Source organism: Mucilaginibacter antarcticus (assembly GCF_042686155.1).
GTDB lineage: Bacteria > Bacteroidota > Bacteroidia > Sphingobacteriales > Sphingobacteriaceae > Mucilaginibacter > Mucilaginibacter antarcticus.
On the sequence record NZ_JBHUON010000020.1, the window covers coordinates 1 to 57671 of the forward strand.

Annotated in this window: 59 protein-coding genes and 3 tRNA genes (1 of these 62 running past the window's edge); 39 read left to right on the top strand and 23 right to left on the bottom strand. The window is 43.2% G+C overall.

The features are described from left to right. Window positions 1-236: 236 nt before the first annotated feature. The 3 genes from ACFSYC_RS14965 to ACFSYC_RS14975 form a co-directional block, all read right to left on the bottom strand. Window positions 237-659: an OsmC family protein gene (locus ACFSYC_RS14965; protein WP_377129256.1), complete on the bottom strand. Its 423-nt coding sequence runs from the start codon at window positions 657-659 to the stop codon at window positions 237-239. Between the two features lie 83 nt (window positions 660-742). Next, the gene (locus ACFSYC_RS14970) at window positions 743-1816 is read right to left on the bottom strand and encodes an NADH:flavin oxidoreductase/NADH oxidase (RefSeq protein WP_377129258.1); all 1074 of its coding nucleotides are present in this window, start codon (window positions 1814-1816) and stop codon (window positions 743-745) included. Window positions 1817-1906: 90 nt separating this feature from the next. Then, the gene (locus ACFSYC_RS14975; RefSeq protein ID WP_377129260.1) at window positions 1907-2272 is read right to left on the bottom strand and encodes a hypothetical protein; all 366 of its coding nucleotides are present in this window, start codon (window positions 2270-2272) and stop codon (window positions 1907-1909) included. 162 nt (window positions 2273-2434) lie between these two features. On the opposite strand from ACFSYC_RS14975, the gene ACFSYC_RS14980 reads away from it, so the two are divergent. Both ACFSYC_RS14980 and ACFSYC_RS14985 read left to right on the top strand, forming a co-directional pair. Beyond that, window positions 2435-2773 carry a single-stranded DNA-binding protein gene (locus ACFSYC_RS14980; RefSeq protein WP_377129262.1) on the top strand — a complete coding sequence of 113 codons (339 nt, stop codon included), beginning with the start codon at window positions 2435-2437 and terminating at the stop codon, window positions 2771-2773. Between the two features lie 69 nt (window positions 2774-2842). Then, window positions 2843-3118 (top strand): hypothetical protein, encoded by a 276-nt coding sequence (locus tag ACFSYC_RS14985; RefSeq protein WP_377129264.1) that lies wholly within the window; start codon window positions 2843-2845, stop codon window positions 3116-3118. 41 nt (window positions 3119-3159) lie between these two features. On the opposite strand, the gene ACFSYC_RS14990 is transcribed toward ACFSYC_RS14985, so the two are convergent. Together ACFSYC_RS14990 and ACFSYC_RS14995 are read right to left on the bottom strand one after the other, a co-directional pair. Beyond that, entirely contained in the window at window positions 3160-3867 is a 708-nt protein-coding gene (locus ACFSYC_RS14990; RefSeq protein ID WP_377129266.1) for an SDR family NAD(P)-dependent oxidoreductase, read from the bottom strand. A 12-nt stretch (window positions 3868-3879) separates the two neighbouring features. Further along, window positions 3880-4854, bottom strand: coding sequence for a lysylphosphatidylglycerol synthase transmembrane domain-containing protein (locus tag ACFSYC_RS14995; protein ID WP_377129268.1), 975 nt, complete (start codon window positions 4852-4854; stop codon window positions 3880-3882). Window positions 4855-5049: 195 nt separating this feature from the next. Here ACFSYC_RS14995 and ACFSYC_RS15000 point away from each other — a divergent pair, with 195 nt between their 5' ends. The 5 genes from ACFSYC_RS15000 to ACFSYC_RS15020 all read left to right on the top strand — a co-directional run bounded on the left by ACFSYC_RS15000 (window position 5050) and on the right by ACFSYC_RS15020 (window position 9928). Next, entirely contained in the window at window positions 5050-5919 is an 870-nt protein-coding gene (locus ACFSYC_RS15000; protein ID WP_377129270.1) for a carbon-nitrogen hydrolase, read from the top strand. A gap of 100 nt (window positions 5920-6019) precedes the next feature. Beyond that, window positions 6020-7057 carry an agmatine deiminase family protein gene (locus ACFSYC_RS15005; protein WP_377129272.1) on the top strand — a complete coding sequence of 346 codons (1038 nt, stop codon included), beginning with the start codon at window positions 6020-6022 and terminating at the stop codon, window positions 7055-7057. Window positions 7058-7261: 204 nt separating this feature from the next. Next, window positions 7262-8116, top strand: a complete 855-nt coding sequence (locus ACFSYC_RS15010; protein WP_377129274.1) for a LiaF transmembrane domain-containing protein — start codon at window positions 7262-7264, stop codon at window positions 8114-8116. A gap of 30 nt (window positions 8117-8146) precedes the next feature. Beyond that, the gene (locus tag ACFSYC_RS15015; RefSeq protein ID WP_377129276.1) at window positions 8147-9181 is read left to right on the top strand and encodes a sensor histidine kinase; all 1035 of its coding nucleotides are present in this window, start codon (window positions 8147-8149) and stop codon (window positions 9179-9181) included. Next, the gene (locus ACFSYC_RS15020) at window positions 9182-9928 is read left to right on the top strand and encodes a LytR/AlgR family response regulator transcription factor (RefSeq protein ID WP_377129278.1); all 747 of its coding nucleotides are present in this window, start codon (window positions 9182-9184) and stop codon (window positions 9926-9928) included. Window positions 9929-10126: 198 nt separating this feature from the next. Here ACFSYC_RS15020 and ACFSYC_RS15025 read toward each other — a convergent pair whose 3' ends face one another. Then, complete coding sequence (locus ACFSYC_RS15025) at window positions 10127-11575, bottom strand: PQQ-dependent sugar dehydrogenase (RefSeq protein ID WP_377129280.1); 1449 nt, start codon at window positions 11573-11575, stop codon at window positions 10127-10129. Window positions 11576-11682: 107 nt separating this feature from the next. On the opposite strand from ACFSYC_RS15025, the gene ACFSYC_RS15030 reads away from it, so the two are divergent. The 4 genes from ACFSYC_RS15030 to ACFSYC_RS15045 all read left to right on the top strand — a co-directional run bounded on the left by ACFSYC_RS15030 (window position 11683) and on the right by ACFSYC_RS15045 (window position 14299). Continuing rightward, entirely contained in the window at window positions 11683-12021 is a 339-nt protein-coding gene (locus ACFSYC_RS15030) for a PadR family transcriptional regulator (protein ID WP_377129282.1), read from the top strand. Then, window positions 12018-12686: a hypothetical protein gene (locus tag ACFSYC_RS15035; protein WP_377129284.1), complete on the top strand. Its 669-nt coding sequence runs from the start codon at window positions 12018-12020 to the stop codon at window positions 12684-12686. The genes ACFSYC_RS15030 and ACFSYC_RS15035 overlap by 4 nt, the downstream gene beginning before the upstream one ends. Before the next feature lie 9 nt (window positions 12687-12695). Next, window positions 12696-13400, top strand: a complete 705-nt coding sequence (locus ACFSYC_RS15040; RefSeq protein ID WP_377129286.1) for a hypothetical protein — start codon at window positions 12696-12698, stop codon at window positions 13398-13400. 620 nt (window positions 13401-14020) lie between these two features. Further along, window positions 14021-14299 (top strand): hypothetical protein, encoded by a 279-nt coding sequence (locus ACFSYC_RS15045; RefSeq protein ID WP_377129288.1) that lies wholly within the window; start codon window positions 14021-14023, stop codon window positions 14297-14299. Here ACFSYC_RS15045 and ACFSYC_RS15050 read toward each other — a convergent pair. From ACFSYC_RS15050 to ACFSYC_RS15060, 3 genes are all read right to left on the bottom strand, one after another. Next, the gene (locus ACFSYC_RS15050) at window positions 14292-14855 is read right to left on the bottom strand and encodes a dihydrofolate reductase family protein (protein WP_377129290.1); all 564 of its coding nucleotides are present in this window, start codon (window positions 14853-14855) and stop codon (window positions 14292-14294) included. The two genes, ACFSYC_RS15045 and ACFSYC_RS15050, sit on opposite strands and share 8 nt — an antisense overlap. 109 nt (window positions 14856-14964) lie before the next feature. After that, complete coding sequence (tamL, locus tag ACFSYC_RS15055; protein ID WP_377129292.1) at window positions 14965-17274, bottom strand: translocation and assembly module lipoprotein TamL; 2310 nt, start codon at window positions 17272-17274, stop codon at window positions 14965-14967. 3 nt (window positions 17275-17277) lie between these two features. Continuing rightward, window positions 17278-22422 carry a translocation/assembly module TamB domain-containing protein gene (locus tag ACFSYC_RS15060; protein WP_449288992.1) on the bottom strand — a complete coding sequence of 1715 codons (5145 nt, stop codon included), beginning with the start codon at window positions 22420-22422 and terminating at the stop codon, window positions 17278-17280. A gap of 191 nt (window positions 22423-22613) precedes the next feature. On the opposite strand from ACFSYC_RS15060, the gene dnaE reads away from it, so the two are divergent. Continuing rightward, on the top strand, window positions 22614-26198 hold the full coding sequence (dnaE, locus tag ACFSYC_RS15065) for a DNA polymerase III subunit alpha (RefSeq protein WP_377129296.1): 3585 nt from the start codon (window positions 22614-22616) through the stop codon (window positions 26196-26198). A gap of 73 nt (window positions 26199-26271) precedes the next feature. Here the strand turns inward: dnaE and ACFSYC_RS15070 are convergent, their stop codons facing one another. From ACFSYC_RS15070 to ACFSYC_RS15100, 7 genes are all read right to left on the bottom strand, one after another. Continuing rightward, window positions 26272-27969, bottom strand: a complete 1698-nt coding sequence (locus ACFSYC_RS15070) for a hypothetical protein (RefSeq protein ID WP_377129297.1) — start codon at window positions 27967-27969, stop codon at window positions 26272-26274. A gap of 8 nt (window positions 27970-27977) precedes the next feature. Beyond that, entirely contained in the window at window positions 27978-28751 is a 774-nt protein-coding gene (locus tag ACFSYC_RS15075; protein WP_377129299.1) for an ABC transporter ATP-binding protein, read from the bottom strand. A 22-nt stretch (window positions 28752-28773) separates the two neighbouring features. Beyond that, complete coding sequence (locus ACFSYC_RS15080) at window positions 28774-28902, bottom strand: hypothetical protein (RefSeq protein ID WP_377129301.1); 129 nt, start codon at window positions 28900-28902, stop codon at window positions 28774-28776. A 15-nt stretch (window positions 28903-28917) separates the two neighbouring features. Then, a complete protein-coding gene (locus ACFSYC_RS15085; RefSeq protein ID WP_377129303.1) occupies window positions 28918-29433 on the bottom strand; it encodes a DinB family protein in 516 nt (171 codons plus the stop codon). Between the two features lie 162 nt (window positions 29434-29595). Next, entirely contained in the window at window positions 29596-29949 is a 354-nt protein-coding gene (locus ACFSYC_RS15090) for a hypothetical protein (RefSeq protein WP_377129305.1), read from the bottom strand. A gap of 42 nt (window positions 29950-29991) precedes the next feature. Further along, complete coding sequence (locus ACFSYC_RS15095) at window positions 29992-30348, bottom strand: hypothetical protein (RefSeq protein ID WP_377129307.1); 357 nt, start codon at window positions 30346-30348, stop codon at window positions 29992-29994. Window positions 30349-30467: 119 nt separating this feature from the next. Further along, window positions 30468-31163, bottom strand: a complete 696-nt coding sequence (locus tag ACFSYC_RS15100; RefSeq protein ID WP_377129309.1) for a S24 family peptidase — start codon at window positions 31161-31163, stop codon at window positions 30468-30470. Window positions 31164-31410: 247 nt separating this feature from the next. Between ACFSYC_RS15100 and ACFSYC_RS15105 the strand changes: the two genes are divergently transcribed. Together ACFSYC_RS15105 and ACFSYC_RS15110 are read left to right on the top strand one after the other, a co-directional pair. Continuing rightward, complete coding sequence (locus ACFSYC_RS15105; RefSeq protein WP_377129311.1) at window positions 31411-31599, top strand: hypothetical protein; 189 nt, start codon at window positions 31411-31413, stop codon at window positions 31597-31599. Window positions 31600-31657: 58 nt separating this feature from the next. Beyond that, the gene (locus ACFSYC_RS15110) at window positions 31658-32080 is read left to right on the top strand and encodes a hypothetical protein (protein WP_377129312.1); all 423 of its coding nucleotides are present in this window, start codon (window positions 31658-31660) and stop codon (window positions 32078-32080) included. Between the two features lie 76 nt (window positions 32081-32156). Here the strand turns inward: ACFSYC_RS15110 and ACFSYC_RS15115 are convergent, their stop codons facing one another. After that, on the bottom strand, window positions 32157-32699 hold the full coding sequence (locus ACFSYC_RS15115) for a hypothetical protein (protein WP_377129314.1): 543 nt from the start codon (window positions 32697-32699) through the stop codon (window positions 32157-32159). A 190-nt stretch (window positions 32700-32889) separates the two neighbouring features. Here ACFSYC_RS15115 and ACFSYC_RS15120 point away from each other — a divergent pair, with 190 nt between their 5' ends. The 7 genes from ACFSYC_RS15120 (at window position 32890) to ACFSYC_RS15150 (ending at window position 40212) form a co-directional block, all read left to right on the top strand. Next, a complete protein-coding gene (locus ACFSYC_RS15120) occupies window positions 32890-33288 on the top strand; it encodes a hypothetical protein (protein WP_377129316.1) in 399 nt (132 codons plus the stop codon). 23 nt (window positions 33289-33311) lie between these two features. Beyond that, a complete protein-coding gene (locus tag ACFSYC_RS15125; protein WP_377129318.1) occupies window positions 33312-34529 on the top strand; it encodes a PBSX family phage terminase large subunit in 1218 nt (405 codons plus the stop codon). Then, complete coding sequence (locus tag ACFSYC_RS15130; protein ID WP_377129320.1) at window positions 34529-35230, top strand: hypothetical protein; 702 nt, start codon at window positions 34529-34531, stop codon at window positions 35228-35230. Before ACFSYC_RS15125 ends, ACFSYC_RS15130 begins: the two co-directional genes overlap by 1 nt. After that, a complete protein-coding gene (locus ACFSYC_RS15135; protein WP_377129322.1) occupies window positions 35173-35370 on the top strand; it encodes a hypothetical protein in 198 nt (65 codons plus the stop codon). The genes ACFSYC_RS15130 and ACFSYC_RS15135 overlap by 58 nt, the downstream gene beginning before the upstream one ends. A 127-nt stretch (window positions 35371-35497) precedes the next feature. Then, a complete protein-coding gene (locus tag ACFSYC_RS15140) occupies window positions 35498-35944 on the top strand; it encodes a hypothetical protein (RefSeq protein ID WP_377129324.1) in 447 nt (148 codons plus the stop codon). Window positions 35945-35966: 22 nt separating this feature from the next. Further along, window positions 35967-38012, top strand: a complete 2046-nt coding sequence (locus ACFSYC_RS15145) for a hypothetical protein (RefSeq protein WP_377129326.1) — start codon at window positions 35967-35969, stop codon at window positions 38010-38012. Window positions 38013-38106: 94 nt separating this feature from the next. Then, window positions 38107-40212: a hypothetical protein gene (locus tag ACFSYC_RS15150; RefSeq protein ID WP_377129328.1), complete on the top strand. Its 2106-nt coding sequence runs from the start codon at window positions 38107-38109 to the stop codon at window positions 40210-40212. 3 nt (window positions 40213-40215) lie between these two features. On the opposite strand, the gene ACFSYC_RS15155 is transcribed toward ACFSYC_RS15150, so the two are convergent. The 3 genes from ACFSYC_RS15155 to ACFSYC_RS15165 all read right to left on the bottom strand — a co-directional run bounded on the left by ACFSYC_RS15155 (window position 40216) and on the right by ACFSYC_RS15165 (window position 41847). After that, window positions 40216-40902 carry a hypothetical protein gene (locus tag ACFSYC_RS15155; protein ID WP_377129330.1) on the bottom strand — a complete coding sequence of 229 codons (687 nt, stop codon included), beginning with the start codon at window positions 40900-40902 and terminating at the stop codon, window positions 40216-40218. Window positions 40903-40914: 12 nt separating this feature from the next. Then, complete coding sequence (locus tag ACFSYC_RS15160) at window positions 40915-41553, bottom strand: tetratricopeptide repeat protein (RefSeq protein WP_377129332.1); 639 nt, start codon at window positions 41551-41553, stop codon at window positions 40915-40917. A gap of 105 nt (window positions 41554-41658) precedes the next feature. Next, window positions 41659-41847, bottom strand: a complete 189-nt coding sequence (locus ACFSYC_RS15165; RefSeq protein ID WP_377129333.1) for a hypothetical protein — start codon at window positions 41845-41847, stop codon at window positions 41659-41661. A 255-nt stretch (window positions 41848-42102) separates the two neighbouring features. Here ACFSYC_RS15165 and ACFSYC_RS15170 point away from each other — a divergent pair, with 255 nt between their 5' ends. Then, a complete protein-coding gene (locus ACFSYC_RS15170; RefSeq protein ID WP_377129335.1) occupies window positions 42103-42657 on the top strand; it encodes a hypothetical protein in 555 nt (184 codons plus the stop codon). A gap of 242 nt (window positions 42658-42899) precedes the next feature. Here the strand turns inward: ACFSYC_RS15170 and ACFSYC_RS15175 are convergent, their stop codons facing one another. Continuing rightward, window positions 42900-43091 (bottom strand): hypothetical protein, encoded by a 192-nt coding sequence (locus ACFSYC_RS15175; RefSeq protein WP_377129336.1) that lies wholly within the window; start codon window positions 43089-43091, stop codon window positions 42900-42902. Window positions 43092-43137: 46 nt separating this feature from the next. Here ACFSYC_RS15175 and ACFSYC_RS15180 point away from each other — a divergent pair, with 46 nt between their 5' ends. From ACFSYC_RS15180 to ACFSYC_RS15245, 14 genes are all read left to right on the top strand, one after another. Then, the gene (locus ACFSYC_RS15180; protein ID WP_377129338.1) at window positions 43138-45132 is read left to right on the top strand and encodes a hypothetical protein; all 1995 of its coding nucleotides are present in this window, start codon (window positions 43138-43140) and stop codon (window positions 45130-45132) included. 98 nt (window positions 45133-45230) lie between these two features. Beyond that, the gene (locus ACFSYC_RS15185) at window positions 45231-45527 is read left to right on the top strand and encodes a hypothetical protein (protein WP_377129339.1); all 297 of its coding nucleotides are present in this window, start codon (window positions 45231-45233) and stop codon (window positions 45525-45527) included. 308 nt (window positions 45528-45835) lie between these two features. Further along, window positions 45836-47017, top strand: a complete 1182-nt coding sequence (locus ACFSYC_RS15190) for a head maturation protease, ClpP-related (RefSeq protein ID WP_377129341.1) — start codon at window positions 45836-45838, stop codon at window positions 47015-47017. 118 nt (window positions 47018-47135) lie between these two features. Beyond that, window positions 47136-48344: a hypothetical protein gene (locus ACFSYC_RS15195; protein ID WP_377129344.1), complete on the top strand. Its 1209-nt coding sequence runs from the start codon at window positions 47136-47138 to the stop codon at window positions 48342-48344. A 108-nt stretch (window positions 48345-48452) separates the two neighbouring features. After that, the gene (locus ACFSYC_RS15200; RefSeq protein ID WP_377129346.1) at window positions 48453-49037 is read left to right on the top strand and encodes a hypothetical protein; all 585 of its coding nucleotides are present in this window, start codon (window positions 48453-48455) and stop codon (window positions 49035-49037) included. A 40-nt stretch (window positions 49038-49077) separates the two neighbouring features. After that, entirely contained in the window at window positions 49078-49341 is a 264-nt protein-coding gene (locus tag ACFSYC_RS15205; RefSeq protein ID WP_377129348.1) for a hypothetical protein, read from the top strand. After that, window positions 49341-50633, top strand: coding sequence for a hypothetical protein (locus ACFSYC_RS15210; RefSeq protein ID WP_377129349.1), 1293 nt, complete (start codon window positions 49341-49343; stop codon window positions 50631-50633). Before ACFSYC_RS15205 ends, ACFSYC_RS15210 begins: the two co-directional genes overlap by 1 nt. Before the next feature lie 7 nt (window positions 50634-50640). Further along, entirely contained in the window at window positions 50641-51255 is a 615-nt protein-coding gene (locus ACFSYC_RS15215) for a DUF6712 family protein (protein WP_377129351.1), read from the top strand. Then, entirely contained in the window at window positions 51256-53457 is a 2202-nt protein-coding gene (locus ACFSYC_RS15220; RefSeq protein ID WP_377129353.1) for a hypothetical protein, read from the top strand. A gap of 4 nt (window positions 53458-53461) precedes the next feature. Further along, on the top strand, window positions 53462-54313 hold the full coding sequence (locus ACFSYC_RS15225) for a YncE family protein (protein WP_377129354.1): 852 nt from the start codon (window positions 53462-53464) through the stop codon (window positions 54311-54313). A gap of 29 nt (window positions 54314-54342) precedes the next feature. Further along, a complete protein-coding gene (locus ACFSYC_RS15230; RefSeq protein ID WP_377129356.1) occupies window positions 54343-54576 on the top strand; it encodes a hypothetical protein in 234 nt (77 codons plus the stop codon). Continuing rightward, entirely contained in the window at window positions 54560-55045 is a 486-nt protein-coding gene (locus tag ACFSYC_RS15235) for a lysozyme (RefSeq protein WP_377129358.1), read from the top strand. The genes ACFSYC_RS15230 and ACFSYC_RS15235 overlap by 17 nt, the downstream gene beginning before the upstream one ends. Then, window positions 55042-55299 carry a hypothetical protein gene (locus tag ACFSYC_RS15240; protein WP_377129360.1) on the top strand — a complete coding sequence of 86 codons (258 nt, stop codon included), beginning with the start codon at window positions 55042-55044 and terminating at the stop codon, window positions 55297-55299. The genes ACFSYC_RS15235 and ACFSYC_RS15240 overlap by 4 nt, the downstream gene beginning before the upstream one ends. A 4-nt stretch (window positions 55300-55303) precedes the next feature. Further along, window positions 55304-55750: a hypothetical protein gene (locus ACFSYC_RS15245; RefSeq protein WP_377129362.1), complete on the top strand. Its 447-nt coding sequence runs from the start codon at window positions 55304-55306 to the stop codon at window positions 55748-55750. A gap of 12 nt (window positions 55751-55762) precedes the next feature. Here ACFSYC_RS15245 and ACFSYC_RS15250 read toward each other — a convergent pair. Continuing rightward, window positions 55763-55846: transfer RNA gene (locus ACFSYC_RS15250), tRNA-Leu, on the bottom strand. Between the two features lie 83 nt (window positions 55847-55929). Beyond that, a tRNA-Leu gene (locus tag ACFSYC_RS15255) sits at window positions 55930-56013 on the bottom strand. A gap of 119 nt (window positions 56014-56132) precedes the next feature. Here ACFSYC_RS15255 and ACFSYC_RS15260 point away from each other — a divergent pair. The 3 genes from ACFSYC_RS15260 to ACFSYC_RS15270 form a co-directional block, all read left to right on the top strand. Beyond that, a complete protein-coding gene (locus ACFSYC_RS15260) occupies window positions 56133-57128 on the top strand; it encodes a YCF48-related protein (protein ID WP_377129364.1) in 996 nt (331 codons plus the stop codon). Between the two features lie 110 nt (window positions 57129-57238). Beyond that, window positions 57239-57311, top strand: a tRNA-Lys gene (locus ACFSYC_RS15265). A gap of 291 nt (window positions 57312-57602) precedes the next feature. Next, window positions 57603-57671 carry the start of an Arm DNA-binding domain-containing protein gene (locus ACFSYC_RS15270; protein ID WP_377129366.1) on the top strand. The gene runs 129 nt beyond the window's last position, so 69 of the gene's 198 nt are visible here — the first part of the coding sequence; its start codon is at window positions 57603-57605; its stop codon lies beyond the right edge, outside the window.

Here is a 57671-nt window from a genome sequence, read left to right on the forward strand (position 1 = left end):
GTAATTGTGTAAACCTATTTTAGTACTAACTTTAAAGTGTAAACTAACACCAGTATTAACAACCAATAGTGTAAACTTTTTTCAGGACGGGTCATTTTCAATACAATACAAAAAATACTGTTTCAAGTGATTCATATTCTCAAATGGATCAGTGAAGCCGGTGGGTTTTTGTATTAAGCAACAAAGCCACTAGTTGTTTAGCTAGTGGCTCTAATATCAATAAAATTGCAAGTTGGTTAACCGCCGTAGGTAACGTCGAGCGTAATTGGCACATTTAAAGCCTTGCTGATGATACAGTTAGCTTTTGCGCCTTCGGCTACTTCCTTAAACTTGGCTTCGTCTACGCCGTCAATAGCGGTAGCGGTTAGTTCTAAATGTATACCGGTAATGCTAAGTGCCTGCATATCAAGATCAAGTATCGCTTTAGTGCTCAAATCGCCCGGCGTAATGCCTTGCTGGCTAAGTACCGCGCCAACCGCCATAGTGAAACAGCCCGCGTGAGCGGCGGCTATAAGTTCTTCAGGGTTAGTGCCTACGCCATCAGCGAAGCGGGTTTTGAATGAGTATTGGGTGTTGTTAAGAATAGTGCTCTGGGTACTGATCTCTCCTTTACCCTCGTTTAAAGTGCCGTTCCAATGGGCATTAGCGGTGCGTTTCATAGTATTTGATTTTGATGGTTGTGTATGTAAATGTATATAAAAGATTGAAAATAAGATATCAACGAATAGTTACCAAAGCTGTTTTATCCTCTAAAACGTGCTCTGTCATACTGTACGGGCCACGTAACCTCGTGCCCCAACTCATGCGCAGCACGTAGCGGGAAGTATGGGTCGCGCAGCAGCTGGCGGGCCATAAACACCATATCAGCTTTGCCCGACTGTATGATCTCGTCGGCCTGTTGTGCTTCGGTAATCAAGCCTACTGCACCTGTAGATATACCCGCGGTGCGCACAGCTTCGGCAAACTCAACCTGGTAGCCGGGCTTAAGCGGTATCTTAGCCAGCACGTTACCACCGGTAGAGGTATCTATCAAATCTACCCCACTAGCCTTCAGTATATTAGCTAACGCGATAGAATCATCCACGGTCCAACCGCCGGCCTCGTCTGCCCAATCAGTTGCTGATATCCGCACAAACAACGGGTTGCCTGCCGGCCAAACCTCCTGCACTGCAGCTATCACCTCCTGCAGCAAACGAATGCGGTTATCAAATGATCCGCCATACTCATCTGTACGCTTATTACTTAATGGCGAGTAAAACTGGTGCAGCAGATAACCATGCGCGGCATGCAGCTCTATCACCTTAAAGCCTGCTTTAACAGCCCTAATGGTAGCCGCCTTAAAGTCAGCTATAACCTTTGCAATACCAGCCTTGTCCAACTCAACCGGTAATTCATCGCCCTCGGCAAACGCCACGGGGCTTGGCGCTACGGTAGTCCACCCATGTGGTTGGTTAGATGCTATTTGCTTACCGCCGTTCCATGGCAAATCATGACTGGCCTTGCGGCCCGCGTGGGCTAGTTGAGCGCCTGCAATAGCACCGTGTTGGTGTATAAAGTCGGTAATTTCTTTCAGCTTCCCGATGTGTTCGTCTTTGTAAATACCCAAGTCTGCATAACTGATGCGACCCTCGGGCGATATGGCGATAGCTTCAGTAATAACAAGCGCGGCACCGCCCACCGCCCTGCTGCCCAGATGTACCAGGTGCCAGTTGTCGGCAAAACCGTCCGCACTGCTGTATTCGCACATAGGCGACACCACAATGCGGTTGCGAAATTCAATGTCTTTTATTTTGATAGGTGAGAATAGATGTGGCATATGCTCTTGTGTATGGTCGGCCAAATATGAATAGTAATCAGCATACAATCTTCATGCGTGTGTAAAGGTTGTACTTATCAGACAGCTATGTTAATCCATCTTGTCTTCGCGTTTAACCAACAGTACTTCGTCGCCTTCAAGCGGCAGGTAGCCGTATTCATAGCAAAAGTGGTAGGTTTTACCATTGTGGGTATCGTACTTATTAGTTAAGTATTTAGTGTTGAATCCTTTAGATATCATTTTTGCCATGCTGGTCTTAGTTTTGCCACCGGGGTTAAGCTCCTCCATAATGCGGCGGTTGCGCTTAAGCACGTTGTTTATATTACGTATTAGGTTATAACTGTTACTATTAAGCTGGTTGTTATAGTTGTTGCGGCACAGGTCATTACAAAACTTTTTATCGGCACGGCCCTGTATGGGGTTACCGCAGTCAAGGCATGTTTTTGGATTTTCCATAAGGCTAAGATAATCAATTAATATCCGTTTGCAAACGCTTGCAAATGTGTATTGTCGACTATAAACGTTTACTAACCGACTAATTTTCAAGCCAGTCTACACCTTTGTATCGTCATCAATAAAAGACACAAAACACGATTTACACACGACAAACAAAAGATCATGAATTCACTAAGAAACAGCGCACGCCTTGTAGGCAGATTAGGTATGGACCCTGAAGTAAAAACTTTCGACACCAACAAAAAGCTCACTAAGCTATCGCTAGCCACCAGCGACAGCTACAAAAACGATAAAGGCGAGCGCATTACCGATACTCAATGGCACAACCTGGTAATATGGGGCGCCCAAGCTCAATTGGCCGAAGACTTGCTCCATAAAGGGGACGAAATAGCCATTGAGGGCCGTATCAATAATCGCAGTTATACAGACAAAGTCGGCAATAAGAAATATACCACGGAGATTGTGGTGAACGAATTTATAAAGCTCGGTGCCAAAGCTTAAAGCAACCATCAACTAGACCTTATTACCTAAACCTTATCACAATACCTAAACCTTATCACTATATTTGTTATGTACTTAGAAGCAAAAGAAACCGCCCGGCTATACCAGTTGTTGTCAGAAAAATTAGGTAACGATACCACCGAGGCCATGTTTAAATACATCGATAACAAAACCGAACGATCTGTGGAAGCAACTATTCAGACATTAGCTACTAAAGAAGATCTCGCCCAGGTAAAATATGACCTAAGCGAAAAGATAGGCAATTCAGTAAAATGGATGTTTATATTTTGGATAGGTCAATTTGCAGCCACCGCCGCGGTAATCGTCATATTATTGGGAAAATAACAGGGATTATATAGCCTGATGAACTGTCAGGCTATATAAATTTATGGCGTTACCCCCGCTACCGGCAATATCTTTCCATTAAAAAACTTATGACCGGTAAGCGCAAAATCGGCAACATACTTACCCATTTCAAAAGCCATCACCGGCGACTCATATCCCGGGAAGGCTTTCTCAAGCATTTCGGTTTGTGCTGATCCTAAGGCCAGGCAATTAACTTTTATGCCAAGCTCATTAAACTCTTGCGCCAGGCATTCAGTAAGCGTATGTAAAGCCGCCTTACTGGCCGAATAGGCTGACAGTCCGGTGAATTTTGCACTGCCCTGGTAAGCGCCCATACTGCCAATATTTACAATGTGCGATCCGGCCGGCATAAACCCATGCAGGCTCTGTATTGCGCGTACATGGCCAAGGTAGTTGCTTTGTATCATTTCAACAAAATCGTCTCCTGCTAATTCGGTAAAAGGTTTGTTGATCAGCACGCCGGCATTATTAATCAGTACGTCAACTCTACCTTCAAAATGGGTATTAATAAATTGCTGCAGGGCCGAATAATCATCATATATAATATCAAACTTAACCGGGTAAATCTCTGCTTCAGGATTTAAGCCTAAGGCAATTTCTGCCAGCTTTTGCAGCTTCTCTTGCGAGCGTGCAAGCGCCATGATCTTGTGTTTACCTGCCGATGCAGCTAACTCTATAACTGCTTCAAAACCAATCCCGCTGCTTGCGCCTGTTATAATGATGTTCATGTTGTTCAATAATTATTTTGATGCTGCTTCGGTATCTTCGTCAACAGGCATTTGGCCATTTGCCAAACCATCCTGCAGTCGGCTTGGGCGTATCACGTAGTAAATGCCCAGCAAGGCTACCAGTAATGATATCACATAAAAAGAGCCTGGTAAAAAAACAGCAAGCGTTTCATCCATCGGGAAAACCTTTGTTAGTTGCGTAAATACCGTTTCGCGGATACCTGCTCCCCCCGCACTGATGGGTATAATTGTAGCCAGGGCCGAAATTAAGAACGATAACAGATAAGGCGAAAATTTACCGTCAAAATCTTGCCCTAACAATATAAACACAATGGTCAATACCTGAAAAGTTTGTACTACTACAGCTTTGGCATGCGCGGCAAAAAAGTACCGCGTGTATTCTCTAAAAAACTTATATGCTACGAAGTAATACACTACCGATGCGGCCACAAATATCCCAAGCGGGATACCAATGTGCACATTAATTTGCGGGATTAAGAATATCAAAGCCACGGTAATCAAACCTATTGCCCAAAGCCCGCTCAGCCTATCAAACATAATGGCCCAAAAAACCTTTTTCCCGGGTAACTTATAATTTTTGTTCAGTATCCAAATCTTGTACCCATCGCCCCCAATGCCGCCGGGCAGCAAAAAATTATAGAATAAACCCAACATATAAAGGCGGAAGTTGAATACCGGATCAAGCTTTAAGTTAATGGATTTAAAAAAGCTCATTAATCGCCATGACGACGCGATAATAGATACAAAGAAAGATACCAAAGCCGCCGCCATCCACCAGTAATTGGCGTTCAGTAAGCGATACTTAACGCTGGCAAAAGGCACCCTTCTGAAAACAAAATACAGCAAAACAGCTGTTACCGCAAATTTTAAAAGTAGTTTGGTGATGTTCCAAAGCTTGGTTTTCAAGGTTTTGGGTTTAATTTCATCCTCAACCTCGTTAATTATGCTTTCGTCAATTTCTGTCATTGGATGCAAATGTAGTAATTTAGTTAATTAGTGATAACTGATTAGAGTTTAGTGTAAGTTAAGAAATGTTAAGTCTTGTGTGCAGCTATGCATCGCACATAAATTATTAGAAACCGCTGACGATTATATTCAAATTCCTGATCAGTAATCGCCCATCCTAAACACTAATTATTACCTTTGCAAAAAATTTCAGGCATGAGCAAAGTACAGGTAGGTTTAGTGCAGATGAGCTGCACCGCAAACAAGCAAGAAAACTTAGCTAAAGCTATAGCGAAAGTAAGAGAGGCCGCTGCTAAAGGCGCTAACATTGTTTGTTTACAGGAGCTTTTTACATCGCTTTATTTTTGTGATGTGGAAGATCATGACAATTTTCTTTTGGCCGAGGCAATCCCCGGCCCATCAACCGATGAATTATCAAAAGTCGCGGCCGAGCTAGGTGTGGTTATCATAGCGTCGTTATTTGAAAAACGCACCCACGGTCTTTATCATAATACTACCGCGGTATTGGATGCCGACGGCGCCTATTTAGGCAAATACCGCAAAATGCATATTCCTGATGATCCGGGTTTTTACGAGAAGTTTTACTTCACACCCGGCGATTTAGGTTACAAAGTATTTAAAACCAAGTTTGCTACCATAGGTGTATTGATTTGCTGGGACCAATGGTATCCGGAAGCCGCCCGTATTACAGCATTAATGGGTGCCGAAATATTGTTCTACCCTACCGCTATTGGTTGGGCTACTACGCAGGACGAGGCTACTAACGTAGAGCAATACAACGCATGGCAAACCATTCAACGATCGCATGCCGTAGCCAATGGCGTACACGTAGTGAGCGTTAACCGTGTTGGCGAAGAAGCCGGCGTACAGTTTTGGGGTGGATCATTCTTTGCTAACCCGTTTGGCACCATCATTCACCAAACCACACATACCGACGAGGAGGTGATAGTACAGGAATTGGATTTGAATAAAACTGATTACTACCGCACCCACTGGCCGTTTTTACGTGATCGTCGGATTGATTCTTATCAGCCTATAACAAAGAGATTGCTGGACGACGAATAAGCCCCACCCAGTTCCTCCCCGGTAGGGAGGGCAAATGGAATAAGTATTTATTAGATAAATCAAGTCTCCCTACCGGGGGGAATTTAGAAGGGGCTAACTTATGATCTACCCAAAACAATTAGGATTTACATTTCCTGCGGAATGGCATAAACACAAAGCTATGTGGCTAAGCTGGCCGCATAAAGAAGAATCATGGCCGGGTAAGATCATGACTATTTATCCGCAGTACTGTCAATTTATAAAAGAAGTTAGCATCGGTGAATTGGTGCGTATTATTGTTAAAGACGAACAAATGGCGGCCTTTGCCAAGCAGCAATTGATGCTGGTAGGCGCCGATTTAAACCGTATTGAATTTTTTGAATTTGGCACTAATGATGCCTGGTGTCGAGATCATGGCCCCGCATTTTTGATTAATCCAACCACAAAGGAAAAAGCTATCGTTGATTGGGGCTACAATGCCTGGGGCGGCAAGTATCCGCCGTTTGATTTGGATGATGTTGTGCCGACAAAAATTGCTAATCACTATGGGCTGGATGTGTATCATCCGGGTATTGTGATGGAAGGAGGATCTGTCGAATTTAATGGAGCAGGTACTATTTTAACCACAACGGCATGCTTGCTTAACCCCAACCGTAATCCGCATCTTAACCAGCAGCAGATAGAAGAATACTTGTACAACTACTACGGCGCGGAACAAATTTTATGGTTGGGAGATGGTATTGTTGGCGATGATACCGACGGACATATTGACGACATTACCCGCTTTGTAAATCAGGACACAGTGGTAACTGTAGTTGAGGAGAACAAAAACGACGACAACTACCATTTGCTGCAAGAAAACCTGGCCAGCCTTAAAACCATGCGGCTGTTAAACGGCAAACAGCTAAACATAGTTGAGTTACCTATGCCCGACGCAGTGATCTATGATGATCAGCGCCTGCCTGCATCCTACGCTAACTTTTACATTGGCAACGCGGCGGTGGTTGTTCCTACTTTCCGTTGCGATAAGGATGAAAAGGCATTAGACATTTTAACCGGATGTTTCCCTGACAGGAAAGTTATCGGCATTGATTCGACCGATATTATCTGGGGATTGGGTAGTTTCCACTGCTTGAGCCAGCAAGAACCGGAGATGTAGATTTAAGTAGCGGTTCTCAAATGACCGTCATACAAACTGTAAATTCGCTATTTGCAAAAGATATACTTAAAACCACAAACGAGCAATAACATTTTCACCGACAATACTCCCACTTTTACCGAGTTCTTGCAGCTTGATGGCCAGAATTGGTTTTGGCTCATTATATTAGTGCCTTACTTTTGAGTAAGATTTAAAGATAAGGACATGACTAACGATATAAATAATACAGATCACCCCAACAAGCCCGGCAAGGGAAATGTAATAGCCGGCATTGCTTTATTGATGATTGGTGTGAGTTTTTTACTCAATCAATTTGATTTTGGATTACCGCATTGGCTGTTTGGCTGGTACACCTGGATAATTGCCGTAGGCCTTTATATGGGCACACGCAGCAATTTCCGCTCACTAGGTTGGTTAGTTGTAACAGGTTTAGGTTTCGCTTTTATGCTGAACGATGCTTTACCCCATATCTCCATTAGTAGATTTTACTGGCCTGCAGCGTTAATAGGTTTTGGTATATACCTGATATTGCGCCGTAAAAATCATACTGATTACTGGGATAAAAACGACTGGAAGCTTAAATGGGATGCCGGCAAATACAACTACCGCGCCCCGGGTGTTAATGAGCCTGTTGTAGATTACACCGTTAACCCTGATGAACCGATAAAAGAGACAACTACACCACCTGCAACCCCAGGATACAACTCTGCTTATGGCGCCGATGACTTGCTCGACGCCGTGTCTATCTTCGGTGGGGTTAAAAAGATCATCTTTTCAAAGAACTTTCAGGGGGGCGAGCTTGTAAACGTGTTTGGCGGTGCCGAGCTCGATTTTACTCAAGCCGATATCAATGGCCGTGTTTATGTAGACGTTACTCAGATATTTGGCGGTACCAAAATCATTGTGCCGGCACACTGGATGGTCGTTTCAGATATATCGGCCGTTTTTGCCGGGGTTGATGATAAACGGATACGCACTAATACACCTTTAGACAGCAACAAAGTGCTGGTATTAAAGGGTATATCTGTATTTGCCGGCATCGATATCCGCAGCTATTAATTGTATCAACCTAAATAAAACACAACCCTTGTGGCGGCAGTACAAACACTAACCTTTCAAAAACTACGCTGGGCATTTTTAGCTTGCGGGCTTGCATGGGCAGGTTTGCAAGCTTACATCATTGCCGGCTTTGGCTTTGATTGGGTAATTGCTTTAATAGATAGCGGCGTTAGCGCGGTACTACTTGCCGCGGCCTGCTGGCTTATTAATAACAATCTGCGCTACTATCAACCGGGTAAAGGGAGTTATCTTAATATCCTGATTTGGTGCGGCGCTTTGGCCGCAGCCTGTACAGCCGGATGTCGCTACATATTGCCTTTTTTAAACACGGGCGAGGTGTATGCTAACTTCATGATGCAGTCATTGGTCATCAGGTTTTTTACTGACTTTTTGGCGATAGGCTGGATGGCCATGATCAGCATGATCTGGTATGCGCAGATAGATCAGAAAGAAAATGAGAAACGCAAAGCCGAGGCCGAGCAACTTGCCCGCGACGCCGAGCTTTACAACCTGCGCCAGCAGTTGCAGCCCCATTTTTTGTTTAACAGCTTAAACTCAATAAACGCGTTGATAGGTTTTAAACCAGAGCAAGCCCGTGAGATGATACACCAACTGTCTGACTTTTTGCGTGGCACCCTGCGTAAAGACGACCAGCAGCAAGTATCGCTAAACGAGGAATTGGCTCACCTAAACCTTTACCTTGAGATAGAAAAGGTGCGCTTTGGGCACCGCCTGCAAACCGAGGTAAGTTATGATCCGCAGTGTGGCGAATGTATTATGCCATCGATGCTGTTGCAGCCATTGGTGGAAAATGCTATAAAATTTGGTTTGTACGATACTACCGAAGCAGTCGTAGTGAGCATACGTGGCCAGTTAGAGGGTAACTATCTGGAACTGATTGTTCAAAACCCGTATGACCCTAAAACCTCGCGGCCGCGCCAGGGTACCGGCTTTGGGCTTAGCGGGGTGCAGCGCAGGCTATATTTACTATTCGCGCGTAATGATTTGATGGAAACTCACGCAAATGATAATATATTTACAACCATAATTAAAATTCCGCAGTAAATGATACGTGCCTTATTGATTGACGACGAGCCTTTGGCCCGCATGGTGGTAAGAGAATATTTGTTAGCGTACCCGCAAATAGAAGTATTGCAAGAGTGCGGCGATGGTTTTGAGGGCCTTAAAGCCATACAACAACATCAGCCTAATCTGATATTTTTGGATGTGCAGATGCCAAAGATCAACGGCTTTGAGATGCTGGAGTTGGTGGACGACCAGCAACCTGCGGTGATATTTACAACGGCCTTTGATGAGTACGCCATTAAAGCCTTTGAAGCACACGCAACCGACTATCTGTTAAAACCGTTCAGCAAAGAGCGCTTTAATAAGGCTATTGATAAGTTTTTGGCCCAGGCACCAGCCGCTTCCGTGCCAAAGCAAGAGCAGTTGTTAGATGCGGTAGCATCAGCATCGCCGGCACAGCATGAGCGTATTGTGGTTAAAACCGGCACCAAAGTGAAGATCATCCCTGTGGCGGATGTATTGTACCTGCAGGCTGATGACGACTACGTGAGCATCATTACCGCCGAGGGCGCCTACCTGAAGAACAAGACCATGAGCTTCTTTGAGCAAACGCTTGATGCCCGTCAGTTTGTACGGGTGCACCGCAGCTACATTGTGAGTGTACAAGAGATTACCCGTATTGATCCTTACGAAAAAGACAGCCACCTGGCTATACTTAAAAATGGCGCTAAGATACCGGTGAGCAAAACCGGCTACGTTAAGCTAAAACAGGTTTTAGGCATCTAAGCGTTGCTTGTTTCACGCGTGTGTGACACAGATGAAACAAGTGAAACAAGATTTTGACTTAACATATTAATTTTCAGAACTTTACAAAAATCGTGTGAAACAAAATGAAACAAAATTTTTGATTAACTGATTGAAAATCACCAGCTTACGATAACCACAAAATTGACATCTTTTCATGGTATTAAACACAAATATTTGTCAATTCCTTAAAGAAACTCTCCTTTTCGCTATGATATAATCTGCAATCTTAGCAATTTGCGGTTTACTGATAGCGCCGTTCCAGGCCGGCATACCTTTGTCTAATACTCCGTTGGTAATTACGGCCATCAGCATCGCCTTGGTAGCTCCGTGTTTTAATTGGGCGGCTAACAGGTTAGCGCCTTTGTCTGTCCCCTTTAAATTATCACCATGGCAACTGGCACACATTTGCTGGTAGAGCATGAGTGTGGCCATTGTGGCGGGTGATGTTTGAGCCACCGTATTGGCAGTGATTTTTTGTGATACCAGGGTATTTTTTGTACCCGACGGTCGCAGTCTTAAAATCATATCGTACTGTGGCCTTGGCTGCCCTTCGGCCGGGTCAATTTGCGAGGTGGAGAAATAAATATACCCATCAGGGCCGGTAACCAGCGAACGGATGCGGCCATACACCTTTTTCAGCATTACTTCCTGGCCTATCGCCTTGTTGCCATCAAGGGTAACCTTAAGTATTGATTCGCCACGCAAACAGGCTACCAGTAGTTTGCCCTTTAATTGCGGAAACTTGTCACCATTATAAAACATGGCTTCGCCTGGGCCGATTGATGGCGTAAACTCTGCTATTGGGGTTAACATTGCCTCGCGGGTTTGTTGGTGATGGATAAGCGGCCAACCATAGTTCATGCCTCTTTTTATGATATTGATCTCGTCGCCACCGGTTGGGCCGTGCTCGGTTTCAAACAAAGTATTAGACCCCGGTTGAAACACCAGGCCTTGCGGGTTACGGTGGCCATAGCTCCAAATCTCTTTGCGGGCAGTATCATTGTTTACAAAAGGGTTATCGGCTGGTACGGTACCATCATCGTTTACCCTTAAAATTTTGCCATTGTAGGTTTTAAGGTCCTGCGACAGGATAGCTTCGTCAGCATCGCCGGTAGTGATATACAATTTGCGGTCGGCGCCGAACACCAGCCTACTGCCGGTGTGATTCTGATTGGCATGGATATCGTCCTTAATTACAAAGGGTTTTATCAAGGTATCGTTCCTAAACTCATAGCGGACTATCTGCAGCCTTATGCGGTTACCTTGCCAGTAATCATTAGCTAAATAGATAAAACGGTTTTTTTCGAACTCCGGATGGATAGCCATACCCAGCATACCCGTTTTGTTGCGTTGAGGAATGTTAGGGATAACAAATGCGGGTTTATTTAACAGATGCCCGTCGCGGTAGATGCGCAACTTGCCGCTACGCTCGGTAAACAGCATGGTATTATCCGGCAAAAAAACAATCTGCCACGGCACGGTCAAATCATGCGCCAGGGTATCTATGTGGTAACCGGTGGTATCTGCAATCAAGCCTTGGGTGTTGCTACCCGTTCTTGCATTGATAAATGCGCTAAGGGCTATCACAGGAAAACTTAAAGCTAATAGGTATTTAAATACTTTCATACAATGGTATTACATCACCTAAAATAATAAATAAACGGTTAAGAGACTTACTTTTAAATTTATATACATAATTTTGTTATGTATATAAATAATTATACATTTGTTGTATGAGCACTAATCCATTACTGAAAGGCACTTTGCAAACCATCATTTTAAAGCTGCTGGAAGATAATACCGAAATGTATGGTTACGAGATAACGCAAAAGGTTAAAGAGATGACGGAGGGCGATATTTTGCTTACTGAAGGCGCCCTATACCCTGCCCTGCACAAACTGGAGGCAGATGGCTTCTTAGAAACCTTTACTCAGGTTGTAGATAACCGCGTACGTAAATATTACCGATTAACGGAGCAAGGCGGCAAAGAGGTAACCAACAAAATTACCGAAGCCGAAGCTTTTATCAATCAGCTGCAAACCATACTGAGCCTTAAACCTGCTGTAAAATGAAACCAAACGCAGAACAATTACAAGATATAGAAGACATATTAAGCAGTGTTACCCAATACCGCGAGACATATGACGAACTGTATGACCATATTTTAAGCGCAATGGATAGGATGCCCGATAACGCGCCCTTTATCCCATCATTACGCGATATAATGGAGAACGAACTTGGTGGCAAGCGTGGCGTTAGCCGGATAGAGCGTAAATATTGCAAATCGGCACTGAAAGAGGTTATCAAAAAGTATTGCGCTTACTTTGGGCAATACTTAATATCGCCTTATGTTGTAATCCTTATAGGTTTAACTTACGGGTTTTACCTGGGTATGACAAGTGGCGTATTTCATCCTCGCCTCTTGATGATGGGATGGCTTTTTATTAATATATTAATGGCCATTGTTCGCAAAAGATTAATTGTCAAAGCACGGAATAATGGCACTTACGGCAAAAGTTCCATAATATCTATTCTGTATGTTTATTTAGCGATGTTCCCAATAATACTGACGGTCATAGTCTCCATCGGCTTTATGATATCATTAGCTTTTGTAGACTTAGCTCCGTTTACCTGGTACCCATCGGCCCTCGTCCTCATATTCTTTTTGTACATGGTAAATATCCTGGTTTACTATCAATTTTTAAAGGACGAGTTTAAAACTATAACCACTAGCTAAGTTGTCATTATGATACCAACCGCCGAGCAAAAAGAGCTGATAAAAACCCAGCTTCAAGACATCCTGAAGGTGCGCGAGACCTATGAAGAGATATATGACCATATCATAACGGCGCTGGAAGCTATGCCGGATAATAAGTCTTTTAACGAAGCGATGGATTACATTTTTAAACGCGAATTGGGGGGCAAAGGTGGTATCCGCGCTATGCAGCGTCGGACCATAAAAATAGCTGTAAAAGAATTTGCTATAGAATACTTGACGTGGTATGGCAAAATCCTTACATCCCGCCAAGCCTTGATAATATTACCGGCAACTGTTTTATATTATTTTTTGATGAACAATAATGAATGGTTTAGAGACAGGCTTGGCCAAATTTTACATATGGCGCTGATATTGACACCCGGGATTATTATAAGCGCTAAAAGTGTTATTGCACAAAAAAAACAGGAATGGAAAATAGTGAAGACCCAAGATGCCAACCTGATCATCAAGCCATTTGGAAATATTTTTATGTTATTTTCTCCAATGATGATATGGCCTCTGGTGTCTATCTTTTGTATGTGGCTTGAACGCGGTGGCCTTATAGCAAGACAACCTGATTACAATGGCATGCCCATTAATGTCGCTACAGTTCTATTCTTCTTTATCGCTACCCATTCGCTTATTTATTACAACATGTATAAAAACTGGTCTAAACAATTGCTGGCCAGCTAATTAATTTACAACCTAAGTGATATGATTAAGAAACACCCAGGCTTATAAAAATGTATTCTCGATAAAATGAGGAGGACATTTATGAAAGAACAGAACGGCGCAGATGCAAACAAGCTTGATAGCTGGCAATAATTACAATATATCCATAGCAGACCTAAATTATCAAATGTTCATATTGTTTCATTTTGGATTCGAAATATTTAAGATAGCACTTCAAGCTGCTGTTTACTCGTTAATGCTAGTTCTTTTTATATTTATTATAATTAAGACTACTGGAAATCGTCGATTAAAAAGCATTAAATTCAAAACAGTATATTTCAGCATAGCTGGTCTGTTGTTTATTTTTTCATTCACTTACTACGGAGATCATGGACTTGGCGATGAAGCCAATATTCCCTTAGGACATGCGAAAACTATTAATAGTAGCGACGGTTATGCCTATCTAAATGTGGGGCGCACGCAAATCAATATAGATAGCTTTTTAGTTCGTAATGATCATTTATGCTTCGCATCGAAAAACGATTACTACGACTACCAATTGCCATCGGGTAAGCATGTTAAATATAGCAGTAGGCCGGAATATGAAGCTCACGCAAAAAAAAATCATTTACCAGTGGTAAATGATTTCAAAACTTTTTACCCGCAATATGATGCTTATTGGAATGGGTGGCGCTTTTGGCTACTACCTTGACCATCAAGTAAAGTTCATTATTTTTAGAGGAAACCTTACACTATATAATGAAACCACCGCAGCAGAAAAACTATGGCTTAAAGATTACCTGTACCAAATTATGGAGTATAGGGAAACCTATGAAGAGGTTTACGACCACATGGTATTGGCGGTGGCGGAAGCACCTGAAGAAAAGCATTTTGAAAGCGTAGTAGCAGGGATCAATTAACATTACCCCTTTTGCGATACTCAAGTGCTATGCAGCCGTTTTTGAAGGTTCGTGTTGCCACCAATTCCAGCTTAAACGTTTCCGGAAGGCTACCAGTATTAAGCAAATGTCTTCCACCGCCCGCTATTACAGGGTGCACTACTAAACTAAATTCATCTATAAGGCCCGCTGCTATCAGTTCGGGCAGCATACTTACGGTGTCCACCGAGATGGTTTTGCCGGGCTGCTGCTTTAGTTTTCTTAGTTCACCTACGGGGTTGTTCCTTATGATCGTTGTGTTACCGCCTACATTTTCCAATGATCGTGACATCACCACTTTATCAATGGCGACAAGCCTGTCCGCAAAGCGGATTTCGGCGGCGGAACCGGAACGGCTTTTTGCAACATCGCCCCAGTACGGGAACATGAGCTGATACATGACGCGGCCATAAAAGAGCGTATCCACATCATCCATCATATCAGCAAAATATTCCATCAGCTCTTCGCTTGGATCGCCTAAGGTGTGGTCGCAATAGCCATCCAGGCAAATGTTCAAAGCAAATGATACCTTTCTCATCCTACAAAAATAAGCGAGCCACCCTATACATTGCAGGGTTAGACGCGACAAGAAAAGGGTGTTTTAAGCCAATTAAGCCTAAATTGAGACACCGTTCCTACTGTCAACCCTAAAATGGATATCCTATTGCCAAATTAAAGATCAAATTTCTGCCGCGCCATTCGGCACTTCTAAAGTCTATCTGGTTAATCACTATCCGCTGGCCTGCAGGCAGGCTTGGTTTAATGACCGGGAAAGCCAGATCGGTACGCAATACCAATACCGTTAGGTTAAAGCGTAAGCCCACACCTACGTCGGCAGCCATTTGTTTAATAAAATCTTTACCGAATGCAGATCCCGGTTGTAGCGGGTTCCCGCGCATCAGCCAGATATTACCGGCATCTGCAAATACAGCACCTTCAACTATGCTAAACAGTTTAGGGCGATATTCTAAATTAGCTTCGATACGGATATCGCCGGATTGATCTGCCAGGTACTGCGTTCCGGATGTCTGTGCGGGTGCCGGATTAAATGCGCCCGGGCCTAATGATCTGGCCGAGAAACCACGCAAACTATTGGCACCACCAATAAAGAACTGCTGGCTGTAAGGCATCACGGTAGAGTTGCCGTACGGTATACCTGCACCTACTAACAAACGGGCTGCTATTTTACTGCCAGCCGGACCTAACCTGTGGTAAAAGCGCAGATCGTTATCTAACTTAACATATTGGTTAAAAGGCGTACCAAGTATGGTGCGCACTTTACCGGCAAGGGTATCGGCACCGGTAATTATACCCAATACATTGGCCGATAGGTTGATCTTTCCGTTATAGAAAAAAGTATTGGTTCTGTACTCTTCGGTAGTATTAGTATAGGTGTATGAATAACTTGGGCCAAAAGTAAGCTGGTTATCAATTACGTGCTTAAGTGCCGGATTTTTAGTATCCCTTATACTATCTAAATACTTTTTTGAAACACTGGCTGCATTAACATAGGTAAACTCCATTAAATTCAGCTCGTGCTGTTTATGCAAATTAGGTTTCCATTGGTAACCAAATGAGGCATTGAACGAGTTTAAATTATACAAACTAGTACGGTTAATAAGCGTGTAGCCGGTATTTAAAATGGTGCGCGGAATATAGGCGCCATCCGTCTTAAACTCCCACGGGCTGATAAACCTTGGCCAGCTGAGTGACGGTTTTACACCAAATTGATAAACGTTATAACCACCGTTACGTGCGCCAAACTGGATATCAGAACTTACAAAAAATTGAAGCTGAAACAGCTCGCCGCCCTTAAAGGTATTTTTATTACGGAAGGTTAAATTAAACTGTGTACCATTAAAGTTTGCCGAACTTTGGCGACCCAGGATCTCGGCTTGTAAGGATTTGCGTTTGTACTGCGTTAAGTAGTAATACACGTCCAGTAACGGCGAGTCGGGCGTTACATCCTCAAACCTGTTTTTAACATAGCGGAACGGACCAAGCTCTATAAAGCGGTTCAAGCTTTTGGTATGTTCGGTGCGGTTATAAACCTCACCCGGGCGCAAAAGCACCGCGTTTTTAAAAGTGAAAGGGCGTACAGTTTTACGTGGGTCTATCACGTTATACCAGCGGTAGCGCTCTGCCGAATCTAACTTAACAGAGGTATCGCGCAAGTTATAGCGCGGATAGACATAAATGTTGCGGATAGAATAAATCCAACGGGCCTGATCCGGCGTGGTTGGTTTCACCGTAACAAACATGTCTACTTTGTGATTAGCTATTGTACTGTCGTATCGCATGATCAAATAATCAGGCGAGAAATAGAAGAAACCCTTCTCCTTTAACTTGGCATCAATGCGCACGCGCTCGGCTTTAATCACGTCCAAATCAAAGCGATCGCCTACCTTTAGTAAACTTTCTTTACCTGTACCTGCCACGGCAGTATCCAGGTCATTAAAATCCGTAGGAAAACCAACTTTATTGTAATGATAAGCCGGGCCAGCCTGTGCCGTATACACCGCCTTAGCCACGCGCGACCCTTTTTTACTTACAGTATCGCCACTTACCTGGGCATTAAAAAAGCCTTTATTTTGCAGCCTGTTTTTTAGTATGCTGCTATTTTTTGGCAAGTCTACCGCACTAACTAAAACAGGTGGTTCGCCAAATTTTTTGTTAAGCCATTGTTTAATGCCGCGCTGTTTGTTGGTAAGGGTTTTGTAATACACCCAAAGCTTATAGCGCATACCCAGTATTTTTGTGTTGGGTTTAGGCCGCAGTAAACCCTCCAAATCGGTGGTTAATGCTTTTGCGTCGTTTTTACTTATGCTGTCTTTATCGGCAATTTTAACTTCGCCGCCATCATACAGCTTTTGTCCCGCCGGCAGATACTTGGTGGTACTGCACGCACTGGCGAAAACTACCACACAAAAAATCAATATATATTTAAACTTGGTCATAGGTTAGTCTTGTGGTTCTTTTTTTTCGGCAGGCTTGTTGGCCGGTTGTACTACCGGCTCTACTACAGTTTCGTCATGTGCTTTTTCAGCTTCTTTCTTTACTTCGTCTTTGGCTTTTTCTTTTTCCTTGTACTCTTTCTGCAATTCGCGCTCCTCGCGTGGCTTGCGTTTAAACAGCTCCATAAAGCGGTTATATTCGTACGTTAACGAGAATGCTAAACCAGTCTCAACCACCTGGCCCTGTACTACCACATATTGGTCTCGGCGATATGCACGCAGCATGTAGCGGCCATCTGCCGTTAATTTGTAATTAACTGAAAGATTACCCGCAATTTGCGACGATTTTTGGCCAGGCTGGTTCTGTCCTTCCAGGTTAAAATTGTTACCAACCGAAACCGTCAACCTGTCGTTTAGGAACTGTTTAGACAACCCGACATTCAGGTCCGTTCGGTTTTGCTGGACCCCCGACGAGTAGTCGGCACCAGACGTTACGCCGAAGCTAAGTTGTACGCCACCACCCAAATTACCGGCAAGTTTATTTAACTGGTCTGACAGCAAATTACTCACGCTATTACGTATAACGCCGTTAACACCTGTGCTGCCACCCGCGCTTTGCAGCGGGTTGTCGCCAATAAAGTGGCCAAGCACCAATACGCCCAGCACCTGCTTGTTTAACTCGTTAGGGTTAGCCCTGATTTGCGAAAGCCGTGCGTTCACGACATCTATTACCCCCGGCGATACGGTGTAGTTACTGTCAGGCAATACGATATCAAAGCTGATATCAGGTTTAAGCAACTCGTTCTTTAAGTTCAGATTTACGTTAAACGGAAGCTTTTGCTTATACATTGTCAGGTTGCTGCCATCGTCGCCCATTTGCTGGTTTACCAGATCTATAGGCGGCACGTTTGCCACATAAACTGCCGTCAAATCAACCATGGCCGATGTTGGATCGCCGGTCCAGTTAATAGTGCTGCCCTTTTTGAAGTTGAAGGTACGGCTTACTGTAGCGTAAGACAGGTTGTAAGATCCACGCTCAACCACATAAGTACCCGTAAGGTTGATCTTGCCGCTTGGGTCTATACCACCCTGAAGGTTCGCTTCGCCGCGGATGTTTACTACATCGCCGTTACGCTCATCAATTACAACGTTAAAATTAGCAAGCTTGCTTACTTTAATGGTTGCATTAACATCCATTCCCCTCAAATTGCTTTGTTTGAGCGAGTCGAGCTGACGGGCCAGGAGAATCGAATCCAGCTTCGGCGCGTCCTGATCAATAACTTCAACCACACCTTTTCGGTCAACCACGCCCGGATCATCCGACGGTAGCACAAAGGTCATATCTGTTTTATCGTTTACGGTAAGGTTGGCGTCCACTTTCGGCGCATCCATATTACCGCGAATCTGTATGCGGGTATCTACGTACAGCTTACCATAAAACAGTTTATTATCTGCCTTGGTTGAGTTAACCGCCCTAAAGTTGGTGGCGTTTATGTCCATACCAAATCTAAAATCTGTAAAGGTTTTGGTATATAACGTACCTGATACGATGGCTTTGTTACCGGTAGAGTCAACCAAAGTAAAGTCTCTGAACAATACTCCATCCTCGTTAAAGGTAATTACCTCTTTAGGCATAGTGAAGTAGGAGTTTAACATACTCACATTAAAGCCAACCTCGTTAAAATTGACATCGCCCCTAACTACCGGCACATCTGTTGTGCCTGTTACTTTAAGCTGACCGGTTATCGTGCCCTTCGCGTTTCGTATGGCGCCAAAACTAAAGCCTTCAATGCTTTTTACATTTAGCTTAACAATGTTCAAATCCAAATCAAAGCGGCTTGCCGGGGTGGTATAGTATATGCCCTTTAAATTAACCTGGTTACCTTTGCCGGTAATGCTCATATCGGCTGAGTAAGCGTTAGCTGTCTGGTTATTTACTTTTAAGGCGATGTTGCCTACGGTGTCGCCTTTAAAGCTAAAATCTTTAACATCAAGCTGTGCGGTAAACTTCATAGCCGACTGAAAATCGCTGATGTTAGCCTCGCCATTAATAACGCCGCCTACCTGTAACGAGTCCTGCTGGGCCATTTGCGTAATGGTTTCAATATGGAAATCGCGGAAAGCAACTTTTAATGGCGAGTTATAATCTGTACCCACGCTATTTACACTTAATATCTGGTTGTTATTGGTGATAGCAAAGTTACGCGCTAAAATACCTTTGCTACCAAACTGCAAAGCATTATCGGCGCTAACCGCCCAGGGGATGTAGTTAAACATCACGCCGTCCTGTAAAAAGCTAAACTGGTATAGATCTGGCAGAGCGGTCATTACGCCTGCTATGCGATAACGTTCCTTCCTGGCCGCATCGCGCACCTGAAGGCTTACGTTTAGTTTGTTGTTTTGCGCGTTACCCGTTATGCTTGGGTATAACAGATCAAGCGATGAGCCTACTTTTACCTCATCAACCGTCAGCGCGTAGTTAAGCGCGTTGTTGGCTGTATTGATATTCAGTTTTCCGTTATTGATAACCTGCGTACCGTACACCACTTTTGGGATGGTGCCGTTTGCCACGAATTCGCCGGTGCTGCTGTTAAAGCGGCCGGTAATGTTCACCGGGTCAAGCGTGGTAAGGGTCGGTGCAAACTGTTCCAGCAATGACGACTTAATTATCCGCACCGCGAAGGTAAATTGTTGCGGCGAGTATGCCGGCTTGGCGGCAGATTTTGCCGCGCCCAGGCTGGTATCAAAATATTTATTCACCATGTCCTGCATGGCGGTGCCTACTTCAGTGAGCTTATACTTACCGCTCATGCGTGCATTCAGGAATGGGGTTTTTAATCGCAAAGCGCTGCTGTCAGCATTAGCCGTTGATATCAGGCTGATAGAATCAACCTTAATACGTTGATCTTTGGTTACCACCAACAGGTTGGTGGCTTTGATATTTGCGTTCAAGTAATCCGGATCGGCGGTCGGCACATCAGCTATTATCTTACCGTGCAGGCGCAATGGCGTAGTGCTTAATTTAAGCGCTTGCAGGTCAATACTGTCTAACATCAGGTTAGCTGTTATTGCCGGATATTTTTTATTCAGGTTGGCCTTAGCATTCAGTGCGAAATGAATATTAGGGTCATTCATGGTAGACACTACGGTATAGGCACCATTAACCGCAGTACCTTTTAATTTCAAGTTTTTGTAGGTATACCCCTTTACATAAGCCGACGCGACGCTGCCGTCAAAGGCCAGGCTGGCTTTTTTAGGATCAAGGCCCCTGCCCTTCACATTGGCCGCCATAGTAACCATACCCACCATTTGTGGCTGTTTAGTTATGGCACCCACGTTTAAATTATTAGCGCGGATATTTGCTACATAGCTTGCCTTAGTTTTGCTGTTGCCGTTCTTCATGCCAGCTACCACATCGGCGGCGCCCAGATTGGTACGCAGGTTAAGCTTAGTATTAAAGTTGTACATGCTGCCTTTAAAAGTCCCTTTAAGGTTCATGTTGTCGGGCACGCGTATATTTGCCGGGATAGTGCCCTTGGGGGCCAGTTTGGCTATGTCGCCAGCGCTGGTGTTGAAGTCGGCCAGGTTTACATCAAAGTAAGCCTTGTTCATATCAGGCAAGCCACGCAAACGCGCCGATGCTTTGATATGGGTGTTTCTTAAACCGCGCACTTCAAAGTTGGGGATATTCAGGTTATTAACCCCACCCTCTACCCTGCCGTCAATACGGAACACCGAGTTTGGCGAGCTTTTAAATGGCTCCATGCTTGCCATTGTTGGCATTAGCAGTAACACATCTTTTAAGTTGATCTTTGTTCCATCAACATTGGCGTTAACTTTTAGCAAGCCAATGTTTTTGGTGATGGCTGCTATAGATGGGTAGCTAACCTGCACCTGTTTTTGTATAACGGTTTGTGGTGTCTCTAACAACAAATCATTCAGATAAGCGCTGGTTGGCCCATACAAAAAGGTGGTGTGAAATTTTTTAACAGCCAAGCCACTTTTCTCATTAAACGTAAACGAGTTTACTTTGCCTTTTATAGTATCCGGGCTATATGATATATCCTGTACATCAGCATTTAGGGCACGGATATGCATGTGTGCAAAATCCAAACCCCTGGCAATTGGCTGTTGCACTTCGTTATCAAACTTAAGATCGTCGTTAACCAATGTTATCTTGCCTAAAGTAGCCCTCCACCCATTTTTGTTCGGGTTTGAAGCAAGGGTATCCAGCTTTTTAATAACTTTTTCTACCTGCTTTTTAACAGTTTGCGGCTTTGCAAAGGTCATAAAGGCTTTAGTATCATTTAAAGCAATCGATTTTATCGCTACCTGCTGATTTTTAAGGTCGATCTTATCCATTTCAACCAAAAACTTACTCAGGTCAACATTGGCGTCCATTTCAACGGTGCGGTAAACCACCTTTACTTTAGAGATATCTATGGTACCCAGTCCCAGGTCTAAATTAAGCGGCGCGGTAGCCGTATCGCGCGGTGGTGGGGTAACAGCGGTTTGTATAACCGTGGCATTAACGTCAGACAAAGTGATTTTCGGCACGGTGAACTTCATCTTTTCCAGATCAAAATCTTTTATCCGGGTATCAAAATGCCCCAGCCAAAATTTCACATCGTTACCACTGACAACGTCTTTATAAACCACGCTGATACGATCAAGAATGATCTTATCCATCGAGAATTTCATGGTCGAGGTAGTATCCTCGGCCTTAACCTCTTTCTTTTGCTCGCCGGCAAAAGCTTTTAAAATGTAATTGAAGTTGAACAGGCTGTCCGGTCCGCGGCTTATTTTAGCGGTGATGCCTTGCAGATTAATCTCGTTTATCTCAACCTTGTTATGCAGCAACTGTAACATGCTGATATCAACTTTCAGCTTATCACCGGCAATCAGCGTGTCCTTTTTCTGATCTTCAAAGTAAACATCTTCTAAAATCAACAGCTTAGGCAGGCCCAGGCTAATATGGCCTATCTCTACCTTGGTTTTGATTTTTTTCTCAAGGAAAGTTACCGCCTTGTTTTTCGCAAAATTTTGTACCGAAGGTACCTGTATTAAAATCACTACAAGTAGAACCAAAAAGATGACACTTGCAATTATCCAAAGAATAGTTTTTAAAGCTATGCGTCCAAATCGTCCCAATTTTATTTAATTTTCAAAGTTAAGCTGCTCATGCAGTATAGTAAACAATAAGTGTGCAAAATGTTTAGGATTTATACTTAAATATTCGCAATTTTTGTATTTGTTTACGCGAGGTCAGAGTTTTCAACAACCCTAAACGCCCGGTTGTTTTTTGGTAGATTTGTATTCGTCAAAAAAAATTACAAATTACGATGCCCGATTTTTCGCACTTACACGTACATACCCAGTTTTCATTGCTCGACGGTGCTGCCGATATATCTAAATTATATAAAAAAGCAGCTGCCGATGGCATGAAGGCCCTGGCAATTACCGACCACGGTAATATGTTTGGCGCGTTTAAGTTTGTGGCCGAAGCCGGCAAGCACAATGTTAAACCCATTGTAGGCTGCGAGTTTTATTTGGTTGAAGATCGCCATAAAAAGCAATTTACCAAAGAGAAAAAAGACGTACGCCGCCACCAGCTTTTCCTGGCAAAAAATCCCGAAGGTTATAAAAACCTGGTGAAGCTTTGCAGTTACGGCTACATGGAAGGCCTTTACAGTAAATGGCCACGTATTGATAAAGAACTTGTTTTAAAATACCACAAGGGTCTTATTGCCACAACCTGCTGTATTGGCGCGTCGGTACCGCAAACTATTTTAAAAGGTACGCCTGCCGAAGCTGAGACCGAGTTTAAGTGGTGGCTGGATCTGTTTGGCGAAGACTACTATATAGAATTACAACGCCACGAGATACCCGAGCAGGAGATTATTAATAACGTATTGCTTGGTTATGCAAAAAAATACAACGTAAAGGTTATCTGTTCAAACGATTCGCACTATGTGGACCAGCAGGATAGTAACGCGCATGATATTTTGCTTTGTGTAAACACCGGCGATATGCAAAGTACCCCCATTGCTACCGATGAGGAAGGCGGCAAAGGCTACCGCTTTGGTTTCCCTAATGATCAGTTTTATTTTAAAACGCAGGCCGAAATGGGCAAGCTGTTTCATGACGTGCCCGAATCATTAGATAACACCAATGAGATTGTTGACAAGGTAGAAATACTTAAACTGAAGCGGGATATCCTATTGCCCAACTTTGTTATCCCGCAGGAATTTAAGATTCACAGCGACAGCACACCTGACGCTGATACCCTAAATCAATGGGAATACTTAAAGCACTTAACTTTTACCGGTGCCAAAGAGCGTTATATAGACATAAGCCCTGAGGTTGAAGAGCGCATAAACTTTGAGCTGTTTACCATACGCACCATGGGCTTTGCCGGTTACTTTTTAATTGTAGCCGATTTCATCAGGCATGGCCGCGACATTGGTGTGTTTATTGGCCCGGGGCGTGGTTCGGCAGCAGGATCGGTAGTGGCATACTGTACCGGTATTACCAATATCGACCCGATGAAGTATAACCTGCTGTTCGAGCGGTTTTTGAACCCGGACAGGAAGTCGATGCCCGATATTGATACGGATTTTGATGATGCAGGCCGACAAAAAGTGATTGACTATGTGGTTGACAAATATGGCAAAAACCAGGTAGCGCAGATCATCACTTACGGATCGATGGCGGCGCGAACTAGTATCCAGGACGTTGGCCGGGTATTGGACATGCCATTATCAGACGTTACAGCGTTAAAAAAGTTAGTGCCTGATACTTTAGGTATCAACCTAAAACAAGCCATTGAGCAAGTGCCCGAGCTTGCCGAGATCTATAAATCAAGCGACCTTAAAGGCATTGTGCTTCGCGAAGCTGAAAAGCTGGAAGGATCTGTACGTAACACCGGTGTACATGCTGCAGGTATTATTATTGCGCCTTATGACTTGACGGACATTGTACCCGTGGCAACAGCTAAAGACTCTGACCTGTTGGTTACCCAGTACGACGGCCGCGTTATTGAAGATGCCGGCGTTATTAAGATGGACTTTTTGGGCCTTAAAACGCTTACCATTTTAAAGGATGCGTTAAGGCTTATTAAGCAAAACCATGATGTTGATATCTCTATCGACTATATCCCACTGGATGATCAGTTAACTTTTGAACTTTACCAGCGTGGTGACACAAACGGTACTTTCCAGTTTGAAAGTGATGGTATGCAAATGTACCTGCGCGACCTTAAGCCCGATAAGTTTGAGGATTTGATTGCCATGAACGCGCTATACCGCCCGGGACCAATTGAATACATACCATCCTTTATTAAACGTAAGCATGGTTACGAGCCGGTGGAGTTTGACTTGCCTGACATGGAAGAATACCTGGGCGAAACCTACGGTATTACCGTGTACCAGGAGCAGGTGATGCTACTGTCGCAAAAATTGGCCGGCTTTAGTAAAGGCGATGCCGACGTTTTGCGTAAGGCCATGGGTAAAAAGCAAATTGAGGTACTTAACAAAATGGAATCGCAGTTTATGGATGGGGCCATGGCTAAAGGCCACCCTAAAGATAAACTAACTAAAATATGGAACGACTGGAAAGCTTTTGCCCAGTACGCGTTTAACAAATCGCACTCTACCTGTTATGCTTTTGTGGCTTACCAAACAGCCTATTTAAAAGCGCATTACCCGGCAGAATATATGGCCGCGGTATTAAATAACCAGAATAACATGGAGAAGATAACCTTCTTTATGGAAGAGTGCCGCCGCATGGGTGTCGAGGTTTTGGGGCCGGACATTAACGAAAGCTACATGGCCTTTACCGCTAACAAAAAAGGCGTTATACGCTTTGGCTTAGCTGGTGTTAAAGGTGTAGGCGAAAAAGCCGTTGAAAGTATAATTGACGAACGGATAGAACGCGGCCCGTATAAATCGGTGTATGATTTCGCCCAACGATCAAACACCCGCAGTGTTAACCGTAAGGCTTACGAGAACCTGGTGATGGGTGGCGCGTTTGATGAGTTTGGTATACCCCGGTCAAGGTTCTTTGCCAAAACAGAAAACATACAGTTAACCGGTATAGAGCGTTTAATCAAATATTCTAACGATTATCAAAACACGCAGAACAGCTCGCAATCATCATTATTTGGCGGCTCCATAGCATCGTTTATCCCTGAACCCTCCATGCCCGACTGTGAAGAGTGGGCACTGATAGAGAAGCTTAAATACGAGAAAGAAGTTATTGGCATATACCTTACCGGGCACCCGTTAGATAACTATAAGTTCGAGATGGAAAAGTATTGCAACAGCACACTGTCTGATCTTAAAAATATGCAGAAAGCACGCTCGGGCGAGGGTGGCGAAGAAATAATGAGTGCATTTGCAGAGTTACGTAAGCGCGGCGAAATTCGTATTGGCGGATTGGTAACTAATGCCCAGCATAAAATGACTAAAACAGGTAAGCCGTTCGGCACATTTGTTTTGGAAGATTATAATGAGTCGTACGAGTTTGCGCTGTTTGGCGAAGACTACATCAACCATAAAAACAAATTTGCAGACGGATACTTTTTGCACATTAAAGGCAGTATTGAAGAGAAATTCAGACAGAAGGATAACTGGGATCTGCGGATTTCGACGATGGACCTGTTATCAGAGATGCGCGATAGGCTAACCAAATCTATCACCGTGTTCCTGGATCTGCATACCATTAACGAGCAAATGCTGGGCAATATTCAGGAGATTATTGAAAGTAATAATCAAAAGTACCCTATGAAAAATTGCATGCTTAAATTTAAGCTGCGCGATGAATCAATGCTAGTTGAAATGCACTCAAAAAGCTATAAAGTAAACCCCAGCGACGATTTCATGGCGGATATTTTAACCGTCACCAATACGCCGGCGGTATTAAACTAATGTTCACTATAAAGCAAAAAGGGAAGCAATAATTGCTTCCCTTTTTTTACGCCATAATGCAACGGACTTTTAGTTACCCGTCTATATCTGCAAGCTCAATATCATTCCAGGATTGTTTTTTGTATTGATAAAACATGATCCAGTTGATCAATACCGACGGGATAATAAGCAGCCAAACCAAACCCTCCCATTTAGATATAAATACGTGACCAAATCCAATGGCGGCGATAAGACCGATGATCATAAAGGACACGATTACTTTACCACCGCCCTGTTTAACCATTATCGGTGTTGAAAACGGCAGCCCCTTAACCATAAACAACGCCAGTAACATGCCGTAGGTAAGGCTGATGCTAAACGCAAGCAAAATATCATTGATAGTAGCCGGCCCCCAGATAAAAATCATAGCCGCGCTTATAACCAGGCAATACGGCACAAAGTAAATCACGATAATGGCCTTGTACATGCCTGAAAGGATTTTTCCGGGTAGCGTTATGGGCAAGGTGTAATAAACCCAGGCCGATTTATATTTGGGAGACTGCGATACATTTTGAAGAATAGAAGATAGCACAAAGGTAGTGAGGTAAATAAGAAAGATGTAACTGGTATTATGCTGGATTTTTGCATACCGCTCTGTTAACGTTTGCCCTTTGCCGTTAAGCGCGAAGTAAATAAAGTAAATAGGGACGTAAGCAAAAGCCGGAAAAACCTTCATCTTGAACTCGCGGGTGCGGGCCGCCAGTTTCCAGGTTATTTTAAAGCCGGCATTTTCAATCCCGTCCGGAGCAAGCAGGTTTGCCAGCTTATCCCTAAAATCGGGGTTATACTTCTTTGTCAATGGGGTTACCACGTTAGCTGCACCATCAGCGGTACTAATAATTGCCAGCCTGCGGTTAAAGCCCGGCGCTAACACTTTTGCCACAAACCAAATACCCACCAACGGAAAAACCAGGCCAATAACCGCCATGCACAGGACTGCCCAACCTGAACGGCCCGTATGAAATACCGCCTCATTTAAACTGGCTATCCAAACCGGGGGCAAAAAGTAAGCCCAGACGTGTTTAAGCAAATTTACCTGCTGTAACAACGACGTATTGATGAGCCGCGGTACCAGGTAATACACAGCAAATATTAATACCGAAAAAACGATTTGAATGTAGCTGATGATATCCTTAAACCGTTGCGGACTAACCAGCTTAATCAACACAAAGTACACCAGGTTTACCAGCAAAACACTAAGCAATGTCGCTTCAATAACCTGAAGGGCAAAAAGTGGTATAGCCGCAAACCCATCTATAAACGCTATAATAAAAATACCCGGTAAGCCTTGCAGCAATGCAATGCGGGCAATATAAAGTGTTACGTGTAAAAAACGGGCCATAGCCATGGTGCGGTCATTTACCGGGCGTGGCGAGATGATAAACTGATCGCGGCTATCTATTAAAACGCTGGTAAAATCAGATATCAGCGTTATAGCCATCATCACCATAAAAATAGAGAAGTAAAGCGCCTGGCCGGCAAGCGGCTGTGTAGTAATAAATAACACAAAACACATAAGCAGCCCCATAAACACCATCATAATGGTGGCCAGTAATGAGCTGGTGGGCTTGCCTTCGGTTTTGTTTTTCTTATGTCCAAAAATGCTTCGCGGCCTGCGGTTATCCATCAGGAGTTTTATCCGCAAAATTTCATGCAGCTGCGCAATGTTTACCCCTGTTTTTTGCAGTAGCGGATTTAATAATCCAACAATTTTTAATAAGATTTTATCCATAGCCGGCCTTAATCAAACGCGTTGATGATAGCATCTGTCTCCATTCCCGCTTCCTGCCGGCCGGTTAGTTTAGAGAAAATTTGTTCCAGCGTATCGCTATGGTTCTGTTTTAAAGACTCAAAAGTGCCGTCGGCAATAATTTCGCCCTTGTTTATAAGCAAAATCCGGTCTGACACTTTCTCCACCACGTCCATCATGTGCGAACAGTAAAAAATGGTTTTACCTTCTTTTGATAGCCGCACAATCAGCTCCTTTACCATGATAACCGCATTAGCATCAAGCCCGGATAACGGCTCGTCTAAAATCAAAATCTTGGGGTTGTTTATTATGCCGGCAATGAGCAGCACCTTTTGGCGCATCCCTTTAGAAAACGTATCCATACGGTCGTTAATATTTGCGCCCAGGCCAAATGCCGTTAGCAGCTTTACAATCCGGTTGGCTAAAACCGGTTCCTGCATATCATAAAGCTTCCCAATAAAATCAAGATATTCCATTGGGGTAAGCACGTCGTAGATCTCGGCATTCTCCGGCACGTAACCAATCAGTTTCTTTATTTGCTGCGGATCATCGGCCAGGTTGATTCCATCAATGATAACCTCGCCAATAAACTCCGGAATTAACCCGGTTAGAATTTTTACAGTAGTTGACTTACCTGCGCCGTTTGGCCCTATGTAGCCAATTACCTGCCCCGGGTAAATATCAAGCGAAAGGTTTTTAAGAACCTGTTTTTGATCGTAAAACTTGTTAAGCTTATTTATTCTGATGATAGGCTGATCGGTCATTAGGTCGCTTTTAAAAATTGCGTTAAAATACACATTTAACCTCCAAAATTACAGCAATATCAGTTGTATTTACAGCCGCCAATTCTATTAAAATCCGCAGCAGCAAGGCACCGGTTATTTCGGCACCCCGCTGCTGCAGGAGATTTATCATTTTAGCGTGCGCTACTTAAGCATAGGCTTGCATTTGCTCCAACTCATCGGCACTTGGGCCGTAGGTACCCGGTATGGCCACATTAAGCAAACGAAGGAACACACCCAACTGGGCACGGTGATGAATAGTTTGTGCTATCGATACGCGCACCGTTTCGTACTTGTTCATATCAGCAAGGATCTGCTCGCCGCTGCGTAGCACCCATGGCTTTTCAAGATCGGCTTCGCTGGCGTTCTCTAAATGAGCACGGCCGTCGGCGTAGTTGTTTTCAAACATCTCCAAGATATCCCCGGTGTTTGTAAGAGTAGTAGACTCGTAAGGGTTAGCGGCAAAGTCCAGCCCATCTGTTGTAAAGGCCATGCTTATCCAGGCAGGCAGCTCGGCAATGTGATTGGTCAGCTGCATCAGGCTCATGCTTTTAGGGTGTGGCCTCCAGTCGTACTTGTCGGCAGGTACAATGTTTAACATGTTTCGGGTAGCCTGGGCTTCCTTCTCAATTTCTTTCAATAATAATTTGATGATAGTTGACATAGCTTTATGGTTTTATGTTGTTTTTGTTGATACAAAGAAACCACAGCCTAATGACAGCCCTATGTCAGCAGGAATAATGAAAAGGAGATATTTAATAAAAAACTGACCAAAAAGAAAAAAGCCACCTGCTTGGGTGGCTTTATCTTATATATTCGTTTATAACTAACCGGCCTGCGGCAAGTCGCGGGCTTTCAGTTCTTTTACTTCCATTTCAAAGGCGCGCATACGGGCGTGTAATATGTCCAGCTCGGTGCGCATCATTTGTATTTCGGTAATTAGTTTTGGCGATTCGGCTTTGTTGATCTTTTTGTCGCCTGTACCCAGTATCAACCACTCGGGCGAGTATTTTAGCTGGAAACATAGCTTGCTGATCAAATAATAGCTTACCTCTTGTTTCTTGTTGATCACTTTGCTTATAAAACCCTGGTCTACACCAATAGCACCGGCCAAGGCTAACTGGCCGCCGTGGTCTTTAACAATAACTTTTATCCGTTTTAAAATACCCTCGTCTGCCATAAGTATAGGCTGCAATAATAAACAAAAACCTAGTAAAAAGGCTTAAGCGTTTACCGGTAAGCTTTTTGCTTTTTCTAACAAATCAAACAGCTGTTCGTCATAAGTACGCAGGGGGATCTTTTTAGCGGCGTACTCTTTCTCTAATTTCTGTAGCTGACGGATCAATACGGCTTTAGGGCCGGTAGCAGTGTCAGCAATAGTGGTTTTAACACCACCTACGTAAAGTATATCTGCCAGGGCCTTGTTTTTTTTCTCTACAGATTTGGTCAGAAACAACGACTGCGTACCTCCCGACTCTTGCAACATGGCTTGCATGGTGTTTTTTTGTTTCTGGTGATTAATAACAATAATGGCAACAATAATTACCGCGCCAACAATTAAGTAAACGTTCAGGTCCATAAAGCAATAGTTTAATATTAATTAATGCTTTAAAAATATAAATAATACCTAAGACTAAAAATTTTAAAGGAGGTTTTGAAAGGAAGCGACATGTGATTACTCATCGCAACCCTATCCCATTAATGATTATGTTTTTTATGAATATCCTTAACCAAACACAATTTTTTAATGTCAGCTATTTTGATAGTGAACGGGGCATATTTAAGCTGGTTGCCTACCATTTCGGTAGTGTTATCAGAGTGGGCTACCACCTCTTCGGGGTTTGAACTTTGCAGCAGGCGTTTGTACATGCGGTAATCGCCCCACTCAATATAGTATACTTCGCCGGGTAATATCTTTTTGTCGTGTATTATCTTTAAAGCAACCCAGCAGCCGTTTTCAAGATATGGATACATGGAGTGCCCCCAAACCGGCAGGGCGAAATCACAATCTTCTATGCCCGGAAAATTCATGCGGCCTACGGCCTGCATATCGTTAATGTCATTATATACTTCAAGGCCCGACGCGGTGGCCGAGATCTCGTACATAGGGATTCCGTCGGTAGCTTTAGATACGCGCGTGGGTACAGCCACGGGGGCTACCCCCTCTATATAGTCTTTGTACTTTTCTTTAAAGATCCTGAATTTTTCGGGATCGATGTTTTGCCTGCTTTTAATAATTTCGGTAATTGAGCTTACCGAGTTAAAACCCAAGGCTTCGGCCAGCTGCGCATTGCCACTAAAAGCTTTGCCTTTCAGTTGATTATATAGGATGATAAACTCCAGCGTCTCGGGGCGAACGTTTTTGATTTTGGCGGCTTTTTCAGAATTTTCCATAAATGTTAAAAACTATTTTACTAATTTCTTTAGCATGATAAAGATTTTTCTTTATATTTGTACTGTCAATGTAGGACAAACTTAAACTTAAAATTCAAATAAACCAAATAAAAATACAGAATATCAGTATGATATATAAAGAAATACAGGAAAAACTGAACAAATGGAATCTATGGGTATATAGTTAGACCGTTACAAAGGCAACTTACCGCTACAATTAATCTTGGAAAAACATAAACCCTAACCGATGCATATAGCTTATTCAGCCATCAGGGAGGCAGACTTACAGATAATTAATCAAACGCAGGCGGTTGCTAACCCGCAACAAGCGCTGCGTTTACAAGCCTACCAGGCTACCTGCCAAAAGTTCAACAAAGAGATAGCAGCTATACAGAAGTATCTGCCCGGTTGGGTGCCCGCCCGGCCCGCTCTTTAATTAACCTAAACAAAACCGGCCGTCGCCTCCCCGGCGATGGCCATTAACCTTTTTTGAAATGATAAAATTAACACAAAAATTAAAAGACAAACTGTGGTGGATGATCATCTCGGTAGATTATGATTACAGCCGCATCAGCGTAGCCGACCACGAACTGAACGGCGAAACGCTTACCCTATGGCTTGAGGATAAACACGATTTTAAAAACTCGCTGGAAGAGTGCCTGCAATTGGACATTACCACGAAACAGTTTGCTAAGATAATACGTGCCGAAAACTTAAACAGTTACGAGGGTACCAAAATGCACCCTAAAAAGAATTTTGTATACAAAACCCGGATAGAGATCAATGAGCCGCTGTGCTGGTATCAGGAGGATGCATCGTTAACAGAACAGCAATGGGCGCGCGAGGCTGTGGTGCGTACTATACTTACCCAATTGGTTGAAACCGAAACGGCGGATGTAGAAAATTTACAATATTAATATGCCAAATAGCATATAATTCATAATTTAGTTGTATCTTTGTAAGGTTAGATCATCACATTAAAAAAACAATCTATTATTTCTGCAGATTGAAAGAGCCTTTGGCCTTAACGATGGTCGAGTTGCCACCAATTTTATTAACCATTACTGCATTAAAAGTTCCGCTGGTTATCAGGCTGTCTTGCATGTATTGATCAAGGGTGATCTGGTTAAATTTTCCCTGGCCCCTGCTTTGCGATAAAGTGTATTGCCTGCTGTTTTTTTTGCTGAAAAGCAATTGCCCCCCGGCTATATTATTAACTAACTGAGGCGCGGCAAAACCCGGCGAGCTGATCCCAAAGCTCATGGTGTGCTGCTTGTTTATAGCAGTAATACCAAAGTATTTATTGCTGTCGATATTTACGTTGATAAAAGCGATAGAATCTTTAGCGGCATTAAACGAATAAATGGTATCGCCAACGCTAATAAAAAGTGAGCCTTTAGTTGCCAAAAAATTGCCCGAATTATTGCTGGTATCCGTACGTACAGTTTTCTCGACAGTATAATTTACAGCTTTGTCTTTCTTGCAAGACAAGAATGCTGCAATACCAATAAACAAAATAAACTTGTAAAATTTCATATAGGCCCACAACTAAGGTACTAATAATACGAAGATAATATATTGACGGTTGTGCTAAAACGTAATTAACATATTTTAACTTAAAAATTGTGCCAGTAATTTACGCACAGGACTGTAAATTAAAAGATTAACCCCGCCAAGCACGCATAGGGTTGGCGCCATAGGCTATCCATATTTAACATTTATACTTATGAAACAATATTATTATAAAAAAGATCTGCTTGAAAAAATAGACGAATACTTCAGCAAAACCATCAGTAATTTATCATCGGCTAAGATAGTTGAACACCCAACCATAACCGGCCTTGCGATACACCTTGGTTTTGAGAGCAAAGAAGAATTTGACTTGTATGAAAGTGTCGGCCTGTTTAAAAAACAGCTCAGAATAGCCCGTTTAAGAATGATCGCCTATTACGAAAGCAGGCTCTTGTTTCCATACGCAAAGGGCGCTATAATTGCGCTTAAAAGCATGGGCTGGCAAGAACCATCTGCTACGCCAAAACTGAAGGAGGCGTCAACATCCATTAGCATTAAGCTCATTGAAACCGGCCCGGAACCTGCATCGTCTGAAAAAGAAGTAGCTATTTAACAACATCTGCAAAACCCACATCCATGACTACAACTGAATATGGGGCGTCCGTCATATTTAAGCGCAACTACACATCAACCGCCCACGTGGTAATCAACCAGGGCGGCACAAGCTCTGGCAAAACCTTCGCTATCGAACAAGTATTGTTTTGCCTGGCCAGTCAGCACCAAAATCAGGTAATAACTGTGGTTGGCCAGGACATACCTAATCTTAAAGCCGGCGCCCTGCGCGATGCTGCACGCATTTACCAAGAGCTGCCCCAACTTAAACACCTTATAAAAAGCTACAACAAAACCGACAGGGTATTTGAATTTCACAATGGATCTATCATCGAATTTAAAAGCTACGCTAATGCGCAGGACGCGAAATCTGGTAAGCGCGACTATCTTTTTATTAACGAGGCAAATGGTATTGAATGGAATACATATCAGGAGCTGGCAATGCGTACAAAAACCCGGATATTTATTGATTATAACCCCAATTCGGAGTTTTGGGTACATGATCATTTGATAGGTACGCCTGATGTGGAACTGATTATATCAGACCACCGCCACAATCCTTTTTTAGACCAGGAAATGGCCAACAGGATAGAGGGCATTAATGACCCCGAAAAATGGAAGGTTTACGCCCGCGGCCTAACCGGTAAAGTAGACGGACTGATTTTTACCAACTGGCACATTTGCGATGATATACCTAAGGATGCAAAGCCGGTTGCCGTAGGGCTCGACTTTGGTTTTAGCAACGATGAGACGGGTTGTATTGAAGTGTACAAACAGAATGGCGAGCTATGGATTGACGAGTTGTTTTACCAAACCGGGCTAACTAATACCGATGTATCAAAACAACTGGCATTGGCCGGTGTAAGCAAAAAGGCAGAAGTAATTGCCGACAGCGCCGAACCAAAATCAATTGAAGAGCTATGGCGGCTGGGCTGGCATATTACCGGTGCAAAGAAAGGACCCGACAGCGTAAATAACTCTATAGACATATTAAAGCGCTATACCCTAAACATCACCCGCCGAAGCGCTAACCTGCGCAATGAGTTGGGCAGGTACAAATGGAAAGTTGACAAAAGCGGCAGAGGGTTAAACACACCGGTTGACAGCTTTAACCATTTGATTGATCCGCTAAGATATGTGGCCTTAAACAAGTTAAAAACTAAGGCTACAGACAAACTCAAATCGCGGTTACCTGCAACCATTGATCAACAGCAAAACTTTATAAATGATTTAATAAACTAATGATAGCACAACAACTAAAAACCATTGATGGTACGCTCAGCATACAGCTACCGTCGCAATTGCAGGAAGTTACCTTAGGGCAGCTCATGCAAATGCAGCAAGTAAACCCGCTTACCGACCTGGATGCTATCAGCATACTATCGGGCACGGCTGTCGATGACTTAAAAAACGTTAAGGATTTTAATGACTTTGATGTATTTGCCGAAACCGTGCTCTCGTTATCAAACCAGATAAAATATTTGTATAACAGCGATGCTATCCCCAAAAAAGCCGGTTTTACGATTAATGGTAAAATGCATGAGGTAAATGTCATAAGCAACCTGTCAATTGAACCGGCGGGGGCATTTATGGCTGCCCGGGAAATTATTGCCGACGAGATACAGCAACACATTGAACAACATGGCGAAGCTGACTGGCAGGAACGATTTAACCCGTCGTTAAAAGCTTGCTGCCAGGTATTGGCGCACTACTTTTATTGCCGTACCACGGGCAACAAATACAATGATTACCAAGCCGGGCAATTTACCGAAACCGTAAAGACTCTAAGGGTAACGGAGGCGCTGCCCATAGCTAAGCATTTTTTTATGAGCTATCCAAACTTATCGAAACCGAAAACAGGCTTCTGGCATCGGCTACGTCTGCTTTGGAGAAAAAGGCAGGCATACAATCGTTCCAAAACTTTAAGTACATCAACACCGTAAACGCGCTTGCCGGCGGCGATATAACCAAATGGGACGAGATCCTGAACATGCCTTATGACCGCGTACTTACCAAGCTATTGCTCAACAAAACCGAAGCCGAGTATCAACGCCGATATGCTGAGTTGCTAAAGGGTCAGTAAGCAGTTAGCGCAGCACCACCATATCGAAGGGTTTGAAACCCATCGATATGCGGAAAGATGCCTCAAGCGCCAATATCCAATCTTTAATCTCCAATCACTAATCTTCAATCACAAATCTTCAACCACTATGCCCATACGTAACCAAATAGAAGCTGTTGTACAAACCCTAACCGGTGTCCCCGGCTTTGCCTACGGCACCGTTAACGAGTTAAATACGCTGGCCGACGACGCCGTATTCCCCTGCGTGTTTTTATATCCGCCGCAAGCTATAAACCTGTCGCCGCAGATCAACGGATCTGTAGACAACACCTTTGCCATAACGCTTGATTTTTTATTCAAAACCGATTTTGACCAATATACCGCTGATAATGAAACCTATGTGAGCCAGGCCTTAAACCTGGCCAACCAATTTATTGCAAAGGCTTCAAAGTACCGCGAAGGCGATGGCCGCTATTTTAAGATAAAGGCGGGCGATAAGGCAAAGTGCATTCCGGTGTACAACAAGTTTGATGTAAACACCACCGGTGTAAGCCTGACTATAACGCTGGCCACCATGTATTTCGATAATTACTGATCATTTAAAAACAAACTAATCAATGGGAATAATAGCCAGTTTTAGATATGGCCCCGCGCCGGGCAGCCCCACAGAAACCCGCGCCAATGTATATATTGAATTAACCGATGCTGCCACCGGCCAGCCTACAAATGGCGATAATGTTGAGGTAATTTATTCAATAACATTTAGGGGAGAAGTAACCGTGCACAGCGTTTTTATACCCGGGCAAAAATTACTTGTTGAGCAAAACGCGCTCATTATTGAAAATGATGCTTTCGGCGAGATTTTTGAACGCATTTACAACATAGTAAGCACGGGCCAGGTGCCCGCCCCTGCCCCCGCGGTGGCTTTGTGCGACTTGGTGATCAGTTCAATCCTTGTCGACCACCCTGAATCTGCCCCCGGCGCTGCCGACGCGCAAATCAGTATCAACGCGTTTTCAAGTTATTTGCCGCTGCAATACAGTTTAGACAATGTTAACTTTCAGGCCGCTAAAACATTTAGCGGCTTAACGGGCGGTTTAAAAACTGTTTATGTGCGCGATGCTAATCCGCTGGGGTGCAACAAAAGTTCAACCGTAGCTATACCAATTTTAACCAGTTTGCTGGTTAAGGAGCCATCGGTAGCTGTTGGCAGCAATATCAGCAGGTGGAGCGCGGCTTTTAACCCCATAGTGTTTACTTATCAACGTAAAGATTTTGCGGTTACCAACGCTAACCTAAACAGTGTTGATGGCAAGGCAAAGCTATTTGTTAACACCGATACCAGCGCCGTAAAACCGGGCGATATTGTTTATGTAGATGCCGGGGTGTATAAGGGCACTTTTAAAGTGACAGCAATCGGCAGCAACTTTGTTGTTATTGATGCGCCGTACACATCAACCGCCATAGGTTTTATCAATATCAATAGCTTACGGCCCTATTATAAGGTGATAACAGAAATTAGTTACACCGATGTTTACGGGCAGGTAAAAACCTTACAGTCAAGCAACCGACCCGATGGTAAGGGATTGGTAAAGACAGATCTGTCAAACTTTTTGCAAAGCTTGCTACAGGTCAAGGATGGTAGCGATTATACACGAACCAACTATCGCGATAACAACCTTAGCGCAAGCTACCAGGTAAAGTACGCGCAGCAATGGGACGATGCCGCGGGTGGCGCAATCTTATCCAACTGGATCAGCATCCCGCAACAATACTATGTAGTTTACGCCGCTAAACAACTAGGCCAGCAGTATGGTGGCAATTTGGCCGAATACGTACCCTTTACCAACGGCCAACCATTAGCCAAATGGCTTACAGATTTTTCCGAGCCGGTTTACTCAAACAACTACCCGTTTGATATCGGATTTATATACAGCGAGCAGCTACTGGGACTTGATATTTATTTAGAGCTTACCCTGCTCAATATCAACAGAAAGCCCTTAAACGGCGGGGCAGAAAATGTTACATTGTTAAACGAAGATAGCTCATGGCTAACCAACCAGGACGGCAGTAAACTGATTATAGCGCGTCCGGTAACAACAGCCGAGCCTTTATTAAAGCAATTAGGATTAAACAGGTTATTGGTTGATGCGACTTTTCCGGACGACGCCTATTACTTTACCATTGCCTTAAAATATGAAGTGGCCAGTGTGCCACTGGCAATTACCCAAACGCAAACGGTGCGTATTGATAAATCGGCCGACGATCAATCGGTTTACCTGCGCTGGATAGGCTTATCAGGCTCATGGAATTATTATCGCTTTGTGTATAATCAGGAGGTATCCTTGGATGTACAGAACGCGGTAATTATTAAAAACTACGTGACGGATTGGGAAAATCAGGACGGCATTGAAGACGTGATCAGCAAAGCTGCCGGTCAAAAAATAAAGGTAATGGCGCAAGATCTGTCTGTGGCAGATATCAAGGGTTTGCAATCCATCAAATACTCGCCTAAAGTACAAATGCTAACCGGTAAAGACCCCATTAAATGGCAAACCATAGTGATTAACAGCGCCACCTTTAGCGAGTATGAAACCTTTAACGGCCAGGCTCCATTTAGCTTAACTTTTAATTTGCCATCAATCAATATACAAACGCAATAAGTGGTAAACGATGAATGGCGGGTAAGCCGAATTAGTACGCGACTAAAAACTATTGACTTACTTAAAAATACTAATGACAATTGACTTATGACCAATGAATAACATCCAACTTTACATAAATGACCAATTGGTTGACCTGAGCGATGACGCGCCCATAGCGTTGACGTTTCAGATCAACAACCTGGCCGAGGTGCGTAACCAGCAGGGTAATACATCTAACCAATTTAAACTGCCGCTTACGCAAAACAACAGGCGCATTTTAGGTTTCCCGGACGATGTGGCTTTTTGTACCCAAGCGCCTTACTCAAAATATCCGGCGAAACTGGTACAGGATGGTTTGGAAGTTATCCCCTATGGTGTTGCCGAATTAAACAGCGTGGATAATAGCAGTGCGAATATTACCATACTATCCGGCAATGTTGATTTTTTTGATGCTATTGAAGGTAGCCTGTACGAAATGGGCGACAGCAAGAGCGTATGGTACAGCCCCTTGTGGAAAAATTATGACCACGAGTGGAGCCTTAACAATGTTGTACTATCGCGAACCAAAACCGAAGGCTGGATTTATCCGGTGATTGATTATGGCAACCTTACAGACGATAAATCAAAGCCCATAAATATAAAACACCTTCGCCCGGGCTTTTTTTTAAAATCGGCCATTGATTTGCTGGTTAAAAAAACTGGATATCAGGCAAAGGGATCATTACTATCAGACCCGCTGTACGCAAAGCTGATAGTACAGTTTAGCAACAGCAGTTTTGAGCATGGCACAGATTACCAAAACCAGGTGGATAACAGCGGTGCAAGTCTTGAAAGATCGCCCGTTACTATCGCCTATTCACAGGGGTATTTTAATTGGGATAAGGCAGCAGCCGACCCTTCTAAGCAAATGGCGCCGGCAAAGGACGTATTTAAATCTACCCAACCTAATAACGTAAAAATAGTGGTAAACATTCCTCATCTTTATTTGAGGGGCAGGGTGTCACCGTCTGACAAAAGCAGCAAAGTAATATTCAAAATCATCTATCGCTCGCCCAATTACCCGGCAGTTGCCGATGAGCCGCTTGAGTCGTATGTTTTTTCGTTTGGAAATTACGGCGAGTATAGAGCAAATGATCCAACGTCTGATCCAAAGGGTTGGCGCAGGCTTAATGGCAGTAGCGGGGGCAGCATCTATGCCGAACTTGACATTTATAAAGCCACCATATCAGTGGAGAAAGAGCTACCTAAAGACGGCGGCATTTATCTGGCTTATACCTGGGAGGGACTAAATGCGCCGCCCGCGTACGCGCGTATTGTTGAGGGGATGACCATGGCCATTACCAGCCAGCAGCAGCAAGTGCAGCCGGGCCAAATGGTACAATGCGAACGTATCTTTCCGGATATATCGCAAAAAGATTTGCTTAAAGATACGCTGCAACGCTTTGGCATTATTTGCCAAACAGACAACGCAGGTCGCACTATCTCATTCAACTCATTTCAAGACATTGTCGGCAATATCCCCGTAGCTAAAAACTGGACAGCAAAATGTATTGATCAGGGCAAAACGATAAGCTTCGAGTTAGGCGGATATGCACAGGTAAATAATTTAAAATATAAAGAGGACGACGCTATTTTACCTAAAGGCTTTGCGGACACAGCTATCAAAGTTACCGACGCTACCCTTCCCGCAGCTGCCGACTTGATTGAGAGCCAGTTTGCCCCTACATTAAACCGCCCCTACCTGGGGAATACTGTCGCGCAGATAAAAATGATAGACTCTGAAAGCGACAGCGATGATTTCAGTATAAACGTTTCACCAAGGATACTGGTAGACCATAAACTTGACTTACCGGCAGACAAACCCCTAAAATTTACAGATGGCAATGGCATAACCATAACCGTTAATGATAAAATAAGCGCGCCCTACTTCTATAAACCAAACGGTGAGTATAGTCTTTGCTTCGGTGACATGCCGGCAACAGTAACGGGCACACTGCTGCCGGGCCTGAAAACCAAATATTACGCCGAGCTTGAAAAGATATTACAGCAAACAAAAAAGGTAGTGCGCTATTTCTTGCTTACCCCACGTGACATACTGGAGCTTGATTTGACCATACCAGTCTACCTTGAGCAAGACAGCGCCAATTACTACATCAATAAAATTGATGCCTGGCGCAAGGGGCAGCCGGTAAAGGTGGAATTGGTGAAATTGGGGTAAAATTTAGTAACCAACCTTTTTTAGAAACTGATAATCCTTTGATCCGCTCTTACTGATATCATTGAGTAAAAGATCTAATTTCCAGGGGCCATATGTGTCATAAAAGGATGAAAAATCTATCTTGCCCTGGTCGTTTACATGTGTGATAGCGCCAGAGACTATAACAACATCACCTTTACTAAGTGTTTTGATCACCTCAAGTTGTTTCTTTAAAACGTCGCCCTTAGGCGACTTTGCCAAGGTGTAAGTAAAGTCAACCCTGTTGTCTATTGATAAGCTGTCAACCGATGCTTCAACTTTTATTGGAGATGTAAGCACCAGGTTATAAACCGGACCCGCCAAACCGAGTACAGACGAAAAACTGTTCATTGACAAATCATTATCATTAATTTCGGTGACGATCATTTCCCAACCGGTTATATTTTTAAGGCTGTCTGCGGCGTATTTATTAAACGCTTCTACATGCATATCTCTCTTAATTGCATCTGATGTTTCTTGCAATTCAGAGTCGGCTTTGACTTTGTTAAGGAAATGAACCTGGGTTGTTGGGCGTGCGTCTTTTTCAGGCTCAGGGGTAGTGTCTTTAAATAAGGTCGAATCTGCAGCCGTGCTTTCTTGCTTGATTTGATTTTGACAGGCGCTTATAACTGTAGTCAAAAAGACTAATAAAAAGCAATAATTTTTTTTCATGATCATTATCAATTACTTACAGAATGAATCAATTTCGCCTTGAGCATTTGGATTTCTTAAGTCTTTAGCATTATGAAAATCTTCGCAAGCGCTATTTTTATCACCTAAGTCAAGATGTGTTAAACCCCGGTTACTGTACAAATACTTAAGCAATTCTTTGTCAGAAGTAAATTTGATGGCCTTATCATAGTCCGCCAATGCATCTTTATATTTTTTTTGCCCAGATTTGATCTCCGCCCTGTCAGAGAAGGCTTTGCTTAATTTTGCATCAATTGAAATCGCTTTTTGCAATACCGCCAAAGCCCCGTTGATATCTCCCCGAGTTTTCTTAATTCGGGCCAGGTATATATAAACGTTGGTATTTTCAGGTTCAATTTCGCTAGCTTTCTTGCAATCCTGCAGAAAACCCTGGTAGTCGCCTAACTCATTTTTTATGTTAGCTCTATTCATGTAAGCATCTACATAATTGGGGTTAATTTCTATAGCCTTATTAAAATCGGCAAACGCGTTTTTATAATTGGCAATACGCTGGGCAGAGTCGGTACTTTCATACATTTTTTTGATACCGGCATCAAAATATACTTTTGAGCCATCGTCTTTACAAGCAACTACAAAGATTGCTATCACAAAAATAAAAAGGAGTTTCTTCATAATAGATAAGGTTTAAAAACAAATTTGCTAATATTTTTGGCAAATTCAAATACTTTTTAGAAATTTGTATGCCAATCGGCATTAAATTCATTTGATACTTATTAATTAGTCCCAGATACTCGGCACCTCTTCCTCTACATCCGAATCTCCATAATAAAAGATAGTATAACGCACAGAGGAAGTCGACTCGGTAGCTGCAATAGTCAGAATATTCTCTCTTGGAATCTGGTTTTTATTTACAAACACAAGCATTTTTGTTGCACTGTAAAAGTATTCAGTTTTTAAAACATTCATAGTATTAAGATTAGATTAAGCAGGTAAATTAAAATAAATGGAAAACAAACATGATAAAATTTCTATTGAGGTAGAAATCGTAGCCGCGGAAAAGCTAAAAAATTATAAAAATTTAGCAAGATCTATTCTTAAAAGTGCTAAGGCGAAGGCAGCTTGACATGTTCACCGAGCAAACCTCAAATTAAATCTCATGTACAACTTGCGGCATAATAAAAAATTATATAGATTTACTAATCAAATTAGCAATCTAAACTTATGAACAAAAAAAATATTCTTATTGCTGCAACTGCCGTTATAATAACTTTGTTAATTTTAGTTTTTGCGACAGACTTGAGCAACTACATTTCCTATTATACCTCTGACATGGAGCGCTTTGATGCCGGAGATAAACTTAACTTAAAAGAGGAGTTTTTGAGTAAAGATTACAGTATTTCAACGTATCGCACTGTAAGGCCTTTAACAATGGATGAATATGAAATTACGCATTATATGTTCACAAAAGAAGAGGCTGATGAAAAATATAAAAAGATCGTCTTTCACGACGATTTTTTCCTGGTCAACAGTTTCCAGGATATTGACAGGGTAAAAATAAAAAAGCTAAAATCTTCCTATATAGGAATTTATAAAAATGTGCAATTGCTAAAATGTCAAGATCCATCTACCCGTAATATTTTCAAACACTTTGTTTACGAAATCAATCTAAACAAAGCGATTATTAGCAACCAGGATAGTATTGCTGTTATGCCGAAAAATTACACTTGGGCAGACGAAAAACTTTACATAGACCCTTCGCAGGTAAGTAAACAATAATATATTGCATAAACAAAAGAATTGAAATCAAGATTTTTATATGCCAAACGGCATATAAACAATAATATTACTTCTCCACTCATTTATGATGATTGATTTTGCAGATGGCATACTTTAATTAGCAATTAGCCGGCAATTTTAGCCAGCGCTAAAGCAAAAGCTGCATTAAATATGATAACCGAACAAACCTTTTACTTTTTTATTTTTTTTTGTTGCTTGATAAAATAGTTAGTCAATCATAATTAACCCCAAAAACCCTTAGATTCTTTCTCTTTTACATCCTGGTCGCTATAAAAAAACAACACGAAGCCACCGAAGCCGCCTCTTGCCGGGGTAGAAATTGCGAAAATGTCCTCCCTCGTTATGCCGCTTTCAATGACAAAGGCTGTTAATGATTGGTCATCTAAAAAAGATTTTGATTTTAAGATTTTCATACTTCTAACAATAATTTCAATTAACTAATTTATAAACATTAAATATATGGGCAACAAAGATAAAATTTCTATAAATGTAGAAATTAACGCTGCCGGGCAGCAACAGCTAAATCAATATAAAACCGCATTTGATGGATTAAGAACATCAATAAGTAATTTAGCAATCCCGATAAGCAAATTAGACGGCGACATAAAAAAACTTTCAGATTCAATAAGTCAAAACAAGGCTCAAAGCGAGTCTATGACAGACTCCGTTATTAAGTTTGGTGACACACTTGGCGCTTTACAAGTAATCCATAAAGCGGTACTTAAAGGCATGGACTTACTGAAAATTAGTGGGGCTGCTTTACAGGCATCCTTAACCGGTGGCTTATCTGTCATTATTGCTTTTTTACCCGAAATTATAAATTGGGTGAAAGAGTTTTCAAAAGGCGAGACTACCTTGTCTGCTTTTAATAAAAGGTTACAAGACACAAAGATTGTAGTAGATGCAGTCAATCAGGTAAGGTTACAGGGAACTAAAAGCGCTCAACAGGAACTTGTACACTTGGAGTTACTTTATAATGCTACCAGGAATAAAAACATAAGCGATATAGAGCGCAAAAAGATCCTGGAAGAATTGAAAGCACAGTATCCCGGATACTTTGAAAAAATGACCACCGAGACAATGATGAATGGTCAGGCAGCTCAAAGCTACAACGAGCTCACAAAATCAATTATAGCTAATTCTAGAGCCCGCGCCGCAGAAAACGTTATGGTTAAAAATCAGGAACGCGCAATTGGTAACAGCACTAATATAACTAAACTTAAAGCTGAACTTGTTGAATATAATAAGCAATTAGCCGAAGCTCAAGCGGCTGCTGAAACAGTTAAAAACAGCTATTATAACGGAGTAAGTTCTGCAAGTTATAAAACCCAACAATTGGCTAATAAAGCCGGCGATTTTGAAAAACAACGTGATGCCACACAAAAACTGATTAATAATTTATATACCGACTCGACACTTTTAAACCGTCAAAATGACGCGCTTGCAAAAAATGTGGCAGAAGACACCCAAAAATACGGAGCAAAAATATTAAACGTTAACCCGGTTATCAGCTACAAAGTGGATTCAGGCGATGGATCTGGGGGCAGAAAAAACAAGCCGCCCAAAGAAGACAGAACCATCACCCATGACTCGCCTTTTGAAGAGGTAAAACCGGATACTTCGTCTATTGCCAAATCAATGGATGCTGAAAGACAAAAATCTATCGAAGCGCAAAACAACCAGATCCTTAATCACAAAATTACTACCCAAAGAGCAATAGACGCCGTTGATATTGAGTCGGCCGAAAAACGCGCCAAAGCAGAAGATGAGCTGACCAAATCAAAAATACATGCCGGCGATAGGTTTATTGATGCAGCGTTAAAAAACAGCAAGAAAGATTCGGCCATTTTTAAGACGGCTTTTTTAGCCAAAAAAGCTACTTCAATTGCTGATACCATCATCAATACCAAACAAGCGGTGATGGAGTCGCTTAAAGCTTATGCCGGTATTCCCTTTATCGGCCAGGCATTGGGTATAGCACAAGCTGTATTTATGGGCGTACAAGGCGCCTCATCTATCGCCGAAATAGCCAAACAGAAACCGGGCTTTGCAGGCGGCGGGCGGTTTGTGTCTGACGGTAAAGGCTCGCTCCTATCCGGCTACAGCCGTACTGATGATACGAATGCCTACCTGCGATCGGGCGAGGCCGTGGTGGTGTCAGAAGCCATGCGAAATCCCTGGGCGCGTAACCTGGTGAGTGCTATCAACGTGGCACATGGCGGTCGGGATTTCTCTATGGCCAACCCCGGACGGGGTTATGCCATAGGTGGTATATTTACCGATGGCGGCAACTCAAACCGCTATTACAATCAACCAGTGAACGATCAAAAGGAACTGGCAAATACTATTGCCTACCAGATGATCAACAACTTCCCGCCGGTATTTGTTGATGTTAAAGATATTAACAGTCAGCAAAGTATTTTGGCGCAGACGGTTAATAGGGTGAATTTATAGCCTCCCAACCCCCTAATGGGGGCGTAAATAATCCCAACCATTCTATAATTTTTCTATAACCATTAAACAGCACCCCTTTAAGGGACGGAGGTAACCATATGAACATTAAAACTGCAAACGCCTTGTTTGACGAAGGCATATTTTCTGAACTGTATAAAGCGGGCTTTATAACTACTAAAGTGTTTGTTTACCGCGAGATCTATTTATGGGTACAGGCCCAGGTAAAGGCGCGTGGCATAAGCAAAAATCAGGCAGTGTTAGAGGCCGAAGTAAAGTTTGATAAAGATGAACGAACCATTTGGCGTGCGTTAAATAGTTTTACAGCTACTGACAAAACAGTGTCACCAATGGAAGCAAATAATTTTGCGACCTTTGATATATGCCAATCAGCATAATTAACATTATAGGTAATATAGGTCACCATAACCCCAGTTAATAGTACCGATATTTGTATAACAGGTGAGTCATTCCGAGGATAGGGTAGTAATCGCGAATTAAACATCGCATCCTTTTATTCTTGCGATTGCTTCGTTCCTCGCAATGACAAACAAGAGCTTACTGACAAAACACTGTCACCATCAATCAAAATTAAAGTACCGACATTTGTATTGTTCGCCTGATAATCATCAGCAACATGGACCTGACTGCTTAACCTACGGTCAAAAATTCTCAAATCTCACGTCTAAAATCTCACATCTCAAAAATGAAAATTTATCTATACGATACGGATACCGACTGCATAGGCTCGGGCACATTATCATCATCTTACCTGAAATCGCAGCTTGAAACGGCGGCCGGCCAGGATGTAGACGTTCACATTAGCTCGGTAGGTGGCAGCGCGTTTGACGCCATTGCCATTTATGATTTACTTAAAAAGTATCCCGGCAATGTAACTACCTATATCGACGCGCTGGCCGCCTCGGCTGCCTCAATTGTGGCCATGGGTGGCAAAAAAATTGTCATGAGCAAATATGCATTACTGATGATACATAAACCCATGGTTGGCAGCGGCGGCAATGCCGACGAATTGCTAAAAGATGTTCAAATGTTAAATGTAGTACAAGCCCGTTTGGCACAGATCTACATGGATAAAACCGGACTAGACGGCGTTACCGTTAACAGCTTAATTAATGCCGTTACCTGGCTATCAGCAGATCAGGCGCTTGACCTCGGTTTTATTGACGAGGTGGAAGATTATGCTACCGATATTATTAACAGCACGATCATTAAAAACTATGTCAACGCCGCCCCTGCGGTTTATCAGCGATGCATTAACAAAATCTTAAATAAAAACAGCAATATGAACATCGGAAACAAAGAACTTATTGAAAAAACCACCTCGGTATTGGATAAGATCATGAACTTCTTTAAGAAGGTAGTTAACAAACAAACCATTACCGACAAAGGTACGCTGCACCATGCCGGCGAATTAGAAGAAGGCGCCGAGGTGTACCAGGACGAAGACATGACTGCCCCCGCCCCCGCCGACAGCTACACCACATCGGCCGGAAAGAAAATTAGTGTAAAGAATGGTTTGGTTGATACGCTGGAGCATGTTGATGACGAAGAGGACCCCGAGTTAGCCGACGAAGCGCCATCAAAACCATTTAAAACAGCAAAGCCCGGCGACATACAAAACAAGGTGCTAGCCATTAAAGCAAAATTACACGCTCAAAATCAGTTACTTACCGAAGCCAGAGCCGCGCTTGAAGAAGCAGGGAATCGCCTTAAAAAAACACGGGAAGAAGTACATAACGAAATAAAATCAGACTTTACTCCCGAAGGTTCAAAACGCAGCAATAAGGCTAAAACAGAAACCTCGCCCTTTTTTGCCCCGCAAACTACATTGGCTCAAAACGCGGTTAAACGCGCGGTAGCGCCCTAAGCTCCGTCAGTTTACGCAGGAACAATATTTTTATCTAAACCCTATCAAACTCATCCCTATAAAGTAAACCAATTAACCAAACGCTCCCCCTTTAGGGGGCCGGGGGCAAACCTTTTCTATGGCTCAATTTACATTTACAAACAACACTTATGCCGGCGAAGCGCTGGCAGGATTTATGGCCAGCACGCTTTTAGAGGCCGACTCGGTAAAGCGTGGCTTGCTCACTGTAATTAACGACGTAAAATCGCGCAAGGTAATTCTTGATGTTGATGACGATGTTGTGTTTCAAAACCCATCAGGCATATTTGCCGACCAGGGCACTACCACCACACAAACCGAAAGCTACCTTGACCCAGTAGTTTACGAGTTTATGAAACAAGAACAATGGGACAAACTTGCGCAAAGCTGGGAAGCCCAAAGCCTTAAACCAGGCGCGTTTATGGATTATGAAGGCACGGTAGACTTATCAGACTTTATGGTACAGCGCTACTTAACCAAAATACAAATAGCTAACGAGCGTTTGTACTGGCTGGGCAAAGGCGCCACCAAAGAGGCCACTTTTACAGCTGATTTTAACGGTTTGTTGCCAACAATCTCGGCAGCATCGGGCGTTTACAAGGTGGGTTTGGGCAAACCGGCTACATCAATGGCTGCAACGGCTATCAACGCGAGCGGCGTCGTTACTGTTTCAAGCACCGTTACCCTCACTGACGGCGATGTGGTTACCATTACCGCAGTAACCGGCAGCAGCAAAGATACCACCAACGGCGGCTCGGGTATAGATGTACAAGGGCAATCATACTTTGTACAAGTATTAAGCGCAACAACCTTTAAATTGGTGCGCAACTACAACGAGATCAATACCCGCAAACCTGCCACTTTTAGCGGTTCATCATCGGCAGCTACTGTAAGCTATATCAACGCCAGCAACGTGCTTGATGTATTAACAGGTGTTTACGCACAACTTGACCCGGCAGATAGAAGCCAGGAAGATTTTAACCTGCAGATCCCTTTCCACGTAGGTTATGCCTACGCACAAGCCCAGGCCAACAAAGCGGTTAACGTTTTGAATGCCTTTACCGATAGCAAAAAAATGGATTATTTAGGTGTGCCACTACAGTTAATGAACCATTGGCAAGCCAACACCATCCTTGGTGCACGCTCATCAAACCTTTTTTTAGGGGTCGATCTTTTAGGCGATACATCAGAACTATCAACCGTTTACATGAAGCCGTACACCAACGACAACGTTGTACGCATGAAAGCGCGTATGAAAGCCGCCGTAAACTTCAAATTTGCTAACGAGCTGTTTTATCTGTCAGCTTAAGCCCCTCCCCACCCTCCCCGGGAGGGTGGGCTATTAAAAATAATTTTATCACATGCCAACCAAAGTCTCCCCTACCAGGGAGATGAAACGAGGGCTTAACTACCACATATGTCAATTTACAATAAAATAAACGCGGGCTTTAGCCTGGGTGCCGATGCTCCTATCACATCGGGCATTGAGGATGTTGTTTACATCTTTAACGAGAACGATATCACCCTCACCTACAACCCTACAAACCCATTGCTCGTTACCGGTCTTACAGCTGTTTCTGCAGCCAAAGTCTACAAGTTTGAGGGTACCAACAACAGTTTCAATGCCATATCAAAACTGTCTAAAACACAAGTCGGTCCACGCTATACCGAGGAGATTGATTTTAATATTGCCGGCTTGTCAACCGATGTCAAAGCCCAGTTAATGGCGATGGGTTACGGTCGTGTTCGTGCGGTGGTCATCAACAACTACAAAACCGGCGATTCGGCTATTGAATTATTTGGCGCTGTTAATGGCTTGATACTAACTGAGGCAGAGCGTAACGCTGCTGATGAAGGTATTGAAGGGGGTTACAAATTAAAACTAACCAATCCTGATAAGCTGAAAGAACCGTATCCACCGCGAGCCGTATCTATCGCGCCGGAGTCGGGAACTGCTACCTATGCCAGTACATTGGCCGCGCTTGAAGATTTGGTAGTTTAACCATTAGTCCTTTGGTCATTAGCCGTACCCATTACGGTTAATGACCACCACCTACACCAATTTAATTAACCAAATGACTAATGACCAAATGACTAAAATATATATTTTAAAACCAGGCAGGCACCAGTTTGCCCCCGGCGAGCCCGCCATGCACCATAACGATAACCTTACCGATAAAGAGGCCCGCTGGTATCTGAAAGCTTATCTGCATATCAAAAACCTATTTACCAGCTCGCCAGCGATCAAACGAGCGCTTAAAAAACAATCTGTGCAACCATCCAAAATCAGTGAAACCCAAAGCTAATGAAGACTTACCTACCACAAATTGAACGCCGCGTAATTGTAAGGCCAAACCAAACTTTCGGAATATTAAACTTTGATCTGGATAATGCCTATCCGCAGCGCATGTTAGAGCTGGTAGCCCAATCGCCCACGGCTAAAGATTGCTGGAACAAGCGCGCAAGGTTTATAGCAGGTAATGGGTTTGAGCAAAAAGATCTGGGTAAGCAAATCATCAACGCAAAAGGCTTAACACTTGCCAGGTTGTTAAAGGCCGCTGCTACCGATAAAGCTTTGTTTACCGGTTTTGGGATTCATGTTAACTATAATGCTAATTACAAAATAGCATCGGTTAACTATGTAAAGTTTGAGGATATCCGCATGGGCGATACTGATAGTGCAGAAACCGCAGGCAAGTTTGGCCTGTACAGCGACTGGGGCCGTAAGACCTGGAAAAATATAATGCGCAACAAGATAACTTTTGTCGACGCGTATAACCCCGATCCGGCAGAGATAAAAAAGCAAGTAGACTGCGCCGGCGGCTGGCAAAACTATAAGGGCCAGCTGTATTATTTTAATCCGGAGGTTGACGATTATCCGCTAATAGAAGCTGACAGTGTTTGGGAAGATTTTGAAACCGAAGCCGGTATAAAAACATTCAACAACCGCGAGGTTACCACGGGCTTTTTACCCTCGACGATGCTGTTTATGCAGTCGCGCCGCGAAGAGACAGATAACAGTGCCGACAGTGAGCAGGGTTTTAGCAATCAGCCGTCTCAATTAGAGAAAGACCTGGGTGCATTTCAAGGAGCTAAGAGCGCGCAAAAGATCATTGTGATTGAATATGAGGATGAAACACAGAAACCTGAATTTCAGCCTTACGCTATACAGAATAACGACAAGCTTTTTGAAAGTACCGAGCGTTCTGTCGAAGCAAGAATTATCAAAGGCTTTTCGGTTCCGAAAGAACTTATAAACGCTGAAAAATCATCGGGCCTAAGCAACGGCGGCGAAAAGAAACAAGCCATACGCGAGTTTAATGACAATACCGCCGCCGACAGGCTTGAGCTAACTGAAGCATTTGCTGAGATATTCGGTAATTTTTATGTCGATATCAACCCGTCTGCAAACTGGAGCCTTATCCCAGTACCGGCTACAGTTGCTGATGACAACGCCGGATTCACAGCCGGATCAAGCATTAATCAATTGTTATTGTCTGAGCTGCCTGCTAGTAACAAAATAGCCATACTTACCCACGCCTATGGCTTTAAGCGCCAGGAAGCTGAGGAAATGGTATCTGCTGAAATTTTAAACTAAACACTTTATGAATCCGATTTTAATAGACCAACAAACATTTCAGCGGTACGAGGATATATCGGCCAACATTAAACCTGAACGCCTTAAAGTATTCATCAATAAAGCGCAGGACCTTGACCTAAAACCGTTTTTAGGTTACGCCCTTTATTACGACTTTATTAAAAATTTTAATGAAGACGGCACCATAAAAACCGATGCGCCACAACACTACAAATATTTGCTAAACGGCAGCGAGTATCTGGATAAAGACGGGCACATTGTTTTGTACGAAGGCTTGTTACCTACCCTGCTTTACTTTGCCTTCGCCAGGTTTATTGAGGCTGACGCAATACGATACACCTCAAGCGGGCCGCTCACCAAACGCCATGATAATAGCGATGCTGTTTCGCCACAATACCTCACAAAACTGGTGCAGCAACAACGCAGCGTAGCCAATGCACACGCCAACGAGGTTGAGCGATTTTTATGGGACCACCGGATAGATTTTCCGTTATGGCGGTTCAGCAGCAAAAACAAAACCGCCCGCCAATCGGGCCCGCGGATCCGCGCGGTTGATAAGAGCAATTTTAACCACCCGGCTGGGCTCAATCAACCCAATTATTTACCAATCACAGAACGCTAAATGTCAGACAAAAAAATAAGCGAATTAACAGCCGCCACCAGCATCAATCCAACTGATGTTTCTGTGTTGATTAGTAGCGGCACCAACTATAAGTTTGCCTTTTCAACTCTTTTGCAATTTTTAGGTGCAAACTTAACTGTAGGCGCAAATGTCAGCTTTGGCACTACGCTACCCCAAAACACCGCAGGTAAAAGCGGCGACGTGTTTATCAACACAGGCACAGGCTCTTTCGCTCAAAAACTATCAGGCGGGTGGACAGTGGTTTACACGCTACCAAGTACGAGTTCGCAAACCGACAGCACAGTACTTTACGGATTGGGCCAGCCAGGAACATCAATTGGCAATAACCATGACACCTATATTGATACCGGCAGCGGTGTGTTTTATAAAAAAGAAACCGGTGTTTGGAACACCGTATTCTCCATGCAAACCGGTCCGCAGGGGCCGCGCGGTTTAGCAGGCACAAATGGCACAAACGGAACTGATGGTTTCAGCGTGTTAAACGGTACTGTAAACCCATCTAACACTGCTACGGGGCTAAACGGCGATTTTTACATCAACACCGGGAACTATACTTTTTTTGGCCCAAAAACCGCAGGGGTTTGGGGCGATGGCGTATCATTGATACCTCCGGGAATTAATGCCGGTGGTACTACCGGGCAGCTATTGGAAAAAGCCAGCAATGCAGATTATGATACAGCGTGGGTAAACCCGTTGGCAATAAATGATACAACGGCATCGGCTACCAAAGTTTATAGCAGCGAAAAAACCACCGACCTATTGTCCCTGAAACAAAATAGCTTAGGTTTTTCACCCGAAAACAGCGCCAATAAAAACACCATTAACGGCTATGCAGGGCTAGACAATTCTGGTAAGGTAGCAGCGGCCCTGCTACCCAGTTACGTTGACGATGTGTTGGAGTTTGCCAGCGTTGGCGCATTACCCGCTACGGGCGAAACCGGTAAGATTTATGTTACCCTGGATGATAATGCGCAATACCGGTGGAGTGGTTCAACCTACATTAAGTTGGTGGCATCGCCGGGGAGCACAGATGATGTGCCCGAAGGAAGTATAAACTTTTATTTTAACAGCAGCCGTGTTTGGAACACTGTTCTTACCGGCGTGAGTTTTTTAACAAACGCTGCTATATCAGCTACAGATGGTATGTTGGTTGCGCTGGGCAAACTACAAGCCCAGTTAAACGGTCTATCAGCCCTATTTCAACCCAAAGAAAACCAGCGCTTAAGTACTACGGATGATGTAACACATAATAACTTAGTACTAAGCGGAACGCTGATTACCGGCTTGGTAGACGCTTATGCGTCGCCGGCCACTAATTATTTAACCTATCACCCGACAACTAAAGCTATTGTCTCTCGTACGGCAGCCGAGGTTGCAAGTGATATAGGCGCTGGTGCCGGTAGCGTCGAAAAAGCTACATTGGCCGAGTTAAATATCGGCACCAACGATGCTAAGTTTGCTACTGCTTTAGGGCTGGAGGAATCAAAATACCTCGGCCAGTCTGGCGCTAAAATTTCTGCTACAGCATCGGGCACTAACACTTATGCGGCCGCTATCAGCCCGGCAATAACTGCTTACGCTAATACACAGCGCTTTTATATCAGGTTCGCCAACGCCAATACAAATGCCAGCTGCACATTGTCGTTAAATGGCTTAGCGTCGCTGCCCTTAGTAAAAGGTATTGATTCATCCTTGGTTGCCGGCGATATTGTTGCTGACAGCATCCACCTGGTTGCTATAGACGGGGATAATGCACGAATACTATCTGTATCTTCATTGCCTACCGTCACATCCGGCGAAAAGGTGCTGACCATTGATCCCAGCGGTCCGCAAAAAAACTATGATCTGCAGGAACTTTCTGTTTCATCAACATCGCTTACCGGGGCAGATTTCAGCTTAGGCATAGCATCAGTAAATGGCTTGATAGGCCAGGTATCTTACGATAGCGATTACCGCTATGACTGTATTGGCATTAACCAATGGCGACGATCTGCATTAAACGGCAACCTGGTTGACCTTTACCTGGCCGACATTGACGACAGCGGCGGCGATAAAACCAGCGGCGATCTGCAAGCCGCTTATCCATCATCGTTACCCGGGCAGCAAGCATGGGGCCTAAATAAGCTCTATATCAAAAAAACCACCACCATCTGGCAAAAAATAGCCATAGCAACCGCATAAAATTATGTCACATTTATTTAAAACAGGAAACAGCATTTTTAAAGTAGGCGATAATATTTATAAGATTAACGATAGGTTGAACGTGGTCGCGCAAAATATGGGAGGATTTGGGGGAGTAATAGAAGGCCTGCGATTTGACCCTATTGCAGCAAACAACAGAGTTGCAATTTCAAGCGGAATTACATGTAGAATTATCAATACGATTACCTTTGAACTTATTAGTACAATAACATTTTCAGGCTCGTGTATTGGCTTTGCTTGGGATAGTCCAAACGATAGGCTTTACGTTACCGCAGGTGGCAAGTTACACATCATAAACACCACTACCTGGATACCTACTGATAGCGGCTTAGTCAGCGGCTCGTATAACGGTGTAGCCCTAGATCCAAATCCGGCAAATGGAAGATTAGTTATTACCGGAGGTAGTAAGCTGCAGTTCTACGACATAGCCACGCAGACGATTACCACGACTATGTTGACCGGCTTTTCCGGTGCCTATGGGTTGGCTTTTGATCCTACAAATATTAACCGTGTTTATGTAGGCAATTACAATAGTAATTATATCTCAATTGTAGACACGGATAACTTCTTAATCGTGGATACAATTTCGGGATTCGGGGCGCCGATAGATATAACTTTTGATTTAAATAGTGCCAATAATAGATATTTAGTTAGCGAATATAGCTTCGGTCAAGTGGCATATGTTGATAGAGGTACCCATGGAATAATCAAACGATTAACAATAACGGATGGACCCGAGGGAATTTCTTGCGATCCTAATATAACATCCAACCGATTTATTGTTGGTAGTGCAACATTCGGTCAATATTTCATAGTTACGGAGGTAATAACATAATTACCTCTTCCTTTAATAACAACTTTCTCATGCCCCTAACTTTAACTCCCTGGCAGCGCCTTATCGCTGCCACACCACCATTTTTTAAACGATTGCAAACCTTCGGTATCGGCTTGGCTGGTCTTGGCACATCGCTGAGCCAGTTGAGTGGCATACCATCCAGGTTAAGTACTGTCCTTATCTCGGTAGGCAGCACGATTACCATCATTTCGCAATTTGCTGTTAAGCAGCTAACACCCAATAATTATGATGACATTAAGTAACCAGGGCGAAGGCCTGATTAAATGTTCCGAGGGTTTGCGGCTAAACGCCTATCGTGATAGCGCGGGCATATGGACCATAGGTTATGGTTCTACCCGCTACCATGACGGCAGGGCCGTAAAACCCGGCGACAAACTGGTCACCCAGCTTCAAGCAGATGCACTGTTTAACAATACGCTTGGCCAATATACCCAAGCTGTAAATGATTTTGTAAAAGTAGCGTTGACACAAACGCAGTTTGACGCGCTTGTGTCAATTACCTACAATATCGGCATTTACGGTTTGCAAAGGTCAACCTTGCTTAAAAAATTAAACACCGGCGATTATCAAGCCGCGGCCGACCAATTTTTAATATGGAACAAAGTTACACATAGCACAACCGGCCAAAAGGTAACCCTTGACGCTTTGGTTAAACGGAGGGCCAAAGAGCGCCGGTTATTTCTATCAAACACTTACAAAACACAATTATGACAGCTATAGAACATCGCGAGCTTAAAGGCATAACCCTTAGAAATCTTATTGTCACCGTAGTCAGTACAGCGAGCATCGTTGTATCGGTAATGACCACTTACTTTCAGCTAAAAAATGATATCCGCGACGTACGTACCACGCAGGAAACGCAGGCACGTATTAACGAAATAAGGCTTAACGTGCTGGAGGGTAATGTGGCACTGCTTAGACAAGAAGTAGACGCACTAATGCACAAAAAAATATCAAAAATATAATCAAATGAGCCTTAAATCAATCCTATCAAAAATCTGGGAAACTATAAAAAATTTATTCGCAGATATCTCACCCGATCTGAAGTCGGCCATTCATCTTGGAGTCGTAATAACAGAAAACATTAAGCTATTTGTCGACTCGCCTGCAGCTGATGTACTGACCATAATCATCCCCGGCACTATTGACGATGGAATAAAAAGCATCTTGCGGGCTAAAATCCCCGCTATATTAACAACTCTTAAACTGGTTGATAACTGCGATGACTTAACTGATCCGAATCAACTGGTTGCCTGCGCTATAACGACGTTGCAAAGCCTTGAAGGCGAGATCAACAGCGCCTACCTTCACACCCTGTCAATACTGATTGCACAAGCAGCTGCCGACGGCGAATTAACATGGAGTGACAGCGTATATCTACTGGAGTGGTATTATCAGCATAAATACAAAGTGTAGTTTGACAGGGAGTGCCCGGAACGAGATTCGAACTCGTACATCCTTACGAATGCCACCCCCTCAAGATGGTGCGTCTACCAATTTCGCCACCCGGGCCTGTTAAAGATTTGAGTGTTGAGAGACAAGCCATGGACATTTTAAATATCCCACGTCTAATATCTCAATTTAAAAAATGGATGTGCCCGAAGAGAGACTCGAACTCTCAAGAGACAATTCTCAACGGCTTCTGAGACCGCAACGTTTACCAATTTCGCCATCCGGGCCTGCAAGCAGGGTGCAAATATAATTTTTCTGACCGAATATAAATATTAAAAATATCTGCTTTAGATAAAATGCTGATAAAAGCTATCTTAGGTAAAATTTATCTGTAAACAGCTTTATCATGCGCAATTTTAAACAGGCAATTTTGTTACTTATAATGTTATGGTCAAACACATTATTGGCTCAACACATTGAGGTACTACAGCAGGGCAATCCAACCAGTATCCGCGGTTTATCGGTTGTCAACAATCAAGTGGCTTGGATAAGCGGTAGTAAGGGAAATATAGCTATAACAACCGATGGTGGCAAATCGTGGAAGTGGCAGCAGATAAAGGGATTTGAAAAATCTGATTTTAGAGATATCGAAGCTTTTTCTGCCAAAGAAGCCATAATTATGAGCTCGGGCACACCGGCGCTGATCATGAAAACTATTGACGGTGGCATTAACTGGAAAGTTAATTACCAAAATGCAGATACCTCTTACTTTTTAGATGCCATGGATTTTGACAGCCCTAAACATGGCTTTGTAATGGGCGACCCAATAAATGGCAAATTTTTGTTGATGGAAACTAAAAATGGTGGCGATACCTGGACCCTCTGTACTGGCCCCGACGCAGTAAAGAATCAGGCAGCTTTTGCGGCCAGTGGCACCTGCTTACGTATTAATGGAATATTTGCCATAGCAACAGGCGGACCGGTTGCCGCACTTTTGACGCAGAAAGATAAACAATGGACAAAGATATCTGTACCAATTACCCACGGGAAAAGTACGCAAGGAGCGTTTTCAATCGCTGTTGGTAAAAATCAACTTATAATAGTTGGGGGCGACTATCAAAAAAATAAAAGGCGGGATTCGACGGCATGTTATTCCTTTGACAAAGGTAAAACGTGGCAATTATCTACGACCTTTCCATCTGGTTATCAATCAGGTGCAGAGTATGTCAAAAAAAATATTTTTTTATCAACAGGCACTGCCGGAAGCAATATTACTACTGACGGCGGCAAAAACTGGGTTAAGATTGAAGATACTAGCTATAACGTTTGCCGCAAAGCAAAGCATGGAAATTTGGTTTTATTGGCTGGCGACAAAGGTAAAATAGGGGTTTTAAAATTTTAGTTAACTGTAAATGAAGTGTTTCTAAAATATTAATAAATAAATCAAAATAACACTTGCACAAAATACTTTATAGCCCTATATTTGCACCACTTTAAACGGAAACGCTAAATGATTCTGTAGCTCAGCTGGTAGAGCATAACACTTTTAATGTTGGGGTCCTGGGTTCGAATCCCAGCGGGATCACAAAGACCACCCAACAGGTCGAACGTTTTGAAGTAAGAGCCTCTTGAAAAAGAGGCTCTTTTTTGTTTAAACGCGGTTTTTAGCTTAGAAATCGACTTTATCCAAATCCATCCCTCCACTTTTCTCAAAAATTTCAATACAAGTTAGTTCAATGTAATTCAAAGTAATCGGTGACCTATTCGGTGACTTATATTTTCTTCCGAAATTAGGTCACCGAATTAATACTGGTGGCTGGTACCAGTTTGATTTTCAGTTTAAAAACGTTGGTTTCATTTTTTAAACAAAAATCCCATGAAAGTAAATGAAGATCTTTCCATTTTATTTTGGCTAAAACGTCAGAAAGCTACAAAAGAAGGTTTA

Excerpts from the sequence above, each read along its gene's own strand:
- ACFSYC_RS15110 (WP_377129312.1), top strand. The coding sequence starts at position 31,658 with ATGATAAAATTAACACAAAAATTAAAAGACAAACTGTGGTGGATGATC.
- ACFSYC_RS15130 (WP_377129320.1), top strand. The coding sequence starts at position 34,529 with ATGATAGCACAACAACTAAAAACCATTGATGGTACGCTCAGCATACAG.
- ACFSYC_RS14965 (WP_377129256.1), bottom strand. The coding sequence starts at position 659 with ATGAAACGCACCGCTAATGCCCATTGGAACGGCACTTTAAACGAGGGT.
- ACFSYC_RS15150 (WP_377129328.1), top strand. The coding sequence starts at position 38,107 with ATGAATAACATCCAACTTTACATAAATGACCAATTGGTTGACCTGAGC.
- ACFSYC_RS15090 (WP_377129305.1), bottom strand. The coding sequence starts at position 29,949 with ATGGCAGACGAGGGTATTTTAAAACGGATAAAAGTTATTGTTAAAGAC.
- ACFSYC_RS14970 (WP_377129258.1), bottom strand. The coding sequence starts at position 1,816 with ATGCCACATCTATTCTCACCTATCAAAATAAAAGACATTGAATTTCGC.
- ACFSYC_RS15245 (WP_377129362.1), top strand. The coding sequence starts at position 55,304 with ATGAGCCTTAAATCAATCCTATCAAAAATCTGGGAAACTATAAAAAAT.
- ACFSYC_RS15080 (WP_377129301.1), bottom strand. The coding sequence starts at position 28,902 with ATGATAAATCTCCTGCAGCAGCGGGGTGCCGAAATAACCGGTGCCTTG.
- ACFSYC_RS15025 (WP_377129280.1), bottom strand. The coding sequence starts at position 11,575 with ATGAAAGTATTTAAATACCTATTAGCTTTAAGTTTTCCTGTGATAGCC.
- ACFSYC_RS15230 (WP_377129356.1), top strand. The coding sequence starts at position 54,343 with ATGCCCCTAACTTTAACTCCCTGGCAGCGCCTTATCGCTGCCACACCA.
- ACFSYC_RS15155 (WP_377129330.1), bottom strand. The coding sequence starts at position 40,902 with ATGAAAAAAAATTATTGCTTTTTATTAGTCTTTTTGACTACAGTTATA.
- ACFSYC_RS15125 (WP_377129318.1), top strand. The coding sequence starts at position 33,312 with ATGACTACAACTGAATATGGGGCGTCCGTCATATTTAAGCGCAACTAC.
- ACFSYC_RS15240 (WP_377129360.1), top strand. The coding sequence starts at position 55,042 with ATGACAGCTATAGAACATCGCGAGCTTAAAGGCATAACCCTTAGAAAT.
- ACFSYC_RS15165 (WP_377129333.1), bottom strand. The coding sequence starts at position 41,847 with ATGAATGTTTTAAAAACTGAATACTTTTACAGTGCAACAAAAATGCTT.
- ACFSYC_RS15035 (WP_377129284.1), top strand. The coding sequence starts at position 12,018 with ATGAAACCAAACGCAGAACAATTACAAGATATAGAAGACATATTAAGC.
- ACFSYC_RS15190 (WP_377129341.1), top strand. The coding sequence starts at position 45,836 with ATGAAAATTTATCTATACGATACGGATACCGACTGCATAGGCTCGGGC.
- ACFSYC_RS15180 (WP_377129338.1), top strand. The coding sequence starts at position 43,138 with ATGGGCAACAAAGATAAAATTTCTATAAATGTAGAAATTAACGCTGCC.
- ACFSYC_RS14995 (WP_377129268.1), bottom strand. The coding sequence starts at position 4,854 with ATGACAGAAATTGACGAAAGCATAATTAACGAGGTTGAGGATGAAATT.
- ACFSYC_RS15105 (WP_377129311.1), top strand. The coding sequence starts at position 31,411 with ATGCATATAGCTTATTCAGCCATCAGGGAGGCAGACTTACAGATAATT.
- ACFSYC_RS15225 (WP_377129354.1), top strand. The coding sequence starts at position 53,462 with ATGTCACATTTATTTAAAACAGGAAACAGCATTTTTAAAGTAGGCGAT.
- ACFSYC_RS14985 (WP_377129264.1), top strand. The coding sequence starts at position 2,843 with ATGTACTTAGAAGCAAAAGAAACCGCCCGGCTATACCAGTTGTTGTCA.
- ACFSYC_RS15050 (WP_377129290.1), bottom strand. The coding sequence starts at position 14,855 with ATGAGAAAGGTATCATTTGCTTTGAACATTTGCCTGGATGGCTATTGC.
- ACFSYC_RS15260 (WP_377129364.1), top strand. The coding sequence starts at position 56,133 with ATGCGCAATTTTAAACAGGCAATTTTGTTACTTATAATGTTATGGTCA.
- ACFSYC_RS15215 (WP_377129351.1), top strand. The coding sequence starts at position 50,641 with ATGAATCCGATTTTAATAGACCAACAAACATTTCAGCGGTACGAGGAT.
- ACFSYC_RS15170 (WP_377129335.1), top strand. The coding sequence starts at position 42,103 with ATGAACAAAAAAAATATTCTTATTGCTGCAACTGCCGTTATAATAACT.
- ACFSYC_RS15195 (WP_377129344.1), top strand. The coding sequence starts at position 47,136 with ATGGCTCAATTTACATTTACAAACAACACTTATGCCGGCGAAGCGCTG.
- ACFSYC_RS15235 (WP_377129358.1), top strand. The coding sequence starts at position 54,560 with ATGATGACATTAAGTAACCAGGGCGAAGGCCTGATTAAATGTTCCGAG.
- ACFSYC_RS15145 (WP_377129326.1), top strand. The coding sequence starts at position 35,967 with ATGGGAATAATAGCCAGTTTTAGATATGGCCCCGCGCCGGGCAGCCCC.
- ACFSYC_RS15140 (WP_377129324.1), top strand. The coding sequence starts at position 35,498 with ATGCCCATACGTAACCAAATAGAAGCTGTTGTACAAACCCTAACCGGT.
- ACFSYC_RS15085 (WP_377129303.1), bottom strand. The coding sequence starts at position 29,433 with ATGTCAACTATCATCAAATTATTATTGAAAGAAATTGAGAAGGAAGCC.
- ACFSYC_RS15010 (WP_377129274.1), top strand. The coding sequence starts at position 7,262 with ATGACTAACGATATAAATAATACAGATCACCCCAACAAGCCCGGCAAG.
- ACFSYC_RS15160 (WP_377129332.1), bottom strand. The coding sequence starts at position 41,553 with ATGAAGAAACTCCTTTTTATTTTTGTGATAGCAATCTTTGTAGTTGCT.
- ACFSYC_RS15040 (WP_377129286.1), top strand. The coding sequence starts at position 12,696 with ATGATACCAACCGCCGAGCAAAAAGAGCTGATAAAAACCCAGCTTCAA.
- ACFSYC_RS15200 (WP_377129346.1), top strand. The coding sequence starts at position 48,453 with ATGTCAATTTACAATAAAATAAACGCGGGCTTTAGCCTGGGTGCCGAT.
- ACFSYC_RS15205 (WP_377129348.1), top strand. The coding sequence starts at position 49,078 with ATGACCACCACCTACACCAATTTAATTAACCAAATGACTAATGACCAA.
- ACFSYC_RS15020 (WP_377129278.1), top strand. The coding sequence starts at position 9,182 with ATGATACGTGCCTTATTGATTGACGACGAGCCTTTGGCCCGCATGGTG.
- ACFSYC_RS15100 (WP_377129309.1), bottom strand. The coding sequence starts at position 31,163 with ATGGAAAATTCTGAAAAAGCCGCCAAAATCAAAAACGTTCGCCCCGAG.
- ACFSYC_RS15175 (WP_377129336.1), bottom strand. The coding sequence starts at position 43,091 with ATGAAAATCTTAAAATCAAAATCTTTTTTAGATGACCAATCATTAACA.
- ACFSYC_RS15075 (WP_377129299.1), bottom strand. The coding sequence starts at position 28,751 with ATGACCGATCAGCCTATCATCAGAATAAATAAGCTTAACAAGTTTTAC.
- ACFSYC_RS15070 (WP_377129297.1), bottom strand. The coding sequence starts at position 27,969 with ATGGATAAAATCTTATTAAAAATTGTTGGATTATTAAATCCGCTACTG.
- ACFSYC_RS15115 (WP_377129314.1), bottom strand. The coding sequence starts at position 32,699 with ATGAAATTTTACAAGTTTATTTTGTTTATTGGTATTGCAGCATTCTTG.
- ACFSYC_RS15120 (WP_377129316.1), top strand. The coding sequence starts at position 32,890 with ATGAAACAATATTATTATAAAAAAGATCTGCTTGAAAAAATAGACGAA.
- ACFSYC_RS15095 (WP_377129307.1), bottom strand. The coding sequence starts at position 30,348 with ATGGACCTGAACGTTTACTTAATTGTTGGCGCGGTAATTATTGTTGCC.
- ACFSYC_RS15185 (WP_377129339.1), top strand. The coding sequence starts at position 45,231 with ATGAACATTAAAACTGCAAACGCCTTGTTTGACGAAGGCATATTTTCT.
- ACFSYC_RS14980 (WP_377129262.1), top strand. The coding sequence starts at position 2,435 with ATGAATTCACTAAGAAACAGCGCACGCCTTGTAGGCAGATTAGGTATG.
- ACFSYC_RS15220 (WP_377129353.1), top strand. The coding sequence starts at position 51,256 with ATGTCAGACAAAAAAATAAGCGAATTAACAGCCGCCACCAGCATCAAT.
- ACFSYC_RS14990 (WP_377129266.1), bottom strand. The coding sequence starts at position 3,867 with ATGAACATCATTATAACAGGCGCAAGCAGCGGGATTGGTTTTGAAGCA.
- ACFSYC_RS15030 (WP_377129282.1), top strand. The coding sequence starts at position 11,683 with ATGAGCACTAATCCATTACTGAAAGGCACTTTGCAAACCATCATTTTA.
- ACFSYC_RS15210 (WP_377129349.1), top strand. The coding sequence starts at position 49,341 with ATGAAGACTTACCTACCACAAATTGAACGCCGCGTAATTGTAAGGCCA.
- ACFSYC_RS15045 (WP_377129288.1), top strand. The coding sequence starts at position 14,021 with ATGATTTCAAAACTTTTTACCCGCAATATGATGCTTATTGGAATGGGT.
- ACFSYC_RS15000 (WP_377129270.1), top strand. The coding sequence starts at position 5,050 with ATGAGCAAAGTACAGGTAGGTTTAGTGCAGATGAGCTGCACCGCAAAC.
- tamL (WP_377129292.1), bottom strand. The coding sequence starts at position 17,274 with ATGACCAAGTTTAAATATATATTGATTTTTTGTGTGGTAGTTTTCGCC.
- ACFSYC_RS14975 (WP_377129260.1), bottom strand. The coding sequence starts at position 2,272 with ATGGAAAATCCAAAAACATGCCTTGACTGCGGTAACCCCATACAGGGC.
- dnaE (WP_377129296.1), top strand. The coding sequence starts at position 22,614 with ATGCCCGATTTTTCGCACTTACACGTACATACCCAGTTTTCATTGCTC.
- ACFSYC_RS15005 (WP_377129272.1), top strand. The coding sequence starts at position 6,020 with ATGATCTACCCAAAACAATTAGGATTTACATTTCCTGCGGAATGGCAT.